At 68.1% G+C, this 47,833-nt stretch carries 45 protein-coding genes and 1 riboswitch (1 of these 46 cut by a window edge); of the genes, 18 read left to right on the top strand and 27 right to left on the bottom strand.

From position 1 onward, the window contains the following. The first annotated feature begins 281 nt into the window (after window positions 1-281). Window positions 282-1,172 (top strand): phenylalanine 4-monooxygenase, encoded by an 891-nt coding sequence (locus tag ACFXN1_RS01585; RefSeq protein ID WP_379435585.1) that lies wholly within the window; start codon window positions 282-284, stop codon window positions 1,170-1,172. Here the strand turns inward: ACFXN1_RS01585 and ACFXN1_RS01580 are convergent. Continuing rightward, window positions 1,169-1,786 (bottom strand): TetR family transcriptional regulator, encoded by a 618-nt coding sequence (locus tag ACFXN1_RS01580; RefSeq protein ID WP_379394843.1) that lies wholly within the window; start codon window positions 1,784-1,786, stop codon window positions 1,169-1,171. The genes ACFXN1_RS01585 and ACFXN1_RS01580 overlap by 4 nt on opposite strands. Then, a complete protein-coding gene (locus ACFXN1_RS01575; RefSeq protein ID WP_379435587.1) occupies window positions 1,776-3,290 on the bottom strand; it encodes an MFS transporter in 1,515 nt (504 codons plus the stop codon). Before ACFXN1_RS01575 ends, ACFXN1_RS01580 begins: the two co-directional genes overlap by 11 nt. A gap of 241 nt (window positions 3,291-3,531) precedes the next feature. Here ACFXN1_RS01575 and ACFXN1_RS01570 point away from each other — a divergent pair, with 241 nt between their 5' ends. Beyond that, a complete protein-coding gene (locus tag ACFXN1_RS01570; protein ID WP_379381898.1) occupies window positions 3,532-4,203 on the top strand; it encodes a SnoaL-like polyketide cyclase in 672 nt (223 codons plus the stop codon). Window positions 4,204-4,287: 84 nt separating this feature from the next. Next, window positions 4,288-5,625, top strand: coding sequence for a D-alanyl-D-alanine carboxypeptidase family protein (locus tag ACFXN1_RS01565; protein ID WP_379435588.1), 1,338 nt, complete (start codon window positions 4,288-4,290; stop codon window positions 5,623-5,625). 4 nt (window positions 5,626-5,629) lie between these two features. On the opposite strand, the gene yhjD is transcribed toward ACFXN1_RS01565, so the two are convergent. From yhjD to ACFXN1_RS01550, 3 genes are read right to left on the bottom strand one after another with little or no spacing between them, the layout of a single operon-like run. Continuing rightward, window positions 5,630-6,643 (bottom strand): inner membrane protein YhjD, encoded by a 1,014-nt coding sequence (gene yhjD / locus ACFXN1_RS01560; protein WP_379435590.1) that lies wholly within the window; start codon window positions 6,641-6,643, stop codon window positions 5,630-5,632. A gap of 38 nt (window positions 6,644-6,681) precedes the next feature. Continuing rightward, window positions 6,682-7,707, bottom strand: a complete 1,026-nt coding sequence (trpS, locus tag ACFXN1_RS01555; RefSeq protein WP_379435591.1) for a tryptophan--tRNA ligase — start codon at window positions 7,705-7,707, stop codon at window positions 6,682-6,684. 21 nt (window positions 7,708-7,728) lie between these two features. Further along, window positions 7,729-8,673 (bottom strand): oxygenase MpaB family protein, encoded by a 945-nt coding sequence (locus ACFXN1_RS01550; RefSeq protein WP_379435593.1) that lies wholly within the window; start codon window positions 8,671-8,673, stop codon window positions 7,729-7,731. Window positions 8,674-8,786: 113 nt separating this feature from the next. On the opposite strand from ACFXN1_RS01550, the gene ACFXN1_RS01545 reads away from it, so the two are divergent. After that, window positions 8,787-9,425 carry a TetR/AcrR family transcriptional regulator gene (locus tag ACFXN1_RS01545; protein ID WP_379435594.1) on the top strand — a complete coding sequence of 213 codons (639 nt, stop codon included), beginning with the start codon at window positions 8,787-8,789 and terminating at the stop codon, window positions 9,423-9,425. 51 nt (window positions 9,426-9,476) lie between these two features. Here the strand turns inward: ACFXN1_RS01545 and ACFXN1_RS01540 are convergent, their stop codons facing one another. The 6 genes from ACFXN1_RS01540 to ACFXN1_RS01515 all read right to left on the bottom strand — a co-directional run bounded on the left by ACFXN1_RS01540 (window position 9,477) and on the right by ACFXN1_RS01515 (window position 15,150). Next, a complete protein-coding gene (locus tag ACFXN1_RS01540) occupies window positions 9,477-10,610 on the bottom strand; it encodes a PQQ-binding-like beta-propeller repeat protein (RefSeq protein WP_379435596.1) in 1,134 nt (377 codons plus the stop codon). A 132-nt stretch (window positions 10,611-10,742) separates the two neighbouring features. Continuing rightward, window positions 10,743-12,431 (bottom strand): phospholipase C, encoded by a 1,689-nt coding sequence (locus ACFXN1_RS01535; protein WP_379435597.1) that lies wholly within the window; start codon window positions 12,429-12,431, stop codon window positions 10,743-10,745. Between the two features lie 116 nt (window positions 12,432-12,547). Beyond that, complete coding sequence (locus tag ACFXN1_RS01530; RefSeq protein WP_379435599.1) at window positions 12,548-13,054, bottom strand: barstar family protein; 507 nt, start codon at window positions 13,052-13,054, stop codon at window positions 12,548-12,550. Then, the gene (locus tag ACFXN1_RS01525; protein WP_379435600.1) at window positions 13,055-13,582 is read right to left on the bottom strand and encodes a ribonuclease domain-containing protein; all 528 of its coding nucleotides are present in this window, start codon (window positions 13,580-13,582) and stop codon (window positions 13,055-13,057) included. 231 nt (window positions 13,583-13,813) lie between these two features. Then, window positions 13,814-14,650, bottom strand: coding sequence for a helix-turn-helix domain-containing protein (locus ACFXN1_RS01520; RefSeq protein ID WP_379394819.1), 837 nt, complete (start codon window positions 14,648-14,650; stop codon window positions 13,814-13,816). Further along, window positions 14,647-15,150 (bottom strand): DUF6879 family protein, encoded by a 504-nt coding sequence (locus tag ACFXN1_RS01515; RefSeq protein WP_379435602.1) that lies wholly within the window; start codon window positions 15,148-15,150, stop codon window positions 14,647-14,649. Before ACFXN1_RS01515 ends, ACFXN1_RS01520 begins: the two co-directional genes overlap by 4 nt. Before the next feature lie 525 nt (window positions 15,151-15,675). Here ACFXN1_RS01515 and ACFXN1_RS01510 point away from each other — a divergent pair. Next, window positions 15,676-16,179, top strand: a complete 504-nt coding sequence (locus ACFXN1_RS01510; RefSeq protein WP_379435603.1) for a hypothetical protein — start codon at window positions 15,676-15,678, stop codon at window positions 16,177-16,179. A gap of 115 nt (window positions 16,180-16,294) precedes the next feature. On the opposite strand, the gene ACFXN1_RS01505 is transcribed toward ACFXN1_RS01510, so the two are convergent. Further along, window positions 16,295-17,101 (bottom strand): exodeoxyribonuclease III, encoded by an 807-nt coding sequence (locus ACFXN1_RS01505; protein ID WP_379435605.1) that lies wholly within the window; start codon window positions 17,099-17,101, stop codon window positions 16,295-16,297. 69 nt (window positions 17,102-17,170) lie between these two features. Here ACFXN1_RS01505 and ACFXN1_RS01500 point away from each other — a divergent pair, with 69 nt between their 5' ends. Next, complete coding sequence (locus ACFXN1_RS01500; RefSeq protein WP_379435606.1) at window positions 17,171-18,025, top strand: alpha/beta fold hydrolase; 855 nt, start codon at window positions 17,171-17,173, stop codon at window positions 18,023-18,025. 249 nt (window positions 18,026-18,274) lie between these two features. After that, the gene (locus ACFXN1_RS01495) at window positions 18,275-19,093 is read left to right on the top strand and encodes an SAM-dependent methyltransferase (protein ID WP_379435608.1); all 819 of its coding nucleotides are present in this window, start codon (window positions 18,275-18,277) and stop codon (window positions 19,091-19,093) included. Window positions 19,094-19,145: 52 nt separating this feature from the next. Here the strand turns inward: ACFXN1_RS01495 and ACFXN1_RS01490 are convergent, their stop codons facing one another. Further along, window positions 19,146-19,502: an immunity 51 family protein gene (locus ACFXN1_RS01490; RefSeq protein WP_379435610.1), complete on the bottom strand. Its 357-nt coding sequence runs from the start codon at window positions 19,500-19,502 to the stop codon at window positions 19,146-19,148. Between the two features lie 143 nt (window positions 19,503-19,645). Here ACFXN1_RS01490 and ACFXN1_RS01485 point away from each other — a divergent pair, with 143 nt between their 5' ends. Then, complete coding sequence (locus ACFXN1_RS01485) at window positions 19,646-21,061, top strand: family 1 glycosylhydrolase (RefSeq protein ID WP_379435611.1); 1,416 nt, start codon at window positions 19,646-19,648, stop codon at window positions 21,059-21,061. A gap of 84 nt (window positions 21,062-21,145) precedes the next feature. Here the strand turns inward: ACFXN1_RS01485 and ACFXN1_RS01480 are convergent, their stop codons facing one another. From ACFXN1_RS01480 to ACFXN1_RS01455, 6 genes are all read right to left on the bottom strand, one after another. Further along, on the bottom strand, window positions 21,146-22,435 hold the full coding sequence (locus ACFXN1_RS01480) for an acyl-CoA dehydrogenase family protein (RefSeq protein ID WP_379435613.1): 1,290 nt from the start codon (window positions 22,433-22,435) through the stop codon (window positions 21,146-21,148). 18 nt (window positions 22,436-22,453) lie between these two features. Continuing rightward, window positions 22,454-23,332 (bottom strand): SDR family oxidoreductase, encoded by an 879-nt coding sequence (locus tag ACFXN1_RS01475; RefSeq protein ID WP_379381877.1) that lies wholly within the window; start codon window positions 23,330-23,332, stop codon window positions 22,454-22,456. A gap of 10 nt (window positions 23,333-23,342) precedes the next feature. Then, window positions 23,343-24,212 carry a MaoC/PaaZ C-terminal domain-containing protein gene (locus ACFXN1_RS01470; RefSeq protein WP_379435614.1) on the bottom strand — a complete coding sequence of 290 codons (870 nt, stop codon included), beginning with the start codon at window positions 24,210-24,212 and terminating at the stop codon, window positions 23,343-23,345. 19 nt (window positions 24,213-24,231) lie between these two features. Further along, on the bottom strand, window positions 24,232-24,669 hold the full coding sequence (locus ACFXN1_RS01465) for an SRPBCC family protein (RefSeq protein ID WP_379435616.1): 438 nt from the start codon (window positions 24,667-24,669) through the stop codon (window positions 24,232-24,234). Window positions 24,670-24,707: 38 nt separating this feature from the next. After that, window positions 24,708-25,913 carry a lipid-transfer protein gene (locus ACFXN1_RS01460; RefSeq protein ID WP_379435618.1) on the bottom strand — a complete coding sequence of 402 codons (1,206 nt, stop codon included), beginning with the start codon at window positions 25,911-25,913 and terminating at the stop codon, window positions 24,708-24,710. A gap of 207 nt (window positions 25,914-26,120) precedes the next feature. After that, on the bottom strand, window positions 26,121-26,768 hold the full coding sequence (locus tag ACFXN1_RS01455) for a TetR/AcrR family transcriptional regulator (protein WP_379435619.1): 648 nt from the start codon (window positions 26,766-26,768) through the stop codon (window positions 26,121-26,123). A 31-nt stretch (window positions 26,769-26,799) separates the two neighbouring features. On the opposite strand from ACFXN1_RS01455, the gene ACFXN1_RS01450 reads away from it, so the two are divergent. Beyond that, window positions 26,800-27,303 carry a hypothetical protein gene (locus tag ACFXN1_RS01450; protein ID WP_379463465.1) on the top strand — a complete coding sequence of 168 codons (504 nt, stop codon included), beginning with the start codon at window positions 26,800-26,802 and terminating at the stop codon, window positions 27,301-27,303. A gap of 202 nt (window positions 27,304-27,505) precedes the next feature. Here ACFXN1_RS01450 and ACFXN1_RS01445 read toward each other — a convergent pair whose 3' ends face one another. The 4 genes from ACFXN1_RS01445 to ACFXN1_RS01430 form a co-directional block, all read right to left on the bottom strand. Further along, a complete protein-coding gene (locus tag ACFXN1_RS01445) occupies window positions 27,506-28,774 on the bottom strand; it encodes an MFS transporter (RefSeq protein ID WP_379435726.1) in 1,269 nt (422 codons plus the stop codon). Window positions 28,775-28,964: 190 nt separating this feature from the next. Then, on the bottom strand, window positions 28,965-30,365 hold the full coding sequence (locus tag ACFXN1_RS01440) for an FAD-binding oxidoreductase (protein ID WP_379435622.1): 1,401 nt from the start codon (window positions 30,363-30,365) through the stop codon (window positions 28,965-28,967). 394 nt (window positions 30,366-30,759) lie between these two features. Continuing rightward, window positions 30,760-31,977, bottom strand: coding sequence for an NADP-dependent isocitrate dehydrogenase (locus ACFXN1_RS01435; RefSeq protein WP_354830238.1), 1,218 nt, complete (start codon window positions 31,975-31,977; stop codon window positions 30,760-30,762). 352 nt (window positions 31,978-32,329) lie between these two features. Continuing rightward, window positions 32,330-33,823 carry an MFS transporter gene (locus ACFXN1_RS01430; RefSeq protein WP_379394791.1) on the bottom strand — a complete coding sequence of 498 codons (1,494 nt, stop codon included), beginning with the start codon at window positions 33,821-33,823 and terminating at the stop codon, window positions 32,330-32,332. Window positions 33,824-33,961: 138 nt separating this feature from the next. On the opposite strand from ACFXN1_RS01430, the gene ACFXN1_RS01425 reads away from it, so the two are divergent. The 4 genes from ACFXN1_RS01425 to ACFXN1_RS01410 all read left to right on the top strand — a co-directional run bounded on the left by ACFXN1_RS01425 (window position 33,962) and on the right by ACFXN1_RS01410 (window position 37,743). Beyond that, on the top strand, window positions 33,962-34,672 hold the full coding sequence (locus ACFXN1_RS01425) for a TetR/AcrR family transcriptional regulator (protein ID WP_379435624.1): 711 nt from the start codon (window positions 33,962-33,964) through the stop codon (window positions 34,670-34,672). Between the two features lie 12 nt (window positions 34,673-34,684). Then, window positions 34,685-34,796: riboswitch (SAM riboswitch) on the top strand. 96 nt (window positions 34,797-34,892) lie between these two features. Then, complete coding sequence (locus ACFXN1_RS01420; protein WP_379394787.1) at window positions 34,893-36,242, top strand: bifunctional o-acetylhomoserine/o-acetylserine sulfhydrylase; 1,350 nt, start codon at window positions 34,893-34,895, stop codon at window positions 36,240-36,242. A gap of 41 nt (window positions 36,243-36,283) precedes the next feature. After that, window positions 36,284-37,402 (top strand): homoserine O-acetyltransferase, encoded by a 1,119-nt coding sequence (locus ACFXN1_RS01415; protein WP_379435727.1) that lies wholly within the window; start codon window positions 36,284-36,286, stop codon window positions 37,400-37,402. A gap of 179 nt (window positions 37,403-37,581) precedes the next feature. Then, on the top strand, window positions 37,582-37,743 hold the full coding sequence (locus ACFXN1_RS01410; protein ID WP_167659831.1) for a hypothetical protein: 162 nt from the start codon (window positions 37,582-37,584) through the stop codon (window positions 37,741-37,743). 88 nt (window positions 37,744-37,831) lie between these two features. Here the strand turns inward: ACFXN1_RS01410 and ACFXN1_RS01405 are convergent, their stop codons facing one another. Beyond that, entirely contained in the window at window positions 37,832-38,149 is a 318-nt protein-coding gene (locus tag ACFXN1_RS01405; protein ID WP_379394784.1) for a DUF3017 domain-containing protein, read from the bottom strand. 38 nt (window positions 38,150-38,187) lie between these two features. Between ACFXN1_RS01405 and ACFXN1_RS01400 the strand changes: the two genes are divergently transcribed. After that, window positions 38,188-38,652, top strand: coding sequence for a tRNA (cytidine(34)-2'-O)-methyltransferase (locus tag ACFXN1_RS01400; protein ID WP_379381857.1), 465 nt, complete (start codon window positions 38,188-38,190; stop codon window positions 38,650-38,652). Window positions 38,653-38,662: 10 nt separating this feature from the next. Here ACFXN1_RS01400 and ACFXN1_RS01395 read toward each other — a convergent pair whose 3' ends face one another. Then, window positions 38,663-38,923, bottom strand: a complete 261-nt coding sequence (locus tag ACFXN1_RS01395; protein WP_379381855.1) for a DUF167 domain-containing protein — start codon at window positions 38,921-38,923, stop codon at window positions 38,663-38,665. A 140-nt stretch (window positions 38,924-39,063) separates the two neighbouring features. Here ACFXN1_RS01395 and ACFXN1_RS01390 point away from each other — a divergent pair, with 140 nt between their 5' ends. Further along, window positions 39,064-40,056, top strand: a complete 993-nt coding sequence (locus tag ACFXN1_RS01390; RefSeq protein WP_379463464.1) for a hypothetical protein — start codon at window positions 39,064-39,066, stop codon at window positions 40,054-40,056. A gap of 103 nt (window positions 40,057-40,159) precedes the next feature. On the opposite strand, the gene ACFXN1_RS01385 is transcribed toward ACFXN1_RS01390, so the two are convergent. After that, a complete protein-coding gene (locus ACFXN1_RS01385) occupies window positions 40,160-43,516 on the bottom strand; it encodes an error-prone DNA polymerase (protein WP_379435629.1) in 3,357 nt (1,118 codons plus the stop codon). 181 nt (window positions 43,517-43,697) lie between these two features. Between ACFXN1_RS01385 and ACFXN1_RS01380 the strand changes: the two genes are divergently transcribed. Both ACFXN1_RS01380 and ACFXN1_RS01375 read left to right on the top strand, forming a co-directional pair. Then, complete coding sequence (locus ACFXN1_RS01380) at window positions 43,698-44,681, top strand: SDR family NAD(P)-dependent oxidoreductase (protein ID WP_379435630.1); 984 nt, start codon at window positions 43,698-43,700, stop codon at window positions 44,679-44,681. Window positions 44,682-44,866: 185 nt separating this feature from the next. Further along, window positions 44,867-46,132, top strand: a complete 1,266-nt coding sequence (locus ACFXN1_RS01375) for a hypothetical protein (protein WP_379435632.1) — start codon at window positions 44,867-44,869, stop codon at window positions 46,130-46,132. 44 nt (window positions 46,133-46,176) lie between these two features. On the opposite strand, the gene ACFXN1_RS01370 is transcribed toward ACFXN1_RS01375, so the two are convergent. Then, on the bottom strand, window positions 46,177-46,788 hold the full coding sequence (locus tag ACFXN1_RS01370; RefSeq protein ID WP_379435633.1) for a TetR/AcrR family transcriptional regulator: 612 nt from the start codon (window positions 46,786-46,788) through the stop codon (window positions 46,177-46,179). An 88-nt stretch (window positions 46,789-46,876) separates the two neighbouring features. Here ACFXN1_RS01370 and ACFXN1_RS01365 point away from each other — a divergent pair, with 88 nt between their 5' ends. Then, window positions 46,877-47,833: the 5' portion of an alpha/beta hydrolase gene (locus ACFXN1_RS01365; RefSeq protein ID WP_379435635.1), read on the top strand. Its footprint extends 96 nt past the window's final position; the window shows 957 of its 1,053 coding nt (coding positions 1-957); its start codon is at window positions 46,877-46,879; the stop codon falls past the right edge of the window.

Genomic DNA, 47,833 nt, shown 5'->3' with positions numbered 1-47,833 from the left:
TTTTTTGGAGGACCCCAGCCAATCCCCCAGCGGGGCCCACCCCCCCCCCCTTCTCGCCCCTCCCACCCCTCTCCCTTGCCCACCCCCCCCCTCTGGCCCTGCCGACAAACGGGCCCGGCGGGAGACCGGCCGAGCCGCCGCGCTCGATACGGGTACTAATGCCTACCTGACAGCGGCTCGCCACTCGTCGTTCATCGACACCGAGGCCGCCCAGCTGGTCAATCTGACCAGCTGGGCGGTCTTTCGTTGTCTAGATCACATGCCGGTGCTTGCATCGAAGTATGTTCACCGAGGCTCAGCTGTACTCGCCGGTCACGAAGGAGGCCGACGGCGATGTGACAGTGCACTTGAGCGACGAGCATCCGGGTGTGCACGACCCCGTGTACCGAGCCCGCCGCAATGCGATCGCCGCCATGGCGCTGGAGTACCGGCCCGGGGCACAGGTTCCGCACATCGACTACACCGCGGAGGAGCAGCAGGTCTGGCGGATCGTCTCCGCCGAACTGGCGCGCAAGCGGGAAGGCTACGCGTGCGCGGAGGTGATCACCGCCGCCGAGCGCCTCGGGCTGCCCTCGGACCATATTCCACAACTCGACGAGGTGACCGCGAAGCTGATGCCGCTCACCGGATTCCGGTACGCGCCCGCCGCCGGACTGGTGCCGCTGCGGGAGTTCTTCGGCTCGTTCGCCGACCGGATCTTCCACTCCACCCAGTACATTCGCCACCACTCCGCGCCGCTCTACACGCCGGAGCCGGACGCCGTGCACGAAATCCTCGGGCACGCCAATCAATTGGCCAGCCCGCGCTTCGCGGCCGTGTACGAGACGGTCGGCGCGGCGGTGGCCCGGCTGGAGACCCAGCGGGCGCTGAAGTTCCTGGCCGACGTGTTCTGGTTCTCGATGGAGTTCGGGGTGCTGCGCGAGCACGGCGAAGTGCGTTGTTACGGCGCGGGACTGCTGTCCTCGTTCGGGGAGATCGAGGAGTTCCGCCAGGCCGAGCTGCGGCCGCTGGACATTCACGCCATGGGGACCATCACGTACGACATCACCCACTACCAGCCGATTCTGTACTGCGCCGAATCCGTCGGCGAGATCGAGGATGTGATCGGCGGGTTCTTCGAGACCATGACCGATGAGACGGTGGAGCGGCTCACGGCAGTGAAACCGGCCTAGAGCGGCATACCCGCCTCGAGGAAGTCGATGACGCGCATGATCTGTTCCGGGGTGAACGGCGCGTCGCCGATGAACGCGATCATCGCTCCACTGAGCGCACCGGCGAAGGCCCGCACCTCGAAATCCCCTGCGGTACGGCCGGTTCGCCGCGCGATGATCTCGGCGATCAGTTCGATGCTGCGCTCGAACTCCCGGGCCACCGCTCCCCGGAGCTCCGGAATCGAGTAGAGCAATTCCACCCGCTGCTGCTCGAAGGCGAATTCCTCGGGCGACAGGGACGCGAAGGAATCGAGGGTGGCCTGCTTGAACGCGGCCAGCATGGACAGTTCCTTCGGCTGCTTCTCGATGGCCGCGATCATGATCGGGTCCAGATCGTCGGCCAGCGCCACCTGCTCCTTGGAGGGGAAGTACCGGAAGAAGGTGCTGGGCGAGATGTCGGCGGCCGCGGCGATCTGCTCGACCGTGGTCTCGTTGTAGCCCTGCTCGCGGAACAGGCGGAAGGCCTCGGTGCGAATGGTGCGGCGGGTGCGTTCCTTCTTGCGTTCACGCAGGCCGCCCCCGGCCGCGGTCTTCACCGGGGCCGGAGGCGTCGCGGAGGCAGTCTCAGCCGACATGGACCGATTGTCCCGCATCGAGATCGGTGGTCACGACCGGATCCTTGCGGCGGATCACGAAGGCGGCCAGCACCGCGGCTACCGCGCAGATGGCGGTGCACACCCACAGCATGGCGCTCATGCCGTCGACGAAGGCGCTCTGCACGTGGGCCAGCAGGGCCGGGTCGCCGAGCTTGCGGGCCACGCCGACCCCGGCGTTCACGCCGTCGGAGATGGGTGCGCGGTCGAGATCGCCCAGGCCGGAGCGGTACTGGGTGGACAGCACGGTACCGAGGATGGCGACGCCGATGGTGCCGCCCGCCTGCCGCAGCGCCTGCAGCAGCGCGGATCCGGAACCGGCCCGCTCAGGGGTGAGGTCGTCGGTAGCCGCGCCCATGGCCGCGGGCATCACGAAGCCCATCCCGAGGCCGAGCAGCACCAGCGCTGCGGCCGCGAAGCCGTATCCGCTGTCCACGGTGATGAGCGCGCCCATGCCGAGACCGGCTGCGAGCAAGGCGAATCCGGCCACCAGCACGGTGCGGACACCGACCTTCGGCAGCAGCTTGTCCACCACCCGGGAGCCGGCGGCCAGGCCCGCGATGAGCGGCAGCAGGCGCAGGCCGCTGCCGAGCGTGTCGGCTCCCAGCACCGCCTGGAAGTACTGCGGCATGGTGAAGAACAGGCCGAACATCGCGAAGTTCACCAGCACCATGAACACTGTGCCCCAACGGAATCCGGGCTCACCGAAGAGTCCGAGGTCGACCAGTGGGTGCGCGGTGCGACGCTGCCACAGCAGGAATGCTCCGCCCAGGACGACGCCCGCGGCGATGGCGGTCCAGGCCACGGCGTCGCCCCAGCCCTCCTGACCGCAGCGGATGAAACCGTAGGTGATGCCGAGCATTCCGGCCGCGGACAGCAGCGCGCCGGGCAGATCGATGCGGAAAGTGCTCTCGCTCTTGGATTCCGGGACCAGCAGGCCGACGGCGGTCGCGCCGATGATCACCAGCGGCACATTGAGCAGGAAGGCCGAGCCCCACCAGTAGTGCTGCAGCAGCCAGCCGCCCACGATCGGGCCCAGGGGTAGGCCGATGGCGGTCGAGGTGATCCAGATGGTGATGGCCCGCTGCCGTTCGCGCTGCTCGGGGAAGAGGGTGGGCAGCACCGCCATGGACAGCGGCATCATGATCGCCGCGGCCAGGCCGAGGACCACGCGGCCGGCGACGAGCTGGCCGGAGGACGTGGCGAAGGCGCACGTCACCGAGGCCACGCCGAACAGCAGCAGCGCGGCGAGCAGGAACTTCTTGCGCCCGTATCGGTCGCCGAGGGCTCCCGCCGGGAGCATGAAGGCGGCCAGGGCCAGGGTGTAGGCGCTGCTGAACCACTGCAGCGCGGAGGTATCGGCGTGCAGGTCGACCGCGAGGGTGGGCAGGGCGACGGTGAGCACGGTGACGTCGAGGCCGATGGTCAGCATGGCGACCGCCAGGGCTCCCAGCGCCAGCCAGCGGCGCACTCCCTGAGCCTTCATGACAGCTCCAATCATTTGGGATCTTCTCGATAATGAGAGAGTCTCTCATTTCGTAGAGACTGTCAATTCTTGTCGTGTCATGAGTCGGGGGCGGGCCGGGATGGGGTGGATCACCATTCCGCTGTCCGGTACCGGAGTCCCAAATGCTTGTCGCGACATGAGGTCCCCGTGCTGTTACCGTCATGCGGTCCGTTTCTGAGATCGATGACCCCCCAACGGGTCTGGACACGTGAGGCACGAAATGACCGACCAAGCAACCGAATCCGTCGAGACCCCGCTGCACCTGCAGGGCCGTGACGCCGTCATCGCCGCTGCGGCGCCGGAGGATTGGCGTGAAGGCGCGCCCGACTATCACCTGAGCAAGGAAGTCATTCCGGTCGAGCGCACCACCCAGCACGCGCCGGATTCGCTGGAGCACATCGTCGAAGAGCTGGTGAAGGTCTTCGAGATGGAGGTCTCGCACAAGAAGGACCCGGCCACCTGGGTCTCGCTGGTGGCCGAGCACTACCGCGGCCGCGTCAACGGCGGAAACTGGCAGGACGCAGACGAATTCGCGAGTATCGGGTCCTACAACATCCTGATCGGCGAGAACCCCTTCTACGACGCCGCGGGCGAGACCTTCGAGACCTCGCACAAGATCTTCCACACCGCGTTCCCGGGCGGCTTCTTCTGGGAGGTGCTCGAGGTGCTGTCCGGCCCGCCGACCGTCACCTTCAAGTGGCGCCACTGGGGTCGTTACGAGGGCGAGTACAAGGGCCACCAGCCCACCGGCGAACTCATCGAGATGACCGGCGTCACCATCGCCAAGGTCTCCGAGGACCTGCGCATCCTCGAGCTCGAGCACTTCTACGACAACAACAAGCTGCTCGGCCCCCTGGCCCACGGCTGCCCGGTCACCCACACCGCCAACTAGCCGCTCTCCCAGGCCGACACGGTCTCGGCCGCGCCGCGGCACATCACGCGCCGGGGTGACCGGTCGGCTATAGAGTCGGGCGCGATGAGTATCCGCAGGTATTCGCGCCGAACCGTGCACCCGGCCGCTGGTCGGCGGCGCGCCCCCCTTGTCACCGTGGCCCTGGCGGCCGGTCTCACCGTGTTCGCCGGGGTCGCCTTCGGGCCGCTACCGGGTGCGGCGCAGGCCCAACCGTCTGCCACGACAACGCCGTTCACCACGCCCAATACCGACGGCTGCCCGAACAAGACGGCTCCGCCGCCGCCCATCGACACCTCCGAGGCGCCCGAGCCGGGGCAGACGGCGCCGGCGGCGCTGCCGATTCCGAATCCGCCGATCGGGGGTAAGCAGCTCGGCGGGTGCGGCGTCATCCTGCCGTCGGGGGCGGGGCCGCTGCCGGAGGGGATCTCGGCCACCGCCTGGGAGGTGGCGGATCTGGATAACGGGCGGGTCATCGCGGCCAAGGACCCGCACGGGCGCTACCGGCCCGCCTCCACCATCAAGGTGCTGCTGGCGTCGGTGGCGATCCCGGCGCTGGACCTGGACAAGACGGTGATCGGCACCCAGGACGACGCCAATGCCGACGGCACCCGGGTCGGGATCGGACCGGGTGGGCGCTACACCAACAAGCAGCTGTTCCAGGCGCTGATCATGGCGTCGGGCAATGATGCGGCGCATGCCATCTCGACCCAGCTGGGCGGGGACGACGCCACCGTCGCCAAGATGAACACGCTCGCGAAACAGTTGCAGGCGTTGGACACCCGGGCCGCCACGCCCTCGGGTCTGGACGGGCCGGGTATGAGCATCTCGGCCTACGACCTGGCGCTGCTTTTCCGGCACGCGATGACGCTGCCGCTGTTCGCGGAGCTGATCCACACCGAGCAGGTGGACTTCCCCGGCTACCCGGCCGACCCGAAAAACCCTGACGACAAGGATCATCCGGGCTTCCCGGTCGGCAATGACAACCATCTGCTCTTCGAGTACGACGGCGCGATCGGCGGCAAGACCGGCTACACCGACGACGCCCGGCAGACCTTCGTCGCGGCCGCGCAGCGCAATGGCCACCGCTACGTGGTGACGCTGCTCAAGGCGGACGTGCGGCCCTTCCGGCCGTGGGAGCAGGCGGCCAAACTGCTCGACTACGCCTTCGCGCTGCCGGCCGGCGCGACCGTGGGCAGCATGCCCGACGGCAGCTCCGGAGGCGCGAATCCCTCGGTGGCACTGGCGAGTCCGCCCGCCCGGACCGATGCCGAGCCCGCCCCGGCCACGGATTCCGGTTCCAGCTCCGACCACCACGATCTGCGGATCGCCCTGATGGCCGGCGGCGTGATCCTGGTCCTGGTGCTGCTGTTGAGCGCGCGCCGGATGAGCCGCCGCCGCTGAGCGGTCAACGACGGCGCAGCGTCGAAAGCAGCGTCGCCGCAAGGGCTCCCGCGCCGAACCAGGCCGCACCCGCTCCGGCGGAGAGTCCGCCCGCGGTCATCCGGGGGCGGATGATCGCGGGGGCGGGTGGCGGGATCTCGGCGGGCACCTCGTTGTCCGCGGCCGTGGCGGCCCAGGCGGTGGCGAAGAGGATGATCCGCGCGGTGAAGTAGCTGAAGACCATCAGGCCGATGATCGGCCCGAAGACCGCCCCGGCCGGGCCGTTGACCACCGATCGCAGAATGACCGAGGCCAGCTGCTTGAACGCCTCGAAGATGACCGCCGCGATCATGGCCGCGCGGGCGGCACTGCGGAAGGTGACCGGGTGCAGCGGGAGGCGCGCGATGATCCAGACGAACACGGCCCAGTTCGCCACCACCGCCAGCAGCAGCGACGCCACGGTGAGCAGGACCTTCGCCCAGGCCGACTCGTGCACGTGCAGGCGGTCGAGCAGGTGGGTGATCAGGCCGCCGGAGGCCAGCACGGACAGGCCGAGGGAGACGAGGATGGCGAGGAACAGCCCGATCAGCGCCAGCAGGTCGGAGACCTTGGCGAGGAACCAGTTTCGCTTCTTACTGGGCTGATCCCACTGCTCGCTGAGCGCTGCCCGCAGGTTGCCGATCCAGCCCAGCCCGGCGTACGCGCCGGTCACCAGACCGATGGAGCCCACGCCCGTCCGCGACTCCACAGCCCGGTGGACCAGGTCGTTGATCTGGCTGCCCGCGTCGCCCGGAATGTTCTCGACGATCTTGTTCTGAATATCGGTGAGCCACTGCGGATTCCGCGACAGCACGAAGCCGGCCACCGCGAAACCCACCATCAGCAGCGGAAACAGCGACAGCACCGTGAAATAGGTGATGCCCGCGGCGTAGTAGTCGCCGCGCTGACGCTGATAGCGCTCGCCCGCGCGGACCACGTGATCCAGCCAGGGACGACGCTGGATCTGCCGCGCGATCCACGCCTTCACGTTCCCGAACACACCGCCACCTCCGCACACCCGGACGCGCGGCGGCCGGATCAGCGGGCCGGGAAGCCCACCCGGTCGTACACCTGCGCGAGAGTCTTCCCGGCGACCTCCCGCGCCCGCTCGGCCCCCGCGGTGAGGATGCGGTCGAGTTCACCCTGGTCGGACATGTATTCTTGCACCTTCGCGCGCAGCGGCGTGACGAACTCGATGAGCGCGTCGGCGGTGTCCGATTTCAGGTCGCCGTAGCCCTTGCCGGCGTAGTCCTGCTCGAGCGTGACGATCGGAGTGTCGGTCAGCGAGCTGAGGATGACCAGCAGATTGCTGACGCCCGCCTTGGCCTCCGGGTCGTAGCGGATCTCACGCTCGGTGTCGGTGACCGCGGAGCGGATCTTCTTCGCCGAGACCTTGGGATCATCGAGCAGGTTGAGCAGGCCCGCGTCGCTGTTGGCCGACTTGCTCATCTTCGCGGTCGGATCCTGCAGGTCGTAGATCTTGGCGGTGCCGGTCACGATGTGCGGCTCGGGCACCACGAAGGTCTTCTTGTAGCGAGTGTTGAAGCGCTGCGCCAGGTTTCGGGTCAGCTCCAGGTGCTGGCGCTGGTCCTCGCCGACCGGCACCAGCTGGGCGCGGTAGAGCAGGATGTCGGCGGCCATCAGCACCGGGTAGGTGAACAGACCGACGGTCGCATTGTCCGCGCCCTGCTTGACCGACTTGTCCTTGAACTGGGTCATCCGGCTCGCCTCGCCGAACCCCGTGATGCAGTTCAGCACCCACGCCAGCTCGGCATGCTCGGGCACCTGGGACTGCACGAACAATGTGGACTTCTTGGGGTCCAGCCCCAGCGCCAGCAGCTGCGCGGCCGAGATCTTGACCCGCATACGCAGCTGCTTCGGGTCCTGCGGCACCGTGATGGCGTGCAGGTCCGGAATGAAATAGAAGGCGTCGTAGTCGTCCTGCAACCGCACCCAATACTGCAGCGCGCCAAGGTAGTTGCCGAGGTGGAAGGAATCGCTGGTGGGCTGGATTCCGGACAGGACCCGCTGCTTACGCTCAGCGGCGGCTTCAGGACTCGACATGCCCTGATCTTCGCATGTCGGCTAGGCCGTATTTCGGGCCACCCAATTGCGCGGATCGACCCCCGGCATGCTGGGCCGGCCGGAGCCGATCAGGCGCTGTTCGCGGCGGGTGGCGAGCTTGTAGAGGGGGTAGCTGGGGCCGGTCATCGGGGCGGTCAGGGGGTTGCCGACCAGAGGTGGGGAGAGATGGGCGGTGCGGACGGCTCGGGCCAGGCCGTGAAAGGCGATGTGTTCGCGGAGGCCCCAGTCGAGGTCGTACATGTCGCGGACGCGTTCGGGGAGGCTGCCCTGGACCAGGAGGGAGAAGCCGGTGAGGGCCTGCTGGATAGGGGCCGGCAGGGGGTGGGCGACGCGCTGGCCCATGAGGTAGGAGCCGACCAGTTTGGCCTCCTCGGTGAGGTGGGGCTCGTCGGAGGCCAGGTATCCGTCGAAGTAGTCGCGGAATTCGCGGTAGGTGCAGGGGGCGGCGCTGCGGGGCATGCCGAACAGTTCGCCCCAGCGCACGTAGTCCTGGTACAGCCCTTCGCGTTCGGTCGGGGTGAGGCGGCGGACCAGCAGATCGTGCATGACCTCGGCGGAATCGAAGGTGAAGGCCATGGTCATGAACATCAGATGCGGGTCGGCCGCGGAGTAGTGGGTGCCGGCCGGGTTGGCCGCGCCCGCGTCCTCGGGCAGCACGCCGTCGACCGGGGCGTGCCGTTTACGGGTGAAAGCCCGTGCGCGATCGGCCTCTTCGCGGGTGCCCAGGGAGACGGCCTCGAACAGGCGGCCGGTGAGGGCGAGCCGGGTGTAGGGCGTGGTCCGATGCTGGGTGTTCTCGGCGGTTCCGACATAGAGCAGCGGATGCACCGCGCCGATCACCAGCGCCCGCTGGCCGTAGGTGAGTCCGACCGCGCGCTTGCGCATGACCCTGCGGATCATCGAGTCGTCGGAGAAGTAGCCGCTCTGAGCCGCGCGTGCAGGCATCGTTGCCTCCCGGTGGGTGTGATGCGGGCCATCACATCTGGCAATAGAGTCCCCCAGATTCCAAATTCTGGCAAGACCTTCTGCCAGAATCGCGGCCGTGCCAGAATCGGTTCGTGACCGGGCACCGGACCTACGGCGGCATCTCCGCGGACGAACGCCGCACCCAGCGCCGCACCGCCCTGCTCGACGCCGCCCTCGACATCCTCGGCACCCACGGCATCGACAAGCTCACCGTCTCCGCCCTCTGCACCGGCGCGGGCCTCAACGAGCGCTACTACTACGAGAACTTCGACAACCGCGACGCCGTGCTGTCGGCACTGTTCGACACCATCGCCGAGGAGCTGGCCGGCGCCCTGCTCGCCGCACTGCACACCGCCCCCGACGACCCGCGCTCCAAGGCGCACGCCGCCATCACCGCGGGCATCCACGTCCTCACCGACGATCCACGCAAGGCCCGGGTGGCCCTGGTGGTCAGCTCCGCCACCCCCGAATTACGCACCCGCACAACGCACACCATCAAGGCGTTCGCGAATATCGTGGCGGCCGAGGGCATCGACTTCTACGGCCTCACCGAGGGCGACCCCCTGCCCGTGATCGGTTTCCGCGCCACCTACCTGGTCGGCGGCCTGGTCCAGACCCTCACGGCCTGGCTCCAGGGCGACCTCCCCATGACCCGCGACGAACTCATCGACTTCACCACCGACGTTTTCGTGCTGCTGGGCGAGGATCTGGCTCGGCAGATCCGTCGCTGAGCCGCGCGCTCTCCCAGCCGCCGGAATCGTAGCCCCGCAGGGGAATCCGGGTCAGCGCACGATGGCGATCACGGCGGATGCGCCCGGCTCGTCCTCGGTGGATTCGACGTAGCAGTGGGCGTCGCCGACGGCGAAGGACACCTGCGATCCGGCCTTGTCCGGAATCGATTGCGTCCAGCGGACGGCGCTGGTGTGCGCGTCGATCGCGCGGAGGGTGCGGTCGGCCAGCAGGTAGAAGGCCCCCGCGCTCGGGTATCCGCCGACATCGGCCGCGGCGCCCTGATCGGCGATGGAGATACTCCACAGCTTGGCCGCCTCGCCGCCGGGAGTCATGGCATGCAGCCGCTCGCCGTCACACAGGTAGTAGGCGTCGCCGGACCCGAAGACGACGCCGGCCGTGTAGGGCAGGGCGGGCGTGGTCCACAGCGCCGCACCGGTTTTCGGGTCCAGGCCGGAGACGATATGGGCGCCGTCGGTGGCCAGCACGGCGCCCTGGACCAGGCCGGTGGCGATGGTGCTGGCCGCGACCGCCGAGTCGCCCGCGCGGGACCAGGCGGCCGCACCGGTCCCGAGGTCGAGGGCGACGAGATCGCCGCCGGTGCCGGGACTCTGGTTGTAGAGGAGCGAACCGCTGTCGGGCACCGACAGCGCCTCGGCGTCGCAGGGCACCCGCCAGCGGACGGCCTTGCTCGTCATGTCCACGGCCCACGCCTCGCGCCCGCCCTTGTCGCGATCGGAGGCGATCAGATAGAGCACCCCGTCCCGCACACCGAAGACTCCGCCGAGCACGACCCCCTCGGGTGCGTCGAAGGACCAATTCCGTTTCCCCGACGCCAGATCCACGGCCACGGCCCGATCCCCGGCGGCATCGGGTTCGGCCCCGCAGACCACGAGGGCGTTGCTCCAGACGCAGGAATGACGGCCGATCCCCGGCGTCGCGATCGGGAACCGCCACAACTCGCGTCCGCTCCGGGCCTCGAGCCCCGTGAGCACGGCGGCGTTCTCCACCACTACCGTGCCGGCACCGTATCGCAGTCCCCGTACCCCGCCGTCGACCTGGTATTCCCAGGCGATGCTCCCGGACGCCGCGGTCCCCGCCACCCGCCGCGGCGCGGCGCACGCGGCCGCCACCCCGGCGAAGGCGAGAATCGCCCCGTCCCGCAACACTTTTCGACGACTGATCACAACCGGACCCCACTCGCTCGACACACTGTCAGCGACTATAGGGGGAACCGCCCTCGCCCGAATACAAAACCGCCCGGCCTTTTCCAATGGATCGGGTCCACGGGATCGGGCCGGGCGGTCAGCGCATCCGGGCTAGCTCGCGGCGCCGGTCTTCGGGTCGAGCTGCAGGGCCGGCTGCGCGGCGGCCTTGAAATCGAACATGGCGTCGAGGGTGCTGGCCTTCTCGTCGAACGAGTCGTCGCCGATGCGGCCGGTCTTCCAGTTGTCCTCGATGAACTTCAGGACCGAGGCCTGGTCGGTCACGCCGTGGTCGACGAAGTTGGCCTTCGAGTAGGGCGAGACGACCAGCAGCGGCACGCGCTGGCCGTAGCCGCAACGGCCCTGGTACTTGGCCGGACTCGCCTTGGCGTCACCGCAGACGCCGGGGCCGCTGTAGCCGTCCTGCTCGGAGGCGGAGTTCATGACCAGCTTGGGCGCCGTGTGGTCGTACCAGCCGTCGGAGTCGTCGTAGGCGATGACGACCGCGGTGTCCTTCCAATCCGGCAGCTTCTGCAGGTGGTTGATGGTCTCCACCAGGAACTGCTGTTCGTCCAGCGGATCGGAGTAGGCGGCGTGGCCGTCCTGGTAGCCGGCGGCCTTCAGGTAGCTGACGGCGGGCAGGTTGCCCTTGTCGGCGGCGGCCCAGAAGTCGGTCAGGTCGTACTGGTGGTTGGCCTGATCGTCGTGGCCGATCTTGTCGACCGACGTCGGCGGCAGGTGGTGCGGGTTGGCCGTCGACGCGAAGTACTGGAACGGCTCGTGGTGCGGGATGTAGTCGCCCTTGGTGTCCCAGGCCTTGTCACCGGTCTTGCCGGTACCGCCCAGTGCCACACCGACATTGTGGGTGGCGCCGCAAACGGCCTTGCCGTCCTTGGCGTCGGTGGGCTTGAAGCCGCCCTGGAAGAAGCCCCAGCTGACGCCCTTCTTGTTGAGCAGGTCGCCGATGGTGGTGCCGCTCATCTGGACGGTGTCGCGGTTGGAGCAGTCGTCGCCGTAGGGCTGCGGGTCGCCGACCACGGTGCCCTGGCCGTTGCCGGCGTTCTCCAGCACGGTGTCGGCGGGGAAGGGCTGGCCCGGCTTGGGCGGCTCCATCTTGGTGACGCCGTGGGTCTGGCCCGCGACCAGGTTCAGCGCGCCCACGGTGGACGGGCCGAAGGTGGAGGTCCAGGAGTTGTCGCTCATGGCGTAGTGCTGCGCGTAATTCCACAGCGCGGTCACCGAATTGCCGTCGTAGTAACCCATGACCAAGCCCTGCGGGCCGTAGGTCGGCGGCTTGCAGGCGCTGCCCTCGGACACATTGGTGTGCTCGACGAACTGGTCCATCTTGCCGCCGTTGAGGGCGAGCTGCTCGTCCTTGTACTCGTGGTCCTGGTCGCAGGTGATCTGCTGGTTCGGACCGCCGAGGCGCACGGGCTGCGCCTTGTTGGGGTTCTTGGTGAGCAGATCCGGCGTGAGGCCGTCCACCTTCGGCGTGTTCGGCTGCGCGGTGAACGTGGTGCCGTCGGTGTTGGCCGGGTTCGGGTAGGTGCCGAAGTAGTGATCGAAGGAGACGTTCTCCTGGAAGATCACCACCACGTGCTTGATGGGCGTCGCGGTGTCGGTGTCCGGAGCCGCCTGGTCGGACGACGACGAACACGAGGTGGCGCTCAGCGCGACCAGCGCGGCGAACGCGGCGGCGGCGCGGCTTCGTTTGCCGAAGCGACGGCCATGGGCGACCGCCAGGCTTGGGCGACGGCCATGGGCGACCGCCAGGCTTGGGCGGCGGCGTGCCGAGGCAGGCATGGAACCCTCCAGGTCTATCCGGATCGCGTCAGGCCGCGATCGCATAGCGGAACCATTGCAGCGTCCAGGACAGTTTTGTTCGACCGCAGGTTAACTGGAGTGGAAGGTCCGGTGAATCAAGAATTTTCGGTTTCGGGGTCGAGAGCCAGGGGTATCACCGGTAATCCCGGTGGCGTGGCGTCCTGCAGGACCACCCGGAAGGGGATGCCGCGGGCCGCCCAGATGGTCGCGCAGTCGGCCATGGCCTCGGCGAACCAGTCGCGCTCGTCCGGCTGCCGGTCGAGCATGAGCGCGGCATTGCGGATCACCACCACGTATCCCTGTGCGGCTCCGACGAATTCGTCGAGGTCGCGGAGACATTCGTCGAAGGCGTCCTTGTTCTCCCCGAAGTAGTAGGGGAATTGGAAGGCGGCGGCGAACTCGTCGAAAACCTCGGTGACCGTGCGCATCTTGCGGCCGCGCAGTTCCCGGGCGACGTAGTCGTCCGGAATCCGGTAACGGACGCCGGAGAATTCGGCCGCGCCGATGGGCAGCACCCCGAGCACCGGAGCGGGGGCCCGTCGCTCGGCGACATCTTCGGCGGTAGCGGAGAGGAACTGCGACAGCGGCATCGGTTCGGTCATTCAGCGCATCCTCGTGAAGGTTTTGTAGTGGTCCCCCGTGTAATAGGCCGAACCGTCGCTGCCGGTGATGATGCGCTCGGCGTCGCGGGTCTGGCCGGGCTGCTTGGGATTCACATCCCATTCCTGATAGCTGATCGCCTTGCCGGAGGCGTCCTTGCGGGGCAGGCTACCGTCCCGGTTGTTCCAGGTGTCGCCGCCGTGGGTGCCGGGCGCGTTGGCGGAGCCCGGCCAGCGCCCGGCGTCGATCTCGACCAGGGTCTTGTACGCCTGATCGGGCACGCCGGCCACCTTGGAAGGCGGGGCCGCTTGATCGGCCACGCCGGGAGCCGGTGTGACACCACCCGGCTTTGCGGTCGTCTTGACCACCGATGTGACAACGGGTTTGGCGCTGCCGGTGCTGTTCGGATGGTCGGTATTGATCCGGTTGGTGACGATAGCGGCGATCAGCGCGAGCACGGCCACGCCCAGCGTCAGCCAGGCGCTCTGCTGCTTGGACAGCTTCTTCACCGGATCGACTCGGTTCCGCAAACCAGAGAATCCCTGTTGACCAGGCAAGAAGCCGTACTGCCGACCTGTTTGCGTACCTTACTGGTTGCTCGGCTATCCGTCATGACTGACGAATCTACGTCACCACCCGGCAGTCGGAGCACCGCCGGAACCGTGTGTGATGGAGAGGATCGGACAGCGGCCGTGGCGATCACCGACCTGGATGTTTCCGCCTTGAATAGGTGGCCACGCGCCCAGAGGTTCGCGGCAACCTCAGTGGGACCGCGTTTCGAGCGCTCGGCGGATCAGCCGCCGGGCTGGCTCACCGGTCACCGACTGGTTGACCAGAACATCGAACGTCCGGTGATACACCTTGATTTCTCGCGGTTGAGTGATCGATAGCTCAGCCGTAATCCCTTCCACCAACACCTTTTTGGAATCGAACATCACGAAACCTGTTGTGGCGGTTTCGAACGGTGCAGTGCGGGGGACGATCCCCAACGTCACCCGGGGCATCCCCTGGACGGCCAGCAAGCGGTCCATCTGGCCAGCCATGACCTGATCATCACCAACCGTGGTGTACAACGCTTGCTCAGCGATGACGAAATGAAACAAGTGGTCTCGCTGATACAACACCTGCTGGCGCTCCATACGCTTGGACACGCCTTGGTCCAGATCATTCGGTATCTGCTGGAACTCGATCACTTTCCGCAGGATGCCTGCGGCGTAGTCGGCGGTTTGCAGCAACCCGGGAACAAGCACCGGTTCATACCAGCGGAGGATCCGAGCCTCCGACTCCCACTTGATGGACGCTTGCTGGCGTCGCCGGGTCCCGGTGCTCAGCACCTTCCGCCACTCCAGGTACGCCGTATCGATGTTCTGCCGGGTCGCGACCAAGTCCGAGAGCTGATCCTCAGCACCGCACGCCCGGCAATACGCTTCCAGGTCCTCACGCGAAGGCTTGACCTTGCCGTACTCGATCTTGGAAACCTTGCTCGGGTCCCATCGGCTACGCCGAGCAAGCTCAGCACCGCTGATACCCGCATGAAAACGAATCTCCCGAAGCCGTGCCCCGAGAGATTCGCGCTGTTGGTGAATCGATTCAGTCACTGGCGGTGGTACTCCATGTACGGGGTACCCAGCAACCAGAACCGTTGTTTGAGTTGATTGCAGTACTCGGCAATATGCGGATCGGTGGTAACTGCTCCCGACCAGCCTCCGCTCTGCCCGAACGCAGAGAAGATCACCAGCTCGTCATCGAACAGCCAGAAGTCGTCCGGGGGTACTTCCTCCCCCGCCAGATGCCGGGGCAGATACCGGATGTCTTCCCCGGCCCTGACGTTCAGCTCAGCAACCGCGAGGGCGAACCTCGTGTAGTCGGTGTGAGGTTCGGTGACGATACGGACCCGGGTAACCGCTACGCCACGGCCGGTCGTTTCCTGCACAAGGTCAGTCCACGACTGAAACCACGCGTAATCGTCGGGCTCCCCTGCAAGGAAACGCCTCAACGGTTCGTGCTCGTACGGTTCAGCGTAGGAGTCGAGTACCTCGAGGTGGAACGCTTCCCGTTTGCAGGACCGAAGCAAGTCCGGGAAACCCTCATCTGGCACTAGCCGCACCGTAGAACGTCCTTTCACACCTAGGAACCAGGACCACAGTCCCGTCATCGGCAATGTCCAACTGCCCCAACGTCTCTGCGTCCGTGACCGGGGCCCCTTGGAGAGTGAACGTTCCCCGGCCGGTGTCGGTCAAGGTCGCACCGATGAACGTACCCCGCTCCAAGAACCCGAGCAGCAGGTGAGGCAACTCGACGGTACCGACACGGTCGGTCTTCCACGCTTGGACCACGTAACCGCGCTGGTCATCCACCAGCAGGGAAGGGCATCCGTTGTTGGTGCTTCCGCCCTTGCCCAGAAAACGTAACGACATGATCAGTCCTCCCTGTTGACCCGTGCTTGTTGTTGCACGTGGCTATTCGATTGTTGCGCGGCAACGCTGCCCGTGTAGTGGGGAAATCCAAAATGTGCACGAATGAGCACGAGCATGGACCTGAACGGTTGTCGGTTCGTAGCGTCGGTATAGGCGTCCAGGGCCGGTGAGAGAGGCCCAGTCCTGGGTGCCTCACCAACCGGGCGATGACAGGGGCGGAGATGCCGGAAGACGGATTGCCTGAATCCCTGACGGAAGCAATCGAGATGGCACGTGCCACGACTGAGCCGGATAAGGCAGTGATCTACATCTTCCGGCCGTTGCTGACGACCAAGGCTGATCTGGACTGGGCGGAGTTCTACTGCCGTCAACGTGCACACAAACTAGGGCTCCGGGTGTCCTGTGTACTGGTGGCCGACAACTCGGACGCTGACCGAATGGGGATGCTGTACCGGCTGCTGCGCCAGATCGACTGTGCGGTAGTGATCACTCCGAACCTGGTGCATGTCGGTGGAAACCCCAGGCGTGTAACAGCTTTCGCCGACCTTCAGACAGTGGAACCTGCTGCGTGTCATCACTGGCGGACCAAGGTGCCACGCTGCGAGTTGGACGAAGCGCTGGCGCTGGACAGCGCCGGGGAGAGCGCTGGCTCTCTGGAGCCCGAAGGCCATTCCGATGCTCGGGAGCCGCGAGGGGAGGTGCGGCGATAACCGGTCGAACGCACTTCGCGGAAAGACCCGGGTATCCGGTCGGCTGGTCAGGGGAATATGCCCGGAGGGGGATTCAGCCCGAGGGGTACCCGTCTTGCGGGTACCCCGGGCTTCTTCATCGGTACTGCACCGTCACCGGCGCGTGGTCGGACCAGCGTTCGGCGTAGGTTGCGGCCTTCTCGACCACGGCCTGCTTGGCGCGGGCGGCGATCTCGCCGCGCGCCAGCTGGTAGTCGATGCGCCAGCCGGCGTCGTTGTCGAAGGCGCGGCCGCGGTAGGAGTGCCAGCTGTAGGGGCCGGGGGCGCCGGGGTGCAGGTCGCGGACCACGTCGACGTAGCCAGCGGCCAGCATGGACGACACCCAGGCGCGTTCCTGCGGCAGGAAGCCCGCGTTCTTGACGTTGCCCTTCCAGTTCTTGATGTCGAGCTCGGTGTGGGCGACATTCCAATCGCCCATGATCACGAACTCGCCCGGGTGGGCCAGCATGCGTGCGCCGATGGCGTCCAGGAAGCGGTACTTCTCGTCCTGCAGCGGGGTGTCGGCCTCGCCGGTGTGGACGTAGACGCTCGCGATGGTGAGATCCTCGAAGTCGGCCTCGACATAGCGGCCGAGCGTGGCGAACTCCTCGACGGGAGACCAGCCTCCGTCCTGGAACAGGCCGACGCCGACGCGCACCGCGTCGGGCTGGTGCCGGGACAGGATCGCCACGCCCGCCCGGCCCTTCAGGCCCGGTTCGGCATGGCTGAGGAACCATCCGGCGTCCAGCGCGGGCGCTAGCGCGCTACGCGTTTGCTCATCGGTCGCCCGGGTCTCCTGCAGGCAGACGATATCGGCCTCGGTCGCGGCCAGCCACTCGAGCAATCCCTTGCCCGCCGCGGCACGCACCCCGTTCACGTTGCACGTACTGATGATTTTCGCCACTTCACGACCGTACAATGCGGCTTACCGACTCTCTTCACGGACATCGAGGTCCAGGAAGGGGTGACGACGATGACGTCAGGCACCACCCGGCCCACCGCCCCGCCCGCGCCCATCCGCGCGCTCCACACCGGCTCCGGCGAACCGCTGCTCCTGCTGCACGGATTCATGCTGTCCCCGCATTGCTGGGAGCAGGTGGCCCAGCGCATGTCGAGCCATTGCGAAGTGTTCGCTCCGGCCTTCACCGGGCACTGGGGCGGCCCCGAACTCGAGGGCTGGTACCTCGATGTCAGCGCCCTTGCCGACCGGGTCGAGGACCAGCTCGACGAGATGGGCTGGCGCACCTGCCATATCGCGGGCAATTCGCTCGGCGGCTGGGTCGGCTTCGAGCTGGCCCGCCGGGGCCGGGCCCGCACCCTCACCGCTATCGCGCCCGCGGGCGGCTGGCAAACGCCCTCCATACTGCAGCTTCGAGTCGGGCTGAAGTTTCTGTCGATGGTGCCGTTCGTGGAGATCGGCAAGCATCTGCCGGACGCCATCGCGTACAGCGGGTTCGTCCGGCAGGCGGTGGCGCTGATGCTCACCAAGAACACCGAGGCGGCCTCCCGGGCGGGCATCGAGGCGGCCATCACCTCGGCCATGCACTGCAAGGCCATGCTGCCGATGCTGGTGAGTGGCCTGCGATTCCCGGCCCTCGAGCACCTGGCCACGCTGCGCACCCCGGTGCGGCTGCTCATGTGCGAGAACGACCGGATCATTCCGAATCGCCTGTACGCCCGCCGGTTCCTGGAGGAACTACCGGAGTCGGCGGACCGCATCCTGGTCCACGATGTCGGCCACGTCCCCATGCTCGAGGCGCCCGACCGCATCGCGACCCTGATCGCCGAGCACGTCTACGCCAGCCGCTCCCGCCTGCGGGCCGTCTGACGGGCCCCGAATCACCTACGCTCTCAGGCACGCCCAGTGTTGCCTCGAACCGTGCACCGGAACTCGTTCAGTTACATAGGATTACGGCGGATCCACGTCGCCAGGTTCGCGGCCCGTCTCGTTCTGGACCGAGCGGAGCGGAGGAGCGAAGCGGGGGAGCGCAGGGAGGGAAGAACGAGACCTCCAGGGCCGCGAACCCGCCCGGAGCGAAGCGGAGGGCAAATTCGATACTGACAGGGGTGTGTGGAGATGATGGAACAACCGCAGGTGGACCAGTCCAAACCCAGTATTGCCCGGGTGTACGACTATCTCCTGGGCGGCAAGGACAATTACGCGCCCGACCGGGAGGTCGGGGACTTCTTCATCAAGGATCTGCCGGGTTCGGTGGATATCGCGTACGCGAATCGGAATTGCCTCGTACGCGCCATCGGTGAGATCTCGCGCGCCGGCATCAAGCAGTTCGTCGACATCGGCAGCGGCCTGCCCACCGCCGACAATGTGCACCAGGTGGCGCAGCGGCACCAGTCCGCGCCGCATGTGGTCTATGTGGACAACGACCCCATCGTGCTGGCGCACGGCCGCGCGATTCTGGAGACGGACGAGTTCACCACCGTGATCCAGGCCGACCTGCGCGATTCCGAGGCCATCCGCCACCATCCGGAAGTGGAGCGGCTCATCGACTTCTCGCAGCCGGTGGCCGTGATCTTCAGCGCCATCCTGCACCACCTCAACAATGACGAGAAGCCCGAACAGGTGGTCCGCTACTGGGCCGACCAGATCCCTTCCGGCAGCATGCTCTACATCTCCCACTTCCGGTCCGGCTTCAACGAGGAGACCCGGGTCGCCGAGCAGAAGCTGCAGACCACCTTCGGCCGCGGCCGCTGGCGGACCGACGAGGAGATCCTGGGTCTGTTCGGCGATCTCGAAATCCTGGAGCCGGGCCTGGTGCCCTGTTCCCTCTGGCGCCCCGAACCCACCGCCGAGGGCGTGGCCCGCATCGGCAGCGACCACCACGACCTCAGCGTCTGGGAGCAGCTGATCTCCGCCGCCCTCTCCCGCAAGCCCTGAGCGCCGAAACCCCGTGCGCGCCCGTTGATCGCAGCACGCGATCAGCGGGTGTTCAGTCGAACCACTCCGGATCGCCCGCGGCGATGAGCTCGCGGAGGACGGCCGGATCCGCGAGCGCGTCCCGCAGCAGCGCCCCGAGCGCCCGCAGCGCCGGCGCGTCCTGGCCGTACGCGACGAACGTGCCCGCCTCGGGGTCGAAGCTCACCCGCTCCCCCACCCCGGCCTCCTGGGTCGCCACCGCCGACCGCGCCACCCCGGCCCAGCCGTAACCGTTTCCGTCGTAACCGAATTCGGCGAAGACGGGTTCGGTGGCGAGCATGTGGTTGTCGGACAGCATCAGGCAGTAGTGCCCGGGCTTGTGGTCGTATTCGAAGAACACCAGTGGGGCGAAACTCTCACGATCGGTCACGCCCCGAACCCTAGCCACGGCCCCCGACAAACCGATATCGAGTGAAACACCTCGTGCTGGACGTATGACCAGTAGAGTCTGGACGGCCACCCGGCCGCGCGGCAAGGGGCCGCGTCCGAAGCACTGTGGGAGATTTCGCTGAGATGAGAACTGCGCGGGTTCTGTGTTCGGTCCTGTCGGCGCTGGCCATCGTGTCCAGCGGGTCTGCCGTGGCCGGGGCGGCGCCGGCCGACAGCGGCTCGGGGTCCGGAAGCGCCGGCTCGGGGTCCGGGAACTCCAGCGGTTCGGGGTCGGGCAGTGCCAGCGGGTCCGGGACCGGGAGCGCCGGTGGTGCGCCGACCAGCGTGCCGTCGCTCGGCCCCGACTTCATGTGGGGAGTGGCCATGGCGGGATTCCAGTCCGAAGGCCATGCGCCGGACAGCAACTGGAGCCGGTACGCGAATTCCGGCAAGGCGCACGACCCGTACGGCAATTCGGTCGACTTCTACGACCGGTACGCCGAGGACATCGATCTGGCGGCCGGGATGGGCCTGAAGGTGTACCGGCTCAGCATCGAATGGGCACGGGTGCAGCCGCAGCCGAATGCGTGGGACGAGAACGGCTTCCGCTTCTACGACCAGGTCATCCAGAAGATCCGCGCGGCGGGGATGCGGCCGATGCTGACCCTCGACCACTGGGTGATCCCCGGGTGGGAGGCGGATCGCGGGGGCTGGAAGAACCAGGGCATGGTGTCGGACTGGCTCACCAATATGCGCAAGGTGGTCGACCGATACGCACCCGACGACCCGATGTGGGTGACCATCAACGAGCCCATGGGCTATGTCGCGGAGTCGATCAGGATCGGCGATATCGGCGTGCTCGACGCACTGCCGATGTTCGACCGGCTGGTGCAGGCGCACACCGCGATCTACGACTACATCCACAGCCGCCAGCCCGGCGCGCGGGTGACCAGCAATATCGCACAGTTCCCGATCGTGCAGGACCTGACCGACCTGATGTTCGCCGACCGCATCCGCGGCAAGCTCGACTTCATCGGCGTCGACTTCTATTACGGCGCCTCGCTGACGCACCTGCCGAGCACCGCGCTGCTGGGCGACGAACTGTGGAAGAACGCCATCGAGCCCGAGGGTATCTACTACGACCTGCGCACCTACACCGAGAAGTTCCCGGGCCTGCCGATCTATGTGGTGGAGAACGGACTTCCCACTGACAACGCCGCCCCGCGCAGCGACGGCTACGACCGCGCCGACCACCTGCGCGACACCGTCTACTGGCTGCAACGCGCCAAGGCCGACGGCATCGACGTGATCGGCTACAACTACTGGAGCCTCACCGACAACTACGAATGGGGCAGCTACTCACCACGATTCGGCCTCTACACGGTCGACGCGAAAACCGACCCGACCCTCACCCGCCGCCCCACCGACGCCGTGGCCGCCTTCAAATCAATCACCGCCCAGGGCGGCGTCCCCGCCGACTACCGCCCCACCCGCAAGCCCGCCCTCTGCTCGATCATCCTGCCCCTGGAGAGCTGCCTGCGCCCCGTCTCCGTCCCGTAGGTCGCTACTTCGAACACGCGGTGCGGAAGGCGGCGTCCGGGACCGCCACCGGCGACTGGTGGCGGCCCCGGACTTCATGCGCGCCTAATAGGCGAGCAGTCCCTTGGCGACGTGGGTCACCTGGATCTCGTTGCTGCCCGCGTAGATCATCAGCGACTTGGCGTCGCGGGCCAGCTGTTCGACGTGGTACTCGGACATGTAGCCGTTGCCGCCGAAGAGCTGGACGGCGTCCATGGCGACCTCGGTGGCGATCTCCGAGCAGTACAGCTTCATGGCCGAGGCCTCGGCCAGCGTCGGCGGCTTGCCGGCGCCGGAGCGTTCCAGGGCGTGGAAGACCATGTTCTGCACATTGATCCGGGCGATCTCCATCCTGGCCAGTTTGAGCTGGACCAGCTGGAAGCGGCCGATCTCCTGCCCCCACAGCTTGCGCGTCTTGGCGTAATCCACACAGAGCCGGTGACATTCGTTGACGATGCCCAGCGCCATGAAGGCCACGCCGATGCGCTCGGCGGTGAAACTCGAACGGGCGCTTTCCCGTCCGTCGCCGCCCTCGTGCTGCTCGGTCTCGCCGAGCAGCCGGTCCCGGCTCAATCGCACATTGTCGAAGAACAATTCGCCGGTGGGTGAGGCGTGCAGGCCCATCTTCTTGAACGGCTTGCCCTGGGTGAAGCCCTCCATGCCCTTGTCGAGCACGAAGGTCAGCACCTTGCGGTCGCGCTTGGCCGCGATCGTCTTGGACTCGGGGGTGCCGTCGCCCTCGTCCAGCTTGGCGTAGACGACGACGGTGTCGGCGTAGGGACCGTTGGTGATGAAGGTCTTCTGCCCGTTGAGAATGTAGTCGTCACCGTCGTGGCGGACGTAGGTCTTCATCCCGCCGAAGGCGTCCGACCCGGAGTCCGGCTCCGTGATCGCCCAGGCCGCAACCTTTTTCATGGTCACGATGTCGGCGAGCCAGCGCTCCTTCTGGGCGAGGGTGCCGCGCGAGAGGATGGTCGTCGCACCGAGCCCGATGCTCACGCCCATGGCGGTGACCAACCCCATGCACACCCCGGACAGCTCGCTGACGAGCACCGCCATCAGCGATTCCTGCCCGGAGAAGGGCCCGCCGTCGCCGCCGCCGGTCTTCGGCTTCTTCTCCGGCAGCGGCTCCCCGGCTGCGAGTGCTTCCTCCCGCTTGCGTTGCTTGGCGAGCAGTTTGGCGACCATCTCCGAGCCCAGCGCGTCGATGCCGAACTCGGCGAACAGCTTCCGGATGATCGGATACGGCAGCATCTCGCCGCTGTCGAGGGCGTCGAGGTGCGGGCGCACCTCCTTGTCGATGAAGCTTCGCACCGCGCCGCGGATCAGCTCATCGGTCTCGGACCATTCGAACATCGTTGTCCGCCTTCCTGATTACGGCAGTCGCCCGGCGATATCGTCGATGGACCAGGGCCCCTCGGTCTCGATGGTCTTCACGTCGTGCCAGCCCGCCAGTTCGGAGATCGCGCCACCCTGCACCGCGAACACCTTGCCGGTGATCGGGCACTTCTCGGTGGCAAGATACGCCACCAGCGGCGAGATATTGGCCGGACTGAAGGCATCGAACTCGCCTTCTTCCAGACCGGCCTGCTGCGCGGCCATCATCTCGCCCATGCCCGGCGTGGCCAGGGTGAGCCGGGTACGCGCGATCGGCGCGATGGCGTTCACGCGCACGCCGTAGCGGGCCAGTTCATCGGCCGCCACCAGGGTGAGCGCGGCGATACCGGCCTTGGCCGCACCGTAATTCGCCTGCCCCGCATTGGGGACCGTGGTACCCGACGCCGACGCGGTGTTGATCACCGCCGCGACGGGCTGATTGCCCGCCTTGGACTGCTCCTTCCAGTACCCGGCCGCGTGCCGCAGCACCGCAGCGTGCCCCTTGAGGTGCACGGCCAGCACCGCGTCCCACTGCGACTCGTCCATGCCCGCCACGAAGGCGTCGCGCAGGATGCCCGCGTTGTTCACTACGACATCCAGCCGCCCGAACTCCGACACCGCCTGCTCCACCAGGTTTTTCGCGCCCTGCCAGTCGGCCACGCTGTCGGTGTTGGCGATCGCCCGCCCCCCTGCGGCGAGGATCTCGGCCGCGACCTCGTGCGCCGGGCCGGTGTCGGCGCCCTCACCGGCATTGCTGCCGCCGAGGTCGTTCACCACGACCGCCGCGCCCTCCCGCGCGAACAGCAGCGCGTGTTCCCGGCCGATCCCCCGGCCGGCTCCGGTGATGATGGCGACCCGTCCGTCGAGTGCACCCATGAATGTCTCCCTAAGAGTTGTCGGAAATTTCGGCCAGGCCGTCGCTGAGGACGGTGTCGTCGCCGCGGACCGTGCGGAAGGCGTAGGTGGTGACCCCGTCGGCCGAGCCGACCTTCCAGATCTGGGTCTCCAGGTCGTCGTTCGGGAACACCATCTTGGCGAAGCGCACCGCATACCGTTGCAGCCGAGCCACATCCGAGCCCGCGACCTGGGTCAGCACCCCCCACGACGACATGGCCATGGTGCAGAGCCCGTGCGCGATGATGCCGGGCAGGCCGGCGTCCCGGGCGACCTGATCGTCCAGATGCAGCGGCACCGGATCACCGGAGGCCGGCGAATACCGGTACGTCTGATCGGCGTCGACGTGCGCGGCCACCGTGGCCAGCGGCTCCCGCTCCAGCAGTGTCGGATCGAAGCGGTGCGCCGGAGCCTGCTCGCCCGCCTGCTTACCCGCGTCGACCTTGCGGAAGAACGCGGTCAGATACTGCTCGTTGACCAGTTCCCCAGCCTCGGAACGGCATTCGATGCGGATGGTGATGGTCGAGCCGTTGTCCTTGCCCTCGAACCCGATGGCCTTGGCCCGCGACACCAGCTTGTCGCCGGGCCGGATGGGCCGGTGGAAGTGGAAGTCCTGCTCCCCGTGCACCACCCGCCCGAAGATGTGCATCGGGGCCACCTCGATGACCGGCATCATCATGGCCTCGAAGACCGGCACGATGGCGAAGACCGGCGGGGCCGCATCGCCTTTCAGGTGCGCGGGAATGGGATCGTTGGTGGCCGCGGCGTATTCGGCGATCCGCTCGCGCGTGACCTCGAACGCCTCCTCGTCGGACCAGGAACCCAGCCCCGATTCGTCGAATTCGACAGCGGTGGAAGCCATCTCGTGTGCCCGCTCGCCGTCAGGCCGCCGTGGCGAGCGCATCGAGCGCGGCGAGAGTCTTGTCCAGCTGTGTGAGGCCGTCCTTCTCCACCGCCTTGCCCAGCGCCCCCTTGATCAGCGCGCCCTCGAAATCACCGGACACCGAGAAGCGGCTGCCCGCGCCCTCGGGGGTGATGTCGAAGGCGAACTGCACCTTCACCCCGGCCATGCCGGTGCCGCTGAGCACCAGACTGTTCGGGGTCTCGACGCTCTCGACCACCCACTCGATCTTGTTGGCCATGCCGAGCATCATGATCTTGGCGGTCAGCTTGGCGCCCGGCGCCAGCACGGCCGGCGGCTCCTCCATCCAGCGCTCGTGGATGGAGAACCATTTGTCCCAGGTCTGCGGGTCGGAGACCACGGCCCACAGGCCGTCGGGGGTGGCGGTCAGGTCCTTGGAAGCTTCGATGTGTCCCACGGGATTACCTCTTCGTAGTCGGGGATGGAGGGTGCGGATCAGCGGTCGGCGCGCTGGTAGGCGGTGACGACGGCCGCGCCGCCGAGCCCGATGTTGTGCTGCAGCGCGGCGGTGACGTTGCCGACCTGCCGCTTGTCGGCGGCGCCGCGCAACTGCCAGGTGAGCTCGCTGCACTGCGCCAAACCCGTTGCGCCCAAAGGGTGTCCCTTGGAGATGAGCCCGCCGGAGGGGTTCACCACCCACTTGCCGCCGTAGGTGGTCGCACCGGAGTCGATGAGGTGTCCGGCCTCGCCCTCCCTGGCCAGGCCGAGCGCCTCGTACAGCAGCAGCTCGTTGGCGGAGAAGCAGTCGTGCAACTCGATGACCTGGAAGTCCTCGGGGCCGAGCCCGGCCTGCGCGTACACCTTCTCCGCCGCCCGGACATTCATGTCGTAGCCGATGAGGTTCTTGGCGCTGCCGTCGAAGGTGGACTGGAAGTCGGTGGTCATGGCCTGGCCGACGATCTCGACCGCCTGCCGCGACAGATCGTGGCGGTCCACGAATTCCTCCGAGGCCAGGACGACCGCGCCGGACCCGTCGGAGGTCGGCGAGCACTGCAGCTTGGTGAGCGGGTCGTAGATCATGCGCGAGCCCAGGATGTCGTCGAGCGTGTACTCGTCCTGGAACTGTGAATACGGGTTGTTCACAGAGTGCTTGTGGTTCTTGTACCCGATCCTGGCGAAGTGCTCGGCGGTGGTGCCGTACTTCTTCATGTGCTCGCGCCCGGCCGCGCCGAACATCCACGGGGCCACCGGGAACAGCACCTCGGAGATCTCCGCGAGCGCCATGATGTGGCGAGCCATGGGCTGTTCGCGATCGTCCCAGGTGGAGCCGAGCGAGCCCGGCTGCATCTTCTCGAAGCCCAGCGCCAGCGTGCAGTCGGCCAGCCCGCCCCGGATCGCCTGTGCCGCAAGGTAGAGCGCGGTCGAGCCGGTAGAGCAGTTGTTGTTGACATTGACCACCGGAATGCCGGTCAGGCCCAGTTCGTAGACGGCGCGCTGGCCGGAGGTGGATTCACCGTAGACGTAGCCGACATAGGCCTGCTCGATCTCGCGGTAGTCGATTCCGGCGTCGGCGAGGGCCTTGGTCCCCGACTCCCGGGCCATGTCCGGGTAGTCCCAGTCACTGCCGTCCTCGTTCTTGCGCCGCCCCGGCTTCTCGAACTTCGTCATGCCGACACCGACGACGTAGACCTTGTTCGTCATCGAACTCCTCACATAGGGGAACGAAAACAAACATACAAATCTGTATGTAAGTAGGCAAGAGGGGGCGTGATTCTCAGCATCGAGCACAAGATCGGCAGCTCCGGCGGGTACGCCCGGACATACCGCCGATGCGGTGACCCCACCCGCGCAAACGTCGAAGGCCCCCGCCGCACACCGCGGCGAGGGCCTTCGGGCCGAATCGATCAGCTATTCGTCGGCGATCCGGAAGTCGGGCATCCGCGCCTCGGCCGCCAGGCGCAACTGCGCCGAGGCCCGCAGCCAGCGCCGGTGCGCCCGCTCGGGATCGGGAGAAATGAAGTTGGTCACCAGGATTCCGCGCAGCGTGTCCATCGCGGTGTAGGCGAAATCGCGAACGTTCTTGCGGTCCAGCTCATTCGGCACCAACTGCGCGACGGCCATCAGCACCGCGTTGTTCACGAACGGCTCGACCTTCTCCATCTCGACCGCGAGCACCCGATCCGTGCGGCTGGCCACCCACAATTCGATGGCCGCGATGAACAGCGGGCCCTGATGCAGCTCCCACATGGCCTCCAGGGTGGCGCCGATCGGATCGTCGCCGCTGCGGACCCGCCGGATCTCGTGCATGGCCGCCTCGGTGCGCCGCTGCGCCAGATGACTGATCGCCGCGACCACCAGCTCGCTCTTGGAACCGAAATGGTGCACCTGCGCGCCCCGGGTCACGCCCGCGCGCTCGGCCACCCGTGGCGTCGTCGTCCCGGCGTAGCCGTACTCGACGAGGCAGTCGATGGTGGCGTCCAGCAGTCGCGTCCGGGTCTCGCTGCTGCGCTGTTCCTGGGTGCGGCGCGGGGGTTTCGAGACGGCGGAGCTGGTCATGGGAGGATCTTACACTTACATACAATCGTGTATGTTCGCGCCGGGGTTGCGGGCCGGAGTCCGGCCCGCACCGTCTCCCCGGCCCCCGGGAGCTATCTCGACTCCCCTGTTCGCCCCGGCGCAGAATTCTGCGGGCGTCGGTCGCTGCGAGCGCTCCGGCCACGAGAAGCGGCTGAAAGAGCAGCCGCACCGCGCGTTTGGTGTCGGTGTCGAGACCGAAGGCGTCAGCGCGATTGACCAGTTGTGCGACGTTGCCGGGAAAGATCGCGACAAAGAAGGCGGCGGTCGTAGCGCCGAGGAAGGCCCGTGCAGGCTGCTTCCAGGTACCGAGCAAGGCCCCGCCGAGTCCGATCTCGACGACACCGGACGTGACGACGACGAAGTCGGGATCCAGTCGCAGCCAGTGCGGGACCTGCGCCCGAAACTCCTTGCGCTGGAAGGTCAGGTGACCCGTTCCGGCCGCGAGGAGCGCGGCTCCCAGAGCCGCTTGACCGGCGGCCCGCAACGCCTTCTTCGATCCCGCGGATTTCGGTGACATACGACAACCTCCTGTCTGAGCCCCGGCCAGCGATACCGCCCGGGGTGATGGATATGAACGCGGACCAGATACATCGTGGGCGATGCATTGTGGGCGATGTTATTTCCGAGCGGAGTTCGACGGCATTGAACGTGGCACACGTCACTCCGGCTCGTGAGTGTCAGGATATTGCGACCACCTGACTGGCCGGCGCACCGCGTCAATGCGGCAGCGCACCGCCGCGCCGCGCTGCAACCACGGTCACCGCGAACAGCAGCGTGCCGAGGACCGCGAGACCGGCGCCCACGGCGGTGGGCGCGGTGTACCCCAGCCCCGCCGCGATCACCAGGCCGCCCAGCCACGCACCTGCCGCGTTCGCAATATTCAGTGCCGCGTGGTTGAGGGCGGCGGCGAGGGTCTGGGCGTCGTGGGCCACGTCCATCAAACGGGTCTGCAGGGCGGGGGCCAGGGCCGCGCCGGACGCACCGACCAGGAAGGCGCCAACGGCGGCGGTATAGGGATTGTGCGCTGCCACAACGTATCCGGCGAGGATCACCGCCATGGCCGGCAGGGAGATGAGGATCGCGCGATCCACGCCGCGGTCGGCGAGGACGCCGCCGGCGATATTGCCCGCGACCATGCCCAGGCCGAAGAGCATGAGAACCAACGGAACCAGGCCGACGCGGAGGCCGGCCACATCGGTGAGAGTGGTGGTGATGTAGGTGTAGACCGCGAACATGCCGCCGAAGCCGACGGCGCCGACCAGCAGGGTGAGCAACACCTGGGGGCGGCGCAGGGCCGTCAGTTCGGTACGAGGGTCGGTCATGCGAATGCCGTGCAGGTCCGGCACGAAGCGGGAGATGGCGGCGACGGTCGCGATGCCGATCACGGCGACCACCACGAAAGCGTTCCGCCAGCCGAGGTTCTGGCCCAGCCAGGTGGCTGCAGGAACGCCGACGACATTGGCGGCGCTCAGACCCAGCATAACTGCGGCAACCGCCTTGGCACGCTGCCCCACCGGCGCCAGCGAGGCCGCCGCCAGCGACGCCACACCGAAGTACGCGCCGTGCGGCAGGCCGGAGACGAACCGCGCCACAGTCAGCGTCGCGAAGCCGGGCGCGATCACGCTGGCCGCATTGCCCAGCGTGAATGCCGCCATCAATGCCATCAGCAGCCGCTTGCGCGGGACCCGCGCGCACAGCGCCGCGATCACCGGCGCACCGACGACCACACCCAGCGCGTAGGCCGAAACAATGTGTCCGGCAGTCGGTTCGGAGACCTTCATGGAGCCGGCGATATCGGGCAGCAAACCCATGGTGACGAATTCGGTGGTCCCGATCCCGAACCCGCCCAGGGCCAGCGCCAGCATGGCGGGCACATGCCACCGCTCACGTGGCCCCGCCTCGGGCGCGGACTCGACGGCCTCGGGCGTGGACCCGACGGCCTCGAGCGCGGCGCCGACGGGACGGTGCACCCCGTCGGGGCTCATCTCGTCGGCGGCGGATGCGGTGGTGGCTGCGGACACGGATTCGGGCACAACCAAGCGCAACACAGTGGCGAACGGTCCCGATACCGTCCGGTCCGGTGATTTCACTCACCGACCGGCCCGGATCTTGGGCCGGCCCACGCCACGCGACCGCCGGGACGCTGGTCCCGGCGGGCTGCCCGCGCGTCCCCGGTCAGACCGTGACCGGTGTGGCGACCCGGCTGGGATCCGCCTCGCCGAGCGGCGGAATGACGGGAAAGTTGCTGCGGAACAAGCCATCCGGGTCGAACCGGTCCTTGATCTCCAGCAATCGCGCCAGCGTGACCGGATCGAAGACCGCGTCCGGGGTCTCACCGGAATCCAAGTAGGTGAACGGTTTCCGGCCACTCAGGTACGGACGCAGCGCATCCACCACGGCGTCACTGCGTTCGACGACGGCCGCCTCGAAGTCCGCGGTCGGCGCGGGGCCGAGCAGCGACAACAGGTACGGCTCGGCGATCCCGCCCGCGCAGCCCGCGTCGGGGCGCGGCCGGGTCAGCGCGCCACCCAGGTGCCGGACCTGGACCAGCGCGAGCGGCCCCACCCCGCCCTGCGGCGCGGCGGCGGCCAGCAGCGCGTCGCTCACCCGTACGGAGAACTCGGTGAGCAGCTCACCGCGTACCCGGGCCGGGCTGGGGTCGGTCGGCTCCATGCAGACGCCACCGACCTGCGCGGCATCCAGCGGCCGCCGGGTGTCCAGCACCGCGCCCGGAATCTCGTCGAACAACCGCAGCGGACCGGTGACCGCGCCCAGCGCGACCACGTCCACGGCCACCATGGCCCGGCCGCGCAGTATCTCGGGAAGCTCGGGGAACGGCGGGAATTGCAGGAGAGTCAGCCAAAGGCTCAGTCCCTCTTCGGCTTCCGCGGTGGCCTGCCGGAAGGCTGCGACGACGGCTTCGGTCCGCTCGGCCGGCCACAGTATGCGGCCGCCGAAAAGCTCGGTCGCGTCGAACAATTCGAATTCCATGCCGGTCACCAGCGCGAAATCGCCGCCGCCGCCACGCAGTGCCCAGAACAGGTCGGGCTCGGAGTCCGCGGTCACCCGGCGCTGATCGCCGTCCGCGGTCACCACCTCCAGCGCTCGCACCGCGTGCGCGGCGTAGCCGCGGCTGCGCGCGAACCAGCCGACACCGCCGCCCAGCGTGTACCCGGTCACCCCGACCACCGCGGAACTGCCGCAGGCTCCGGCCAATCCGTGCGCGGCGGCCCGCTCCAGCACCGGCTGCCAGGCCACCCCCGCCTGCACCCGCGCCACCCGCGCCGCGGCGTCGATCTCGATCCCGTCCAGCGCCCGGGTCGTCACCAGCACGGTCCCGTCCGCCGCCGGGGAGGGGCTGTGCCCCGTCGCCCGCGTGCTCAGCGGCAGCTCGGCCGCCGCCGCGAACCGCACCAGCGCCGCGGCGTCGGCCGCGTCCGCGACCTCCACCACCGCCGAAACCCGCTGCCGCACGGCGAGATTCCACGGCGTGCTCGCCTGTTCGAAACCCTCGTCCCCGGGTACCAGCACCCGGCCCCGCACCACAGTGCGCAGCTCGCCACCGATCGCCGTCATCGCTCCTCCTTCGCCGCCGCGCGTACCGCGGCCGAACCCCGTCTGTCACAGGGGTATTGACCGTCCGGTCGGGTGCGTTAACCCGTTGACACACGGCCATGCTGGCAAGGACCGTGTGAACGTTTCGTGATCACGGCCGGGAGAACCCCGAAAACAGTTCGGGCACCCGCCCACCCACCGGTTCCGGTGGGGGCAGGTGCCCGTGTGGCGCGGTGGATGGTCCTGGCCGGGACTGTGGTCCCGGCCGCCATCTTCACCGCTTCGCGCTGTTCACGTTCGTCGGCGCGTGGGAGCTTGCGCTCCTGGGGTTTCAGGGGTGGCCCCTGAACAACCTCTTGCCCTTGGGGTTTCAGGGGCTTGCCCCTGAGAGTCCCGAGAGTTGGGAACTTCTTTTCTAGCGCAGCTCGCGAGCCAGGTTGGCGTCCAGCACGCCGAGGAACTCCTCGGTGGTCAGGTAGCCCTGGTCGCCGCCGACCAGCAGCGCGAGGTCCTTGGTCATCTGGCCGGACTCGACCGTCTTGATGACGACATCCTCGAGCGTCTGGGCGAAGCCGATCACCTCGGGGGTGTTGTCCAGCTTGCCGCGGTGGGCCAGGCCACGCGTCCACGCGAAGATCGAGGCGATCGGGTTGGTGGAGGTGGGCTTGCCCTGCTGATGCTGACGGTAGTGCCGGGTCACGGTGCCGTGCGCCGCCTCGGCCTCACAGGTGCGGCCGTCCGGGGTGAGCAGCACGGAGGTCATCAGACCCAGCGAGCCGAAGCCCTGCGCCACGGTGTCGGACTGCACGTCGCCGTCGTAGTTCTTGCAGGCCCAGACGTAGCCACCCTCCCACTTGAGCGCGGAGGCGACCATGTCGTCGATGAGGCGGTGCTCGTAGGTGAGACCGGCCGCGTCGAACTCGTCCTTGAACTCGGTCTCGTACACCTCCTGGAAGGTGTCCTTGAACATGCCGTCGTAGGCCTTGAGGATGGTGTTCTTGGTCGACATGTACACCGGGTAGTTCTGCTGCAGGCCGTAGTTCAGCGAGGCCCGCGCGAAGTCCCGGATCGAGTCCTTGAAGTTGTACATGCCCATGATCACGCCGCCGTCTTCCGGCATGCGGACGACCTCGTGCTGGATCGGCTCGGAGCCGTCCTCGGGCGTGAAGGTCAGGGTGACGGTGCCCGCCTGGTGCACCTTGAAATCGGTGGCGCGGTACTGGTCACCGAAGGCGTGGCGGCCGATGATGATCGGCTTGGTCCAGCCCGGAACCAGACGCGGCACATTGGAGATGATGATCGGCGCGCGGAAGATGGTGCCGCCGAGGATGTTGCGGATGGTGCCGTTCGGCGACCGCCACATCTTCTTCAGACCGAACTCCGTGACGCGGGCCTCATCGGGGGTGATCGTCGCGCACTTCACACCCACGCCGTGCTTCTTGATGGCGTTGGCGGCGTCGATGGTCACCTGATCATCGGTCTTGTCGCGATACTCGATGCCGAGGTCGTAATACTCGAGGTTCACATCGAGATACGGGTTGATCAGTTTGTCCTTGATGAACTGCCAGATGATCCGGGTCATCTCGTCGCCATCGAGTTCGACGACGGTCCCTTCAACCTTGATCTTGGACATGGATCTTCGTGTCCTCCTAGGAAGGTGGTGCTCCCATTGCACGGCCGGTGAGCACCGCTTGTAGCGGACCCCAGCTGTTCAACAGACAACGTATACGCATGGCGCTCGGCACGGGACCTGTGGTGCCAAGTCCACGTACGCTGTGGCGTCAAGCAAGACAAGCGTACTGCTGCTATCGATCTCACCGCTCGGGTGGCCCCCGCTGTGCGGGATTCAGTGCGGTTACCGATTAGTAGCTTTTCGCGTGACTTTACGCACTTTCCAGGATGCGAAAACCCGCGGCCCGCGGCAACCCCAAACCCGCGGACCACGGGATATATGTTGCCGCGACCCGCGGGTGAATAGTCGGTAGTCAGACTCCCACGTGCACGTGCTCGGAACCTTCGAGCAGATTCTCCGGCTTGTCCCGCACCATGAACGCGATGATCGGAATGGTCACCAGGAAGAATCCCGCGCCGATCAGGAACGCGATGTCATAGGAATGAATCGCGGCCCGGGCCATCACGTGGTCGACGCCCGGATTGTTCTTCGCGAACCGCTCGGCCACCTGCACGGCGATCGTCGACAGCAGCGCGGTGCCGATCGCGCCGCCCACCTGCTGCGCGGCATTGAGCAGCGCGCTCGCGACACCGGAGTCACGCTCCTCGACCTGATGCAGCGCCGTGGTCTGCATGGCCACGAACAGCCCGCCCATGCCGAGCGCGATAAGAATCACTGCCGGCAGCACGCCCCCGGCGTAGCTGTCCCCGAAGCTCAGCCGCGACAGATACAGCAGCCCGGCCGTGCCCAGCACCGAACCGGTGATCATGAGCGGCCGCGGCCCGATCCGCGGCAGCAGCCCGCTCGCGACACCCGCGGAGATGACGATGCCGATGGGGAAGGGCAGGAACGCCACCCCCGCCTTCAGCGCCGACCAGCCCAGCGTGATCTGGAAGTAGTAGCTCATGTTGATGAACATGGCGAACATGGCGATCGGCAGCAGCAGCGCCACCAGGAACGAGCCGCCCCGGTTGATCTCCCCCGGAATACGCAGCGGCAGTAGCGGATTCGAGGACCGCCGTTCGATGGCGACGAAGGCGGCGAGCAGCGCGACGCCCGCGATCAGCAGGGCCAGGGTGGTGCTCGCGGTCCAGCCGTCGGAGGCCGCGCGGCTGAAGCCGTAGACCACCGAGACCAGGCCGAGCGTGGCGGTCACCGCGCCGGGCAGGTCGTAGCCGCCGGTGCGCGGCGCGGGCACGTCCCGGACCACGAAGGCGAGCGCGCCCAGGAAGGCGATCAGCGCGATCGGGGTGTTGACCAGCAGGCACCAGCGCCAGTTGGCGTATTCGGTGAGCGCGCCGCCCACGATCAGGCCGATGGCCGCGCCACCCGCGGACACACCCGCGAAGACGCCGAACGCGCGAGCGCGCTCCTTGGCCTCGGTGAAGGTGACCGACACCAGCGACAACGCGGCCGGCGCGAGCAGGGCGGCGAACGCGCCCTGCAGCCCGCGCCCGGCGAAGAGTTCCGCGCCGTTCTGCGCGAGCCCGGCCAGCGCCGACGCCCCGGCGAAGCCGACCAGGCCGATCAGGAACATGCGGCGGCGGCCCAGGTAGTCGGCGAGGCGGCCGCCGAGCAGCAGCAGGCCGCCGAAGATCAGCGTGTAGGCGGTGAGCACCCACTGCCGGTCGCCGTCGCTGATGCCCAGGTCACGCTGGGCGAACGGCATGGAGATGGTGACGATGGTGGCGTCCAGCACCACCATCAGCTGGGCCATGGCGAGTACGCCCAGGGCCCACCAGCGCGCGGATCCGCGCCGGTCGGAGCTTTGTGATCGGTCTTCGAGTGTTGTTGTCGCGGCGGTCATGCTGTCTCCTCACGGATGGTTCGGGACACCCTCGACAATCTTGACCCCTGCAGCCAATTGGCGTCAAGGGAAATTTGTCGCACTGCGACAGTTGTCATAATGGGACAGCGGAAGCGTTCGAACCCTTACCATGGAGGCATGTCGGAGTTGTCAACTCACCTCGGTGTGATCGCACGTCACCGGCCGGGCCTGCGTGAGCGGAAGAAGGAACAGACCCGGGCGCGGATCATCGACGTCGCCCTACGGCTGTGCGACGACCAGGGCTTCGACGCCACCACCGTGGAACAGATCGCCGACGCGGCCGACGTCTCGCCGCGCACCGTGAACCGGTACTTCGACAGCAAGGAAGACATCGTCATCGCGCCCATCGCGGACTGGGCGCGGGCACACGCGGACGCGCTGCGCGAGCAGCCGAGCACCGGCAACGAGCTGAAAGCGCTGCTGGACAGCTTCCTGTCCATCGTGGACCGCGTCGTCGACCACGACGAACCGCTGCCCTTCCGCTGGTTCCAGCAGATGCAGCGCATCATCCGGTCCACCGCCGCGGTGCGGGCGTGCAGCATGGCCGCGACCGAGAACAAGACCGAGCAGACCGCGCAGGTGCTGGCCGAACGCCTCGGCACCACCGTCGCGGATCTGCGAGTTCGATTGCTGCTCGGCACCTTCCACGCCATCATGCGGGCCGGCACCGAATCGGACTTCGATTCCGGCTTCGCCGACGAGCGTCTGATCGAGTCACCGCGCCGCATGGCGGAGGCCGTGGTCGGCGCGTATCACGAATTCGTGCGCACCTGCGCGAGGCCCGCTGTGGCCAGCCCCACTTCCGAAACAGCGGCGTCCGCCCGCTAGAATCGCGCAACAGGTCAAGAGCATCAGCGTTAAGGCCCCGGCTTGCTGATCGGCAACCCTCCAGCTGCGGTGGGGTGCTCCGGGTGCAGACCGGGCGTTCGAAGGCCGAACGCAAGCGCAACTAGGAGGTCTACCGAAATGTGTTGTTGTCGAAGCCCATTCGCCTCTCGATAACGTCAAACTTCCGCCATTCGGCGACCTTGTTTTTGGAGCAGAACAGATGAGTGACTCGACCGCGCCCGCGGCCGTCTCGGCTGACGGCACCCTGGATCCGGCCGGCTGGTCCTTCGAGACCAAGCAGATTCACGCCGGACAGGCTCCCGATCCGGCCACCGGAGCCCGCGCCCTGCCCATCTACCAGACCACCTCCTACGCCTTCCGCGACACCGATCACGCCGCCGCGCTGTTCGGGCTCGCTGAGCCGGGCAATATCTACACCCGCATCATGAACCCCACCCAGGACGCGGTGGAGCAGCGCATCGCCGCGCTCGAGGGCGGTGTGGCCGCGCTGCTGCTGGCCTCCGGTCAGGCCGCGGAAACCTACGCGATCCTGAATCTGGCGCAGGCCGGCGACCACATCGTGGCCAGCCCGCACCTTTACGGCGGCACCTACAACCTGCTGCACTACTCGCTGCCCAAGCTGGGCATCGAGGTCAGCTTCGTCGAGGATCCGGACGATCTCGAGCAGTGGCGCGCGGCCGTGCGGCCCAACACCAAGGCGTTCTACGGGGAGACGGTCGCCAATCCGAGCAGCTCGGTGCTCGACATCCCGGGTATCGCCGAGGTCGCGCACGCGGCGGGCGTGCCGCTGATCGTGGACAACACCGTCGCCACGCCGTACCTGATCCAGCCGCTGCGGCTGGGCGCGGACATCGTCGTGCACTCGGCCACCAAGTACCTGGGCGGCCACGGCTCCGCGGTCGCGGGTGTGATCGTGGACGGCGGCAACTTCGACTGGACCGTGCGGGACGCGGCGGGCGAGTCCCGCTTCCCGGGTTTCACCACCCCGGACCCCAGCTACCACGGCGCCGTGTTCGCCGATCTCGGCGCGCCGGCCTACGCGCTCAAGGCGCGGGTGCAGCTGCTGCGCGACCTGGGCGCGGCGGTGTCGCCGTTCAACGCCTTCCTCATCGCGCAGGGCATCGAGACGCTGAGCCTGCGCGTCGAGCGGCACGTGGCCAACGCCCAGGCGGTGGCCGAGTTCCTGGCCGAGCAGCCCGGCGTCGAGAAGGTCTACTACGCAGGGCTGCCCAGCTCCCCGTGGTTCGAGCGGGGCAAACAGCTGGCACCCAAGGGCGTCGGCGCCATCGTCTCCTTCGAGCTGGCCGGCGGCGTGGACGCCGGCAAGAAGTTCGTGGAGGCGCTGGTGCTGCACAGCCATGTCGCTAACATCGGGGACGTGCGCTCGCTCGTCATCCACCCGGCCTCCACCACGCATTCCCAGCTGACGCCCGCCGAGCAACTGGCTTCCGGTGTCACACCTGGTCTGGTCCGGTTGGCCGTGGGTATCGAGGGGATCGGCGACATCCTGGCGGATCTGCGCGCCGGACTGACGGCGGCGGCAAGTTGACCGTGAACATCGAATCGAGCACGTCCCGGCACGCGGCGGAGCTGCTGCTGCCGCCGCCCGACGGGACGCTCGGCAGCATTGCCATCGGGGATATCGAGCTCGAGACCGGAGCTGTCATTCCCGATGTCACGCTGGCTGTGCAGCGGTGGGGCGAACTATCGGCGAACGCGGACAACGTGGTGCTCGTGGAGCACGCGCTGACCGGTGATTCGCACGTGGTGGGCCCCGCCGACGTGCACCACGGCCAGGCGGGCTGGTGGGACGGCATAGTGGGTCCCGGCGCGCCGGTGGACACCCGCGAGTGGTGCGTCATCGCCACCAATGTGCTCGGCGGCTGCAAGGGCAGCACCGGGCCGTCCTCGCTGGCCGCGGACGGAAAGCCCTGGGGCGCAAGGTTTCCCGAGATCTCCATCCGCGATCAGGTGACCGCCGAGATCACGCTGTTCGACCTGCTCGGCATCGACCGCCTGGCCGCCGTGGTCGGCGGCTCCATGGGCGGCATGCGGGTGCTGGAATGGATGGTCGCCCGGCCCGAGCGGGTCGGCGCGGCTCTGGTGCTGGCGGTCGGCCCGCGCGGCACCGCCGACCAGATCGGCACCCAGACCACCCAGATCGCGGCCATCACGGCCGATCCGGACTGGCAGGGCGGCAACTACCACGGCACCGGGCGCGCCCCGATGACCGGCATGGGCATCGCCCGGCGCATCGCGCACCTGACCTACCGCACCGAGTTCGAGCTCGACCATCGCTTCGAGAACCATGCCCAGGGCGATGAGGACCCGTGGGCGGGTGGGCGTTACGCGGTGCAGAGCTATCTGGAGTACCAGGCCGACAAGCTGATCTCGCGGTTCGACCCGGCCACCTACGTGCTGCTCACCGAGGCCATGAACCGCCACGACGTGGGCCGTGGCCGCGGCGGTATCGCGGCGGCGCTGGGGTCCACGCCGGTGCCGTGCGTGGTCGGCGGGGTGGACTCGGATCGGCTGTTCCCGCTGCGTACCCTGCAGGAGCTGGCGGATCTGCTGCCGGGTTCCAAGGGGCTGGAGATCATCCGGTCCCGGGACGGCCACGACGGATTCCTGACCGAGACCGAGGCGGTCGGCAAACTCATGCTCGAGACGATGGATCTGGCCCGCGCCCAGCGCGAGTCGGACCGCTGAAGCAACGCTGCCCGTCCGCTGTATCTCCGCTGCCTCACCGGAGGCGCGTTACCTCGCGTATCGTGTCCGTTTCGCTCGAATTGCCGTGACACGCTTCCGGTTTCGCGCACATGACACCTCCGTAACCGACGGCCCGGAATACGTGTGCGCAGGGCTCGGCACACGTAATGTATTCAGGCATGACCGCCGCATTCGATGACATGGATCTGCGCGATCTCGTCGATCTGCTCTCCGAGGACGAGCAGCGTGAACTTCGCCCGGCCATACTCCGTGTCCTGCACAGACTCCCGGACCAGGAAGTGTTGCGCCGTGAGCTCGGCCGCCGCATAACCTCGGTCTAGCAATCCCCCAGCGCCGCGGGTTCGCGGCCACCCTCCGATCGAACATTCAGCGCCGCGACTCCGGTCGCGGCCCCGACCTCGGCGCGGTCTAGGTGACGCCGAGGCTGCTGATGGTCGCGGCCAGCGCGATGATCGCGCCGCCCAGCACCGTCAGCCAGGCGACGTCGAAACCCTTGCTGCGCACCGCGAGCAGACCGGCCCGGTCGGTCGGCAGAATCAGCCGCAGTGCCGCCGCCAGCAGCGTCCCGCCGCCGAAGAAGAAGGTGCCGCGCCGCCAGCGGTCCCAGGCCAGGAAGACCACGGCCACCACCAGCACCACCGCTACCAGCAGTATGGGCAGATTGCCCCGGACGAACTCCCCCGCACGACTGCTACGGCTCTCGGGTGCGGCATGGGCTGGAGTCACCGGACGAGCTTATCCGGCCCTCTGCGATGCTGGAGCCCGTGTTCCATCTCGTGTTCTTCGAACCTCGCATCCCCCCGAATACCGGCAATGCCATTCGGCTGGCGGCCGGCACCGGCTGCGAACTGCACCTGATCGAACCGCTCGGCTTCGACCTATCCGAGCCGAAGCTACGCCGGGCCGGGTTGGACTACCACGACCTGGCCGTCGTCACCGTGCACAAGAGTCTCGCCGCCGCGTGGGACGCCATTCGGCCCGAGCGGGTCTTCGCCTTCACCGCGACGGCCACCACCCACAGCACCGATGTCGCCTATCGCTCGGGCGATGTGCTGCTCTTCGGGCCCGAGCCGACCGGGTTGCCCGAGGAGGTGCTCGCCGATCCTCGCGTCACCGAGCAGCTGCGCATCCCGATGCTGCCGGGCCGGCGCTCGATGAATCTGTCCAATGCCGCGGCCGTCGCCGTGTACGAGGCCTGGCGGCAGCTGGGTTTTCCGGGCGCGGTCTGAGTTTCCGGGATCAGTCGTCGATTTCGAAGCGCTTGAAGCGGGAGGTCGCGCCGCCGGTCAGGCGGACCGCGGATTTGGGGACGCCGTAGTGGGCGGCCAGCAGCTCGATGGCGGCCTTGTTGGCCTTGCCCTCCACCGCCGGGGCGCGGACGTACAGCTGCAACGCGCCATCGTCGAGGATCTCGACCAGGGGCCCCTTCTTGCTGCCGGGTTTGATGGTCGCCCGGACCACTGTCGACACGCCGCACTCCCTTCCCGCGCCCGACCCCATTGTCGCGGACGGGGTCCGGGTCAACGGGTGGGGCCTGCGATACAGCGCACAGGCTCGAGGGCAGCGATCGAGGCGGGGACGTCGTAGTGTCGCAGGCGATGCCGCGGCGGCAGGAAGGTCGCCCGGGAAGGAAAGTTCAGATGGTCAAGCGTTTGCTGTTGCTGCTGTCGGCGGTGGCGGGGGTGATCCTGCTGGCGACGGGTACGGCCGCGGCCGGGCCGGTCACCGTTCACGACGATTCCAAGGTGCTCGATGTCACCAAGGTGACGAATGCCGCGCTGCAGCTGACGGATCCGGTGCAGATCTTCACCACCGAGAAGTACTCCGACGATCGCGCCAAGTTCGATACGGAGACCCAGACCCACGTCAAGAATCCGACCGACGTGGTGCTGGCCATCAATACCAAGACCAAGTGGCTGACCATCCGCACCGGCGCGAATTCCCACATCCGCGACACCACGCCCGCGGGGACCGCCTTCGGAAACGCGCTCGGCAGTGGCGATTACACGGGTGCGACCATCGCGGCGCTGGGCGCCTTGAAGACGGCCGCCGATCAGGCCGCGCCCACCAGTGTCAAGGCCGGCAACCCGGCCCCCGCCCACCAGCCCGTCGCCAAGCCCGAGAGCAAGAGCAGCGGCTGGGGCTGGCTGGGCCTGCTGTGCCCGATCCTGGTCATCGGCGGCATCATCGCGGCGGTCGTCGCGTTCGTCCGCCGTCGCCGCGGCACCCCGCCGCCCCCGCCCGCCCCGTTCGGTGGCGGTGGTTTCGGCGGCGGCTACGCCCCCGGCGGCCCGGGCTACGGCGCCCCGCCCCCGCCGCCCTACGGCGGTGGCCATCCCGGCATGAGCCCCGGTGCCGCGGCCGGTCTCGGCGCGGTCGGCGGCGCCCTGGGCGGCGGCCTGCTCGGCTACGAACTCGGCCGGATGGAAGGCGAGCACGAACGCGACCGCGGCCCGGAATACGGCCCGCCCCCGGAGTCCGGCGGCTACGGCGGTTACGACCCCGGCCCCCAGGAGTGGGGCGGAAGCGGCGGCGACTACGACTTCGGCGGCGGCAGCGATTTCGGCGGCGGCGACTCCGGTGGCGGCGGCGACTTCGGCGGCGGCGGCGATTCCGGAGGCGGCGACTTCTAGCTGCTCGCCGATACAGGCGAAAACCCTTGGCGCGCCCTGCATCTCACCCGTGCGGGGCGCGCCGTTCGATGCGACAACCGAAATATGGTGCCGGCGGCCGCGTTCAGCGGAAGTCGCGGGAACGGCCCTCGATGCGCAGGTCCATGCGCTGCAGATGGTCGGCGACGATGGTGACCGCGCCCTCGGCGTTCTGCACCCGCCCGCGGATGAGCAGGGCGCGCGCGGTGGTGGCCAGGCGCCGGTAGCGGGCCCAGAGGCCGACCGAGCAGACCACGTTCACCATGCCGGTCTCGTCCTCCAGATTGAGGAAGGTGACCCCGCCCGCGGTGGCCGGACGCTGCCGGTGGGTGACCGCGCCGCCGACGAGAACCCGGGTGCCGTCACGAATGTCGAGCAGCTGCGCGGCGGGGATGACGCCGAGCGCGTCGAGGCGCTCGCGCAGGAATTCGGTCGGATAGCTGCCGGGCGAGACGCCGGTGGCCCACACGTCGGCGGCGGCCAGCTCCAGCGCGCTCATCCCGGGCAGGGCGGGTGCGGCGGTGGCCGCGCCGGTGCCGGGCAGCCGGTCGGGTCGTTCCCCGGCGGCCGCGCCCGCCGCCCACAGCGCCTCGCGGCGGGTGCCGCCGAGACTGGTCAGCGCGCCCGCGGTGGCCAGCGCTTCGGCCTGCGGCACGCTCAGCTCCACGCGCCCGGTGAGGTCGAGAAACGTGGTGTAGGGCCCGATTTCGCGGGCGGCCACGATCTGTTCGGCCAGCTCGGTGCCGATGTGCCGGACCGCGGCCAGCCCCAGCCGGATCTCCAGGCCCTGCGCCTCCAGGGTCGCCTCGGCCAGGCTGTGGTTGATGTCGGGCCCGTGCACCACCACCCCGTGCCGTCGCGCGTCGGCGACCAGCGACTGCGGCGAGTAGAACCCCATCGGCTGGGCGCGCAGCAGTCCCGCGCAGAAGGCGGCCGGGTGATGCAGCTTGAACCACGCCGAGTAGAACACCAGTGAGGCGAAACTCTGCGAATGGCTTTCCGGGAAACCGAAATTCGCGAAGGCGTACACCTTCTCGTAGATGCGGTCGGCCACCTCGCCGGTGATGCCGTGCAGGTCCTTCATGCCCTGATAGAAGCGGGCCCGCAGCCGTTCCATCTTCTCCGGTGACCGTTTGGATCCCATGGCGCGGCGCAACTGATCGGCCTCGGCGGCGGTGAATCCGGCGACGTCCACGGCCATCTGCATGAGCTGCTCCTGGAACAGCGGCACGCCGAGGGTGCGTTCCAGCGCGTTCTCCAGTGCCGGATGGTCGTAATCGGGCTTCTCCCTGTCATTGCGGCGACGGATGTAGGGGTGTACCGACCCGCCCTGGATCGGTCCCGGCCGGATGAGCGCCACCTCCACCACCAGGTCGTAGAAATTCCGCGGCTTCAGGCGCGGCAGGGTCGCCATCTGCGCGCGGGACTCCACCTGGAAGACGCCGACGGAGTCGGCGCGGCACAGCATGTCGTAGACGGCTTCCTCGCCCAGGTCCAGCCTATGCAGTTCGACGGTGTGCCCCTTGTGCTCGGCCACCAGGTCGATCATGTAGTGCAGCGCCGACAGCATGCCCAGCCCGAGCAGGTCGAACTTGACCAGTCCCGCCGACGCGCAGTCGTCCTTGTCCCACTGCAGCACACTGCGATCGGCCATGCGCGCCCATTCGGTCGGGCACACATCGGCGATGGGCCGGTCGCAGATCACCATGCCGCCGGAGTGGATGCCCAAATGCCTTGGCAGCCCCTCCAATTCACCGGCCAGCGCGAGGACGTCGCCGGGGATGTCGGTGTGCTGCTCTTCCGCCACGCCCGTCCAGCGGCTCACCTGTTTGCTCCAGGCGTCCTGCTGTCCGGTCGAAAAGCCCAGGGCGCGTGCGGCATCCCGTACCGCGGAGCGCCCGCGATAGGTGATCACATTGGCCACCTGCGCCGCGTATTCGCGCCCGTACTTGGCGTAGACGTGCTGGATGGCCTCCTCGCGCCGATCCGATTCGATGTCCACGTCGATGTCCGGCGGCCCGTCCCGCTCCGGCGACAGGAACCGTTCGAACAGCAGCTTGTTGGCGACCGGGTCCACATTGGTGATGCCGATGGCGTAGCAGACCGCCGAATTGGCCGCGGAACCCCGGCCCTGGCAGAGGATGTCGTTGTCGCGGCAGAAGCTGACGATGTCGTGCACGACCAGGAAGTAGCCCGGGAAGTTCAGGGTGGCGATCACGTCCAGTTCGTGTTCCAGCTGCCGGTAGGCGTCCGGGCTCCCGGCCTGTGGCCCGTAGCGGCGGGCCGCGCCGCGGAGGGTGAGCTCGCGCAGCCACGAGTTCTCGTCGTGGCCGTCCGGCACGTCGAAGGGCGGCAGTTGGGGCGCGATCAGCCGCAGGTCGAACGCGCAGTCCCGGCCCAGCGCAACGGCATTCGCCACCGCTTCGGGGCAGGCGGCGAACAGCCGCGCCATCTCGTCGCCGGAGCGCAGGTGCGCGCCGCCGGTGGGGGCCAGCCAGCCGGCCATGTCGTCGAGGCTGGAGCGGGCCCGGATGGCGGCCAGCGCCATGGCTCGGCGCCGGTGCGGCGGGGCCGCGAAATGCGCTCCGGTGGTGGCGAGTACGGGCAGCCCGACCCGGTCGGCGAGGGCGATGAGCCGGGCATTGCGCTCATCGTCCTCGGGAATGCCGTGGTGGGTGAGCTCCACGCTCACGTGCTCGCGCCCGAACCGTTCGATCAGATCGCGCAGCGCCGCCTCGGCCGCCGCGTTGCCCTGCCGAAGCGCCTGTCGCACAGTCCCTTTGCGACAGCCGGTGAGAATGTGCCAGTGCCCGCCCGCCGCAGCGGTGAGCCGTTCCAGGTCGTAGCGCAGGATGCCCTTCTCCCCCGCCGCCATGTGCGCGGCGGCCATCTCCCGCGACAGCCGCCGGTACCCCTCCTGCCCGCGTGCCAGCACCAGCAGGTGCGGTCCGGCCGGGTCGGGTGTGCCGGTGCGCGGCTCGGAATTCAGTGCGTCCGACTCGGATTCGCGGCCGCGCCGCCGCCCGCGGGGCGCCAGGTGCGCACCGGCTCGGGCCGCGGTGCCGATGGACAGCTCGGCGCCGAAGATGGTCGGCATCCGCCATTCCCGCGCCGCCTCCGCGAACCGCACCACGCCGTAGAACCCGTCGTGGTCGGTCAGCGCGAGAGCCTCCAGGCCCAGTCGCACGGCTTCCTCCACGAGTTCTTCGGGCTGGCTGGCGCCGTCGAGGAAGCTGTAGGCCGAGTGCGTGTGCAGCTCGGCGTACGGCACCACCGATCGCGCGACCCTGCCGAGTTCCCCCGCCTCGTACTTCTCCCGCTTTCGTGACCAGGCCGGGCTGTCGCCGCCGTCGCCGTCGACCGGCTTTCGCGCGGGATCGGGCCGTCCGGACAGCACCCGTTCCATCTCCGCCCACGAAGGCGGGCCGTTGTGCCAGCCCATGACGCACCTCCTCCGCAATCCGACCGGTCTCGAGTATCGAACATACATTCGAAACCGATTGGTCTCTACAGCGGCACGCACCAAATCCCTGGAGGCGGATTCCGGGGTGGGCAACCACACCGTGGCGCGGTAACTTACTTTGGAGTAAGTTACAGGCAATTCAACCTGCAAGGGAGCAGCGATGACCGATAGCTCGGCCGACAACCGCACCGGTTACCTGGCCCGACGGCGCGCCCGCCGCGATCTGGCCGGCAAGCACGTCGTCATCACCGGCGCATCCTCCGGCATCGGCCGCTCGGCCGCGCTCGCCGTCGCCGAGAAGGGCGCGGTCGTCATCCTGCTGGCCCGCCGCGCCGACGAGCTGTCCACCGTGGTGGACGAGATCACCGCCGCGGGCGGCGCCGCGTTCGGCTACCCGTGCGATGTCACCGATCAGGACTCGGTCGACCGGACCCTGCAGGCCGTGCTCGACACCCACGGGCACGTCGACATGCTGGTCAACAATGCCGGCCGCTCCATCCGCCGCGCCGTGCACCGATCCACCGACCGCATTCACGACTTCGAGCGCACCATGGCCGTCAACTACTTCGGCGCGGTGCGCATGACCCTGGGCCTGCTGCCCGGCATGCGGGAGCGTCACGACGGTCACATCGTGAACATCTCCAGCGCCGGCGTCCAGGTCGCCACCCCGCGCTTCGCCGCCTACCTGGCCAGCAAGGCCGCCCTGGACAAGTTCGCCGAGGTGACCGCGGCCGAAATGCGTTCCAGCAACATCACTTTCACCACCATCCACATGCCGCTGGTCCGCACCCCCATGATCACCCCGAGCGGCGACCAGGGCACCGGCACCCAGTCCCCGGAGTGGGCGGCGGCGCTCATCGTGCGGGCCCTCACCGAGCGCCCCCGCCGCATCGACGTGCCGCTCGGCACCCTGGCCGAGTACGGCTCCATGTTCGCACCCGGCATCAAGGAGCGGGTCCTGCACCGCTACTACCGTGCCATCCCCGACTCCCCCGCCGCCAAGGGCGAGGCGGTGCCCGAACCGGAGACGGTCGACGTGGACATCGCTGTCCCGCAACGCCACCGCACCGTCCCGCCCGCGGTCCGCGTCACCGGAACCGCCCTGCGTCGCGCGGCCCGGCTGGTCCCGGGCACCCACTGGTGACCGCCCGCTGACCCGGACCCGCCCTGCTCAGGGCCGCACCCGGTGGGTGTCACGCGGGAAAAGCGTTGCCCACCTGATGTTGTCGGCCCCGAGCAGCCGCGACACCCAGCGCTCCAGCCTGCGGCGCGCCGAAGCCTGTGCGCCCCAAGGGTTGCCGACCGGATCGAAACTGGCAGGATCGCGGCATGACCGAGGTCTGGCAGCCGGATTCCCTGTTCTCGCGACCCGAGCTCTGGGCCGCGAGCTTTCTCGACGAGTACGCCGCCGATGTGCCCGGCGGGGACCGCGCCGACCGCGAGGAGGAGTACGACGACTTCGAGGCGGAGTACGACCTCGGCGACGGGTACGTATTCCAGGTCGCATCCGGCTTCTACGGTTCCTCGCTGACCCTGCGCCATCCCGGCGCCACCGGCCCGGTCGAGCTGGGCTGGGACGATCTCGCGCACTGGCATCCGCACGCCCTGCGCTGGTCCGAGGTCGACCTGATCTGCCGCGCCACCGCACTGTCCGACCCCGACGCGGCCTACCCCGGCCCGCACCTGGCCCTGCTCGGCCGTTTCGCCCCGCTGTGCACCGACGCCGACGCCGCGATCGCCGTCCCGCTGCTGCGTGAGGCATTCGCCGCCCTGCCGGGCCTGGACCCCTATCAGCGGCGCGCGTATGCCGCGCACGGCGATATCCGGGCATTCGGCGTGGATTGGCTGCAGGACGACGAAACCGGTTGGTGGTACCTCGATTACGTCGAGCAGCCGGACGACCCCTATCACGATGATCCGGACTACCCCGCCGGCGACCTGTACTCGATGCGCGACCCGGACGATCCCGAATTCCCCTTCGGCGCACTGGCAACCGCTGTCGACCGGGCACGCGCCCGCTGCGCGGCCGTCCGCGACCAGCCCTGGTCCAGACACCCCGAGGTCGAGGCGGCCGCCCAGACCTTCGCCGCCGATCCGACAGCGGCGCACCGGACAGCCCTGACCACCGCGCTGCACACCGCGGGTTGCACCGACCGGTCCGTCCTGTCGGCGCTGTCCCCCGGCGCGGGTGAACTCCGCGCCCTGGTCATGACCGAGCTCCTCCTCGGCGTCGACCCTCACACCCTGCCGCGAACCCGCTCCGACCACACATCCCCACCGCCCCGCCGCTACCACGCCCACGCCTACCTGCCCGTTTCCTCCTCCGAAGCCCCTCGAAACGGTCCGGCATCACAGCTGAAGCCTCTTCTCAACGCCGCCCTGCGAGCCGCCGGACTGGGAACCACCACGCACGGCCCCGCCCGCGTGGGCCGGAGGGACGGCAGCTGGGTCGACGACCTCCCCCTGACAGTGATCGACGATTGGCGCGCGGCGATCGAAGTCATACGCGATGTCCTGCTCACAGCCGAAGCTCCGGCAGGCAGCAGCATCGAAATAACCCGGCACGGCGAAACCGTGGTGGTCACTCTCGACTGACTCCCCGGCCCCGAATCACCGAGCGTGGCACTGTCCGGGATCGGCTACTTGCGGCAGGCCCCGGCGCGGACGGCGATGAGGGCGGTGGCGGCGGCGCGGTCGGCCACGGCGTAGGTCAGGGGTTCGCCGGTGACCAGGAATCGGTAGTAGAGGGGCGCGGTGACGAGGCCGATGAGTTCGCGAACGTCGGTGTCCCCGGGCAGTTCACCGCGGTCGACGGCGGCGGTGACGATGGTTTCGGCGGCTCGATAGCGGCCGGCGTAGAGGTCGCGTTTGAGATCGGCGATCCGCGGATCGTTCGCGGCGTCGGAGAACAAGGTGCGGATGGCTCCGGCGACGGACGGGTCGTCACTGGTGAGCAGATCGACCAGGGCACGGCCGAATTGGCGCAGGTCGGATTCGACGGCGCCGGTGCGCGGGATCGGGAACAGACCTTCCACCAGGTCGGCGACGGCCGCGGCGAGCACGGATTCCTTTGTCTGCCAACGGCGATAGATCGTGGTCTTGTGCACTCCGGAGCGTTCGGCGATGCGGTCCACGGACAGTGCCGCATAGCCGTGCTCGGCGAGTTCGCGCAGCGCGGCGTCGAGAACCGCGGCGCGGACCTTGCCGGTGCGCCCTCCGGCGCGAACGGTGCCCGGTGCTCCTTCAGCCATAAATGCAACTTCCTGTTGTGTTAGCTGCCCCAGTATGCCATGATCTCTAACGCAACCAGATGTTGCATTAGCGCGAAGGGATGCCACCATGACCTACGAATTCCCCGTCGACACCGCCGCCCTCTTCGGTGAGCGCCGCCCCCAGTTCATCAATCTGGGCCTGCCCGCCGAGGATGTCGATCGCACCGCCGCCCGTATCACCGAGATGTGGGCGGACGCGCCCGGCGGGTGGACATACGAATTCTCTTCCCTGGCAAGCGAATACGCCGACCGCGGCGAACACTACCGAGCGGCGCTGGCCTACGGTGCGGCCAAGTTTCCATCCTTGGCGAACGATGCCCGGCGTACGGCCCTGCGGCATCAGCTCGAGCAGTACACCTCGGCCGCACCGGGTTTCGGCGCGCACTTCGAGCGGCGGATCCTGGAACTGCCCTACCGCGACGGCACGATCTCCGTTCCCGTGCACCTGCTTTCGGCCGATGACGACTATGCGGCCAGGCCGGTGCTGATCGCCAGCGGCGGCCTCGACACCTGGAAGATGGACCTGCACGACATCTCACTGGCTTTCGTGCGCGGCGCCGGGGTGACGGTCATGGGCTTCGACCACCCGGGCACCGGAGAAACCGAGGCGCCGCTGGACGCCCATGCCGACGAGGTGATCGACGGCCTCATCGCCGAGGCGCGCCGACTGGGCAATGGCAGGGCCGGCCACTTCGGGCTGTCGTACGGCGGCAACTTCGCCGCCGCGTCGGGCCTGCGTGGCGCGGTGGACGCGGCCATCGATCTCGGCGGGCCGATCGTGGACTCGTTCGAAAAGGAGAACTTCCAGCACCTGATGTTCGGCATGAAGGACATCGCGGGCAATGCCTTCGGCTTCACCACCGCGCCGACCCCGGACGAGATCATGGCCGCCAGCAAGCCCTTCATCCGCGCCGATCTGCTTGCACGGGACGACAATTCGCCGATGTTGATCGTCAATGGCGCCGACGACGTACACATCACCGCGTCCGACACCCTGACCTTCTCCGGCCGTCGCGACACCGAG

The organism is Nocardia sp. NPDC059154 (assembly GCF_042755705.1).
Lineage (GTDB): Bacteria > Actinomycetota > Actinomycetes > Mycobacteriales > Mycobacteriaceae > Nocardia.
This window is presented reverse-complemented; position numbering and strand designations above follow the sequence as displayed.

Excerpts from the sequence above, each read along its gene's own strand:
- ACFXN1_RS01585 (WP_379435585.1), top strand. The coding sequence starts at position 282 with ATGTTCACCGAGGCTCAGCTGTACTCGCCGGTCACGAAGGAGGCCGAC.
- trpS (WP_379435591.1), bottom strand. The coding sequence starts at position 7,707 with ATGTCGAGTCCTGAAGCCGCCGCTGAGCGTAAGCAGCGGGTCCTGTCC.
- ACFXN1_RS01395 (WP_379381855.1), bottom strand. The coding sequence starts at position 38,923 with ATGGGGTCGGGCGCGGGAAGGGAGTGCGGCGTGTCGACAGTGGTCCGG.
- ACFXN1_RS01530 (WP_379435599.1), bottom strand. The coding sequence starts at position 13,054 with ATGACCGAACCGATGCCGCTGTCGCAGTTCCTCTCCGCTACCGCCGAA.
- ACFXN1_RS01485 (WP_379435611.1), top strand. The coding sequence starts at position 19,646 with ATGAGAACTGCGCGGGTTCTGTGTTCGGTCCTGTCGGCGCTGGCCATC.
- ACFXN1_RS01435 (WP_354830238.1), bottom strand. The coding sequence starts at position 31,977 with ATGTCCAAGATCAAGGTTGAAGGGACCGTCGTCGAACTCGATGGCGAC.
- ACFXN1_RS01480 (WP_379435613.1), bottom strand. The coding sequence starts at position 22,435 with ATGTTCGAATGGTCCGAGACCGATGAGCTGATCCGCGGCGCGGTGCGA.
- ACFXN1_RS01425 (WP_379435624.1), top strand. The coding sequence starts at position 33,962 with ATGTCGGAGTTGTCAACTCACCTCGGTGTGATCGCACGTCACCGGCCG.
- ACFXN1_RS01500 (WP_379435606.1), top strand. The coding sequence starts at position 17,171 with ATGACGTCAGGCACCACCCGGCCCACCGCCCCGCCCGCGCCCATCCGC.
- ACFXN1_RS01385 (WP_379435629.1), bottom strand. The coding sequence starts at position 43,516 with ATGGGCTGGCACAACGGCCCGCCTTCGTGGGCGGAGATGGAACGGGTG.
- ACFXN1_RS01370 (WP_379435633.1), bottom strand. The coding sequence starts at position 46,788 with ATGGCTGAAGGAGCACCGGGCACCGTTCGCGCCGGAGGGCGCACCGGC.
- ACFXN1_RS01550 (WP_379435593.1), bottom strand. The coding sequence starts at position 8,673 with ATGCCTGCACGCGCGGCTCAGAGCGGCTACTTCTCCGACGACTCGATG.
- ACFXN1_RS01570 (WP_379381898.1), top strand. The coding sequence starts at position 3,532 with ATGACCGACCAAGCAACCGAATCCGTCGAGACCCCGCTGCACCTGCAG.
- ACFXN1_RS01460 (WP_379435618.1), bottom strand. The coding sequence starts at position 25,913 with ATGACGAACAAGGTCTACGTCGTCGGTGTCGGCATGACGAAGTTCGAG.
- ACFXN1_RS01445 (WP_379435726.1), bottom strand. The coding sequence starts at position 28,774 with ATGAGCCCCGACGGGGTGCACCGTCCCGTCGGCGCCGCGCTCGAGGCC.
- ACFXN1_RS01410 (WP_167659831.1), top strand. The coding sequence starts at position 37,582 with ATGACCGCCGCATTCGATGACATGGATCTGCGCGATCTCGTCGATCTG.
- ACFXN1_RS01420 (WP_379394787.1), top strand. The coding sequence starts at position 34,893 with ATGAGTGACTCGACCGCGCCCGCGGCCGTCTCGGCTGACGGCACCCTG.
- ACFXN1_RS01440 (WP_379435622.1), bottom strand. The coding sequence starts at position 30,365 with ATGACGGCGATCGGTGGCGAGCTGCGCACTGTGGTGCGGGGCCGGGTG.
- ACFXN1_RS01535 (WP_379435597.1), bottom strand. The coding sequence starts at position 12,431 with ATGCCTGCCTCGGCACGCCGCCGCCCAAGCCTGGCGGTCGCCCATGGC.
- ACFXN1_RS01510 (WP_379435603.1), top strand. The coding sequence starts at position 15,676 with ATGACAGGGGCGGAGATGCCGGAAGACGGATTGCCTGAATCCCTGACG.
- ACFXN1_RS01450 (WP_379463465.1), top strand. The coding sequence starts at position 26,800 with ATGTTCGCGCCGGGGTTGCGGGCCGGAGTCCGGCCCGCACCGTCTCCC.
- ACFXN1_RS01575 (WP_379435587.1), bottom strand. The coding sequence starts at position 3,290 with ATGAAGGCTCAGGGAGTGCGCCGCTGGCTGGCGCTGGGAGCCCTGGCG.
- ACFXN1_RS01470 (WP_379435614.1), bottom strand. The coding sequence starts at position 24,212 with ATGGCTTCCACCGCTGTCGAATTCGACGAATCGGGGCTGGGTTCCTGG.
- ACFXN1_RS01475 (WP_379381877.1), bottom strand. The coding sequence starts at position 23,332 with ATGGGTGCACTCGACGGACGGGTCGCCATCATCACCGGAGCCGGCCGG.
- ACFXN1_RS01375 (WP_379435632.1), top strand. The coding sequence starts at position 44,867 with ATGACCGAGGTCTGGCAGCCGGATTCCCTGTTCTCGCGACCCGAGCTC.
- ACFXN1_RS01380 (WP_379435630.1), top strand. The coding sequence starts at position 43,698 with ATGACCGATAGCTCGGCCGACAACCGCACCGGTTACCTGGCCCGACGG.
- ACFXN1_RS01455 (WP_379435619.1), bottom strand. The coding sequence starts at position 26,768 with ATGACCAGCTCCGCCGTCTCGAAACCCCCGCGCCGCACCCAGGAACAG.
- ACFXN1_RS01495 (WP_379435608.1), top strand. The coding sequence starts at position 18,275 with ATGATGGAACAACCGCAGGTGGACCAGTCCAAACCCAGTATTGCCCGG.
- ACFXN1_RS01390 (WP_379463464.1), top strand. The coding sequence starts at position 39,064 with ATGGTCAAGCGTTTGCTGTTGCTGCTGTCGGCGGTGGCGGGGGTGATC.
- ACFXN1_RS01430 (WP_379394791.1), bottom strand. The coding sequence starts at position 33,823 with ATGACCGCCGCGACAACAACACTCGAAGACCGATCACAAAGCTCCGAC.
- ACFXN1_RS01580 (WP_379394843.1), bottom strand. The coding sequence starts at position 1,786 with ATGTCGGCTGAGACTGCCTCCGCGACGCCTCCGGCCCCGGTGAAGACC.
- ACFXN1_RS01565 (WP_379435588.1), top strand. The coding sequence starts at position 4,288 with ATGAGTATCCGCAGGTATTCGCGCCGAACCGTGCACCCGGCCGCTGGT.